56 protein-coding genes, 1 tRNA gene and 2 pseudogenes are annotated in these 54,387 nt (G+C 72.8%); 29 read left to right on the plus strand and 30 right to left on the minus strand.

The annotated features are described in order from the left end of the window. A partial coding sequence (locus tag ACW69E_RS21360; protein WP_457499974.1) for a transposase occupies window positions 1-146 on the minus strand: 146 nt, incomplete at its 3' end. A 150-nt stretch (window positions 147-296) separates the two neighbouring features. Here ACW69E_RS21360 and ACW69E_RS21365 point away from each other — a divergent pair. Together ACW69E_RS21365 and ACW69E_RS21370 are read left to right on the plus strand one after the other, a co-directional pair. Then, complete coding sequence (locus tag ACW69E_RS21365; RefSeq protein WP_457499893.1) at window positions 297-1,280, plus strand: aldo/keto reductase; 984 nt, start codon at window positions 297-299, stop codon at window positions 1,278-1,280. A gap of 77 nt (window positions 1,281-1,357) precedes the next feature. After that, window positions 1,358-3,364: a helix-hairpin-helix domain-containing protein gene (locus ACW69E_RS21370; RefSeq protein WP_457499975.1), complete on the plus strand. Its 2,007-nt coding sequence runs from the start codon at window positions 1,358-1,360 to the stop codon at window positions 3,362-3,364. 61 nt (window positions 3,365-3,425) lie between these two features. On the opposite strand, the gene ACW69E_RS21375 is transcribed toward ACW69E_RS21370, so the two are convergent. Continuing rightward, window positions 3,426-4,133, minus strand: a complete 708-nt coding sequence (locus ACW69E_RS21375; RefSeq protein ID WP_457499894.1) for a hypothetical protein — start codon at window positions 4,131-4,133, stop codon at window positions 3,426-3,428. Window positions 4,134-4,180: 47 nt separating this feature from the next. Here ACW69E_RS21375 and ACW69E_RS21380 point away from each other — a divergent pair, with 47 nt between their 5' ends. Continuing rightward, on the plus strand, window positions 4,181-4,369 hold the full coding sequence (locus tag ACW69E_RS21380) for a DUF5703 family protein (protein ID WP_093662929.1): 189 nt from the start codon (window positions 4,181-4,183) through the stop codon (window positions 4,367-4,369). Between the two features lie 100 nt (window positions 4,370-4,469). Here ACW69E_RS21380 and ACW69E_RS21385 read toward each other — a convergent pair whose 3' ends face one another. The 3 genes from ACW69E_RS21385 to ACW69E_RS21395 form a co-directional block, all read right to left on the minus strand. Then, window positions 4,470-5,330, minus strand: coding sequence for a chaplin family protein (locus ACW69E_RS21385; protein ID WP_457499895.1), 861 nt, complete (start codon window positions 5,328-5,330; stop codon window positions 4,470-4,472). 167 nt (window positions 5,331-5,497) lie between these two features. After that, the gene (locus ACW69E_RS21390; RefSeq protein WP_093851602.1) at window positions 5,498-5,731 is read right to left on the minus strand and encodes a chaplin; all 234 of its coding nucleotides are present in this window, start codon (window positions 5,729-5,731) and stop codon (window positions 5,498-5,500) included. Between the two features lie 163 nt (window positions 5,732-5,894). Next, the gene (locus ACW69E_RS21395; protein ID WP_457499896.1) at window positions 5,895-7,232 is read right to left on the minus strand and encodes a M20/M25/M40 family metallo-hydrolase; all 1,338 of its coding nucleotides are present in this window, start codon (window positions 7,230-7,232) and stop codon (window positions 5,895-5,897) included. Between the two features lie 140 nt (window positions 7,233-7,372). On the opposite strand from ACW69E_RS21395, the gene ACW69E_RS21400 reads away from it, so the two are divergent. Further along, window positions 7,373-7,457, plus strand: a tRNA-Leu gene (locus ACW69E_RS21400). A gap of 121 nt (window positions 7,458-7,578) precedes the next feature. Here ACW69E_RS21400 and ACW69E_RS21405 read toward each other — a convergent pair. Beyond that, window positions 7,579-9,234: an FAD-binding dehydrogenase gene (locus ACW69E_RS21405; protein WP_457499897.1), complete on the minus strand. Its 1,656-nt coding sequence runs from the start codon at window positions 9,232-9,234 to the stop codon at window positions 7,579-7,581. A 96-nt stretch (window positions 9,235-9,330) separates the two neighbouring features. Between ACW69E_RS21405 and ACW69E_RS21410 the strand changes: the two genes are divergently transcribed. The 7 genes from ACW69E_RS21410 to ACW69E_RS21440 all read left to right on the plus strand — a co-directional run bounded on the left by ACW69E_RS21410 (window position 9,331) and on the right by ACW69E_RS21440 (window position 15,136). After that, window positions 9,331-9,879 carry an NUDIX domain-containing protein gene (locus ACW69E_RS21410; protein WP_457499898.1) on the plus strand — a complete coding sequence of 183 codons (549 nt, stop codon included), beginning with the start codon at window positions 9,331-9,333 and terminating at the stop codon, window positions 9,877-9,879. 10 nt (window positions 9,880-9,889) lie between these two features. Next, entirely contained in the window at window positions 9,890-10,300 is a 411-nt protein-coding gene (locus ACW69E_RS21415) for a YidH family protein (RefSeq protein ID WP_457499899.1), read from the plus strand. Beyond that, window positions 10,297-10,683: a DUF202 domain-containing protein gene (locus tag ACW69E_RS21420; RefSeq protein ID WP_457499900.1), complete on the plus strand. Its 387-nt coding sequence runs from the start codon at window positions 10,297-10,299 to the stop codon at window positions 10,681-10,683. Before ACW69E_RS21415 ends, ACW69E_RS21420 begins: the two co-directional genes overlap by 4 nt. Window positions 10,684-10,700: 17 nt before the next feature. Further along, complete coding sequence (locus tag ACW69E_RS21425; protein ID WP_457499976.1) at window positions 10,701-11,174, plus strand: gluconokinase; 474 nt, start codon at window positions 10,701-10,703, stop codon at window positions 11,172-11,174. Between the two features lie 138 nt (window positions 11,175-11,312). Then, on the plus strand, window positions 11,313-12,335 hold the full coding sequence (locus ACW69E_RS21430) for a phosphotransferase family protein (protein WP_457499901.1): 1,023 nt from the start codon (window positions 11,313-11,315) through the stop codon (window positions 12,333-12,335). A gap of 6 nt (window positions 12,336-12,341) precedes the next feature. Continuing rightward, entirely contained in the window at window positions 12,342-13,568 is a 1,227-nt protein-coding gene (locus ACW69E_RS21435) for an acyl-CoA dehydrogenase family protein (protein ID WP_457499902.1), read from the plus strand. Window positions 13,569-13,645: 77 nt separating this feature from the next. Next, window positions 13,646-15,136, plus strand: a complete 1,491-nt coding sequence (locus tag ACW69E_RS21440; protein WP_457499903.1) for an ATP-binding protein — start codon at window positions 13,646-13,648, stop codon at window positions 15,134-15,136. 75 nt (window positions 15,137-15,211) lie between these two features. Here ACW69E_RS21440 and ACW69E_RS21445 read toward each other — a convergent pair whose 3' ends face one another. Next, complete coding sequence (locus ACW69E_RS21445; RefSeq protein WP_457499904.1) at window positions 15,212-16,024, minus strand: nucleotidyltransferase domain-containing protein; 813 nt, start codon at window positions 16,022-16,024, stop codon at window positions 15,212-15,214. A 120-nt stretch (window positions 16,025-16,144) separates the two neighbouring features. Here ACW69E_RS21445 and ACW69E_RS21450 point away from each other — a divergent pair, with 120 nt between their 5' ends. Then, on the plus strand, window positions 16,145-16,546 hold the full coding sequence (locus ACW69E_RS21450) for a hypothetical protein (protein ID WP_457499905.1): 402 nt from the start codon (window positions 16,145-16,147) through the stop codon (window positions 16,544-16,546). A gap of 535 nt (window positions 16,547-17,081) precedes the next feature. Here the strand turns inward: ACW69E_RS21450 and ACW69E_RS21455 are convergent. Together ACW69E_RS21455 and ACW69E_RS21460 are read right to left on the minus strand one after the other, a co-directional pair. Beyond that, entirely contained in the window at window positions 17,082-17,357 is a 276-nt protein-coding gene (locus tag ACW69E_RS21455) for a hypothetical protein (protein ID WP_457499906.1), read from the minus strand. Between the two features lie 49 nt (window positions 17,358-17,406). Continuing rightward, the gene (locus ACW69E_RS21460; protein WP_457499907.1) at window positions 17,407-17,694 is read right to left on the minus strand and encodes a hypothetical protein; all 288 of its coding nucleotides are present in this window, start codon (window positions 17,692-17,694) and stop codon (window positions 17,407-17,409) included. Window positions 17,695-17,710: 16 nt separating this feature from the next. On the opposite strand from ACW69E_RS21460, the gene ACW69E_RS21465 reads away from it, so the two are divergent. The 4 genes and pseudogenes from ACW69E_RS21465 (at window position 17,711) to ACW69E_RS21480 (ending at window position 21,023) form a co-directional block, all read left to right on the plus strand. After that, on the plus strand, window positions 17,711-19,030 hold the full coding sequence (locus ACW69E_RS21465) for a hypothetical protein (RefSeq protein ID WP_457499908.1): 1,320 nt from the start codon (window positions 17,711-17,713) through the stop codon (window positions 19,028-19,030). 32 nt (window positions 19,031-19,062) lie between these two features. After that, window positions 19,063-19,968 (plus strand): phosphotransferase family protein, encoded by a 906-nt coding sequence (locus ACW69E_RS21470; protein ID WP_457499909.1) that lies wholly within the window; start codon window positions 19,063-19,065, stop codon window positions 19,966-19,968. A gap of 95 nt (window positions 19,969-20,063) precedes the next feature. Continuing rightward, window positions 20,064-20,333, plus strand: a pseudogene (locus tag ACW69E_RS21475) (hypothetical protein); the annotation flags it as partial. A gap of 42 nt (window positions 20,334-20,375) precedes the next feature. Next, a complete protein-coding gene (locus ACW69E_RS21480) occupies window positions 20,376-21,023 on the plus strand; it encodes a GNAT family N-acetyltransferase (protein WP_457499910.1) in 648 nt (215 codons plus the stop codon). A gap of 460 nt (window positions 21,024-21,483) precedes the next feature. On the opposite strand, the gene ACW69E_RS21485 is transcribed toward ACW69E_RS21480, so the two are convergent. The 7 genes and pseudogenes from ACW69E_RS21485 to ACW69E_RS21515 all read right to left on the minus strand — a co-directional run bounded on the left by ACW69E_RS21485 (window position 21,484) and on the right by ACW69E_RS21515 (window position 27,100). Next, entirely contained in the window at window positions 21,484-22,056 is a 573-nt protein-coding gene (locus ACW69E_RS21485) for a GNAT family N-acetyltransferase (protein ID WP_457499911.1), read from the minus strand. A 258-nt stretch (window positions 22,057-22,314) separates the two neighbouring features. Further along, the gene (locus ACW69E_RS21490) at window positions 22,315-22,788 is read right to left on the minus strand and encodes a hypothetical protein (protein ID WP_139238174.1); all 474 of its coding nucleotides are present in this window, start codon (window positions 22,786-22,788) and stop codon (window positions 22,315-22,317) included. 40 nt (window positions 22,789-22,828) lie between these two features. Next, a pseudogene (locus ACW69E_RS21495) lies at window positions 22,829-23,215 on the minus strand (ISL3 family transposase); the annotation flags it as partial. Window positions 23,216-23,685: 470 nt separating this feature from the next. Further along, a complete protein-coding gene (locus ACW69E_RS21500; protein WP_457499977.1) occupies window positions 23,686-24,396 on the minus strand; it encodes an ISL3 family transposase in 711 nt (236 codons plus the stop codon). 181 nt (window positions 24,397-24,577) lie between these two features. Next, on the minus strand, window positions 24,578-25,570 hold the full coding sequence (locus tag ACW69E_RS21505; RefSeq protein ID WP_457499912.1) for an NADPH:quinone oxidoreductase family protein: 993 nt from the start codon (window positions 25,568-25,570) through the stop codon (window positions 24,578-24,580). Window positions 25,571-25,686: 116 nt separating this feature from the next. Further along, window positions 25,687-26,295: a TetR/AcrR family transcriptional regulator gene (locus tag ACW69E_RS21510; protein WP_093662912.1), complete on the minus strand. Its 609-nt coding sequence runs from the start codon at window positions 26,293-26,295 to the stop codon at window positions 25,687-25,689. Between the two features lie 25 nt (window positions 26,296-26,320). After that, the gene (locus ACW69E_RS21515) at window positions 26,321-27,100 is read right to left on the minus strand and encodes an SDR family oxidoreductase (RefSeq protein ID WP_457499913.1); all 780 of its coding nucleotides are present in this window, start codon (window positions 27,098-27,100) and stop codon (window positions 26,321-26,323) included. Between the two features lie 195 nt (window positions 27,101-27,295). On the opposite strand from ACW69E_RS21515, the gene ACW69E_RS21520 reads away from it, so the two are divergent. Further along, complete coding sequence (locus ACW69E_RS21520) at window positions 27,296-27,829, plus strand: hypothetical protein (RefSeq protein WP_457499914.1); 534 nt, start codon at window positions 27,296-27,298, stop codon at window positions 27,827-27,829. A 251-nt stretch (window positions 27,830-28,080) separates the two neighbouring features. Continuing rightward, window positions 28,081-28,545: a MaoC family dehydratase gene (locus tag ACW69E_RS21525; RefSeq protein ID WP_101255505.1), complete on the plus strand. Its 465-nt coding sequence runs from the start codon at window positions 28,081-28,083 to the stop codon at window positions 28,543-28,545. A gap of 22 nt (window positions 28,546-28,567) precedes the next feature. Here ACW69E_RS21525 and ACW69E_RS21530 read toward each other — a convergent pair whose 3' ends face one another. Both ACW69E_RS21530 and ACW69E_RS21535 read right to left on the minus strand, forming a co-directional pair. After that, the gene (locus tag ACW69E_RS21530) at window positions 28,568-29,311 is read right to left on the minus strand and encodes a TetR/AcrR family transcriptional regulator (protein ID WP_457499978.1); all 744 of its coding nucleotides are present in this window, start codon (window positions 29,309-29,311) and stop codon (window positions 28,568-28,570) included. Between the two features lie 150 nt (window positions 29,312-29,461). Beyond that, window positions 29,462-30,622, minus strand: coding sequence for an acyl-CoA dehydrogenase family protein (locus ACW69E_RS21535; protein WP_457499915.1), 1,161 nt, complete (start codon window positions 30,620-30,622; stop codon window positions 29,462-29,464). A gap of 66 nt (window positions 30,623-30,688) precedes the next feature. Between ACW69E_RS21535 and ACW69E_RS21540 the strand changes: the two genes are divergently transcribed. Then, on the plus strand, window positions 30,689-31,369 hold the full coding sequence (locus tag ACW69E_RS21540; RefSeq protein WP_457499916.1) for a TetR/AcrR family transcriptional regulator: 681 nt from the start codon (window positions 30,689-30,691) through the stop codon (window positions 31,367-31,369). Window positions 31,370-31,402: 33 nt separating this feature from the next. On the opposite strand, the gene ACW69E_RS21545 is transcribed toward ACW69E_RS21540, so the two are convergent. The 3 genes from ACW69E_RS21545 to ACW69E_RS21555 form a co-directional block, all read right to left on the minus strand. Continuing rightward, window positions 31,403-32,485, minus strand: a complete 1,083-nt coding sequence (locus tag ACW69E_RS21545; RefSeq protein ID WP_457499917.1) for a Zn-dependent alcohol dehydrogenase — start codon at window positions 32,483-32,485, stop codon at window positions 31,403-31,405. Between the two features lie 106 nt (window positions 32,486-32,591). Beyond that, window positions 32,592-34,010 (minus strand): aldehyde dehydrogenase family protein, encoded by a 1,419-nt coding sequence (locus ACW69E_RS21550; protein WP_457499918.1) that lies wholly within the window; start codon window positions 34,008-34,010, stop codon window positions 32,592-32,594. A gap of 56 nt (window positions 34,011-34,066) precedes the next feature. Next, entirely contained in the window at window positions 34,067-36,448 is a 2,382-nt protein-coding gene (locus ACW69E_RS21555) for a molybdopterin oxidoreductase family protein (protein WP_457499919.1), read from the minus strand. 213 nt (window positions 36,449-36,661) lie between these two features. Between ACW69E_RS21555 and hmgA the strand changes: the two genes are divergently transcribed. The 3 genes from hmgA (at window position 36,662) to ACW69E_RS21570 (ending at window position 40,213) form a co-directional block, all read left to right on the plus strand. Further along, window positions 36,662-38,002, plus strand: coding sequence for a homogentisate 1,2-dioxygenase (gene hmgA, locus ACW69E_RS21560; protein ID WP_457499920.1), 1,341 nt, complete (start codon window positions 36,662-36,664; stop codon window positions 38,000-38,002). Window positions 38,003-38,144: 142 nt separating this feature from the next. Beyond that, window positions 38,145-38,894, plus strand: a complete 750-nt coding sequence (locus ACW69E_RS21565; RefSeq protein ID WP_457499921.1) for a GntR family transcriptional regulator — start codon at window positions 38,145-38,147, stop codon at window positions 38,892-38,894. Between the two features lie 128 nt (window positions 38,895-39,022). After that, window positions 39,023-40,213 carry a type ISP restriction/modification enzyme gene (locus ACW69E_RS21570; RefSeq protein ID WP_457499979.1) on the plus strand — a complete coding sequence of 397 codons (1,191 nt, stop codon included), beginning with the start codon at window positions 39,023-39,025 and terminating at the stop codon, window positions 40,211-40,213. A gap of 205 nt (window positions 40,214-40,418) precedes the next feature. On the opposite strand, the gene ACW69E_RS21575 is transcribed toward ACW69E_RS21570, so the two are convergent. After that, window positions 40,419-40,685: a hypothetical protein gene (locus ACW69E_RS21575; protein ID WP_206348223.1), complete on the minus strand. Its 267-nt coding sequence runs from the start codon at window positions 40,683-40,685 to the stop codon at window positions 40,419-40,421. A 173-nt stretch (window positions 40,686-40,858) separates the two neighbouring features. Here ACW69E_RS21575 and ACW69E_RS21580 point away from each other — a divergent pair, with 173 nt between their 5' ends. The 3 genes from ACW69E_RS21580 (at window position 40,859) to ACW69E_RS21590 (ending at window position 43,701) form a co-directional block, all read left to right on the plus strand. Beyond that, the gene (locus tag ACW69E_RS21580) at window positions 40,859-41,917 is read left to right on the plus strand and encodes a serine/threonine-protein kinase (RefSeq protein WP_457499922.1); all 1,059 of its coding nucleotides are present in this window, start codon (window positions 40,859-40,861) and stop codon (window positions 41,915-41,917) included. Window positions 41,918-41,989: 72 nt separating this feature from the next. Continuing rightward, window positions 41,990-43,111 (plus strand): DUF5925 domain-containing protein, encoded by a 1,122-nt coding sequence (locus tag ACW69E_RS21585; protein WP_457499923.1) that lies wholly within the window; start codon window positions 41,990-41,992, stop codon window positions 43,109-43,111. 41 nt (window positions 43,112-43,152) lie between these two features. Further along, window positions 43,153-43,701, plus strand: coding sequence for an NADAR family protein (locus ACW69E_RS21590; protein ID WP_457499980.1), 549 nt, complete (start codon window positions 43,153-43,155; stop codon window positions 43,699-43,701). Window positions 43,702-43,708: 7 nt separating this feature from the next. Here the strand turns inward: ACW69E_RS21590 and ACW69E_RS21595 are convergent, their stop codons facing one another. Both ACW69E_RS21595 and ACW69E_RS21600 read right to left on the minus strand, forming a co-directional pair. Beyond that, a complete protein-coding gene (locus ACW69E_RS21595; protein WP_457499924.1) occupies window positions 43,709-44,089 on the minus strand; it encodes a GntR family transcriptional regulator in 381 nt (126 codons plus the stop codon). A gap of 75 nt (window positions 44,090-44,164) precedes the next feature. Beyond that, window positions 44,165-45,508, minus strand: coding sequence for a helix-turn-helix domain-containing protein (locus ACW69E_RS21600; RefSeq protein WP_457499925.1), 1,344 nt, complete (start codon window positions 45,506-45,508; stop codon window positions 44,165-44,167). A 197-nt stretch (window positions 45,509-45,705) separates the two neighbouring features. Between ACW69E_RS21600 and ACW69E_RS21605 the strand changes: the two genes are divergently transcribed. Next, window positions 45,706-46,335 (plus strand): hypothetical protein, encoded by a 630-nt coding sequence (locus ACW69E_RS21605; protein WP_457499926.1) that lies wholly within the window; start codon window positions 45,706-45,708, stop codon window positions 46,333-46,335. Window positions 46,336-46,409: 74 nt separating this feature from the next. Here the strand turns inward: ACW69E_RS21605 and ACW69E_RS21610 are convergent, their stop codons facing one another. After that, window positions 46,410-46,865: a MarR family winged helix-turn-helix transcriptional regulator gene (locus ACW69E_RS21610; RefSeq protein ID WP_457499927.1), complete on the minus strand. Its 456-nt coding sequence runs from the start codon at window positions 46,863-46,865 to the stop codon at window positions 46,410-46,412. 104 nt (window positions 46,866-46,969) lie between these two features. Here ACW69E_RS21610 and ACW69E_RS21615 point away from each other — a divergent pair, with 104 nt between their 5' ends. Both ACW69E_RS21615 and ACW69E_RS21620 read left to right on the plus strand, forming a co-directional pair. Then, window positions 46,970-47,551: a DoxX family protein gene (locus tag ACW69E_RS21615; RefSeq protein WP_457499928.1), complete on the plus strand. Its 582-nt coding sequence runs from the start codon at window positions 46,970-46,972 to the stop codon at window positions 47,549-47,551. An 82-nt stretch (window positions 47,552-47,633) separates the two neighbouring features. Continuing rightward, a complete protein-coding gene (locus ACW69E_RS21620) occupies window positions 47,634-48,449 on the plus strand; it encodes a dioxygenase family protein (protein ID WP_457499929.1) in 816 nt (271 codons plus the stop codon). Between the two features lie 85 nt (window positions 48,450-48,534). Here the strand turns inward: ACW69E_RS21620 and ACW69E_RS21625 are convergent, their stop codons facing one another. Further along, on the minus strand, window positions 48,535-48,771 hold the full coding sequence (locus tag ACW69E_RS21625) for a hypothetical protein (protein WP_457499930.1): 237 nt from the start codon (window positions 48,769-48,771) through the stop codon (window positions 48,535-48,537). A gap of 38 nt (window positions 48,772-48,809) precedes the next feature. Then, window positions 48,810-49,256 carry an NUDIX hydrolase gene (locus ACW69E_RS21630; RefSeq protein ID WP_457499931.1) on the minus strand — a complete coding sequence of 149 codons (447 nt, stop codon included), beginning with the start codon at window positions 49,254-49,256 and terminating at the stop codon, window positions 48,810-48,812. A 169-nt stretch (window positions 49,257-49,425) separates the two neighbouring features. On the opposite strand from ACW69E_RS21630, the gene ACW69E_RS21635 reads away from it, so the two are divergent. Further along, window positions 49,426-50,052: an ATP-binding protein gene (locus ACW69E_RS21635; RefSeq protein ID WP_457499932.1), complete on the plus strand. Its 627-nt coding sequence runs from the start codon at window positions 49,426-49,428 to the stop codon at window positions 50,050-50,052. A gap of 59 nt (window positions 50,053-50,111) precedes the next feature. Here the strand turns inward: ACW69E_RS21635 and ACW69E_RS21640 are convergent, their stop codons facing one another. Genes ACW69E_RS21640 through ACW69E_RS21650 form a run of 3 tightly spaced genes read right to left on the minus strand, consistent with a single transcriptional unit; the run spans window position 50,112 to window position 54,294 of the window. Beyond that, a complete protein-coding gene (locus tag ACW69E_RS21640; RefSeq protein ID WP_457499933.1) occupies window positions 50,112-50,654 on the minus strand; it encodes a DUF6262 family protein in 543 nt (180 codons plus the stop codon). After that, window positions 50,651-53,122: a tyrosine-type recombinase/integrase gene (locus ACW69E_RS21645; protein WP_457499934.1), complete on the minus strand. Its 2,472-nt coding sequence runs from the start codon at window positions 53,120-53,122 to the stop codon at window positions 50,651-50,653. The genes ACW69E_RS21640 and ACW69E_RS21645 overlap by 4 nt, the downstream gene beginning before the upstream one ends. Next, a complete protein-coding gene (locus tag ACW69E_RS21650; protein WP_457499935.1) occupies window positions 53,119-54,294 on the minus strand; it encodes a tyrosine-type recombinase/integrase in 1,176 nt (391 codons plus the stop codon). Before ACW69E_RS21650 ends, ACW69E_RS21645 begins: the two co-directional genes overlap by 4 nt. Window positions 54,295-54,387 lie beyond the last annotated feature (93 nt).

The raw sequence follows: 54,387 nt of genomic DNA on the forward strand, positions 1-54,387 counted from the left end.
CCGGCTTTGGCCCGGATCAGCTCCTCCAGGCGTTCCGCGACCCGTCCCTCCAGGACCGGGCGGCGGTACTTCGGGCACCACACCACGTGGAGCCCGAGGTCGTACACGCCACCGGAGAACCGGCGGACCTTCCTGGTCACGGCCATGCGATCACTATATACGCGCCACACATCTAGCGCGGTAGAGAGGTGGGCTCAGGTGAACAGTGCAGATCCGTGCACACAGCCGAGGTCAGAGCAGCCCAGAGAAGCCATTCCCCACCCCGCTGAAGCGGGGCGTCCCCTGGCCAGGTCCTGATGGAGCACAGGCACGTGGGCCGCACCGGCCTCCGCGTATCCCGGATCGGGCTCGGTACGCTCACCTGGGCGAGGGACACCGGGGAACGGGAGGCGGCGGACCTGCTGAAGGCCTTCTGGGAGGCCGGCGGGACGCTGGTGGACACCGCCGACGTGTACGCCGACGGCGGCGCCGAGTACCTCCTGGGCCGGCTGGTGCAGGATCTGGTGCCCCGCCGGGACCTGGTGATCGCCACCAAGGCGGGCGGCGTGCCAGACCCCGAGCGGCGCTTCGACTGCTCGCGCGGCCATCTGCTGGCCGCGCTGGACGCCTCCCTGGAGCGGCTGGGCACCGACTACGTCGATCTGTGGCAGGTCCACGCCTACGACCCCTTCACCCCTTTGGAGGAGACTCTCCAGGCCCTCGACACCGCGGTGGCCAGCGGCCGCGCCCGCTACGCGGGGGTGGCGGGCTTCTGCGGCTGGCAGCTGGCCAAGGCCGCCGCCTGGCAGCTCGCCGCCCCTGGGGCGCGCACCCGGCTGGCCTGCGTCCAGATGGAGTACTCCCTGCTCCAGCGCGGTGTGGAGCGTGAGGTGCTGCCGGCCGCGCTGGACCTGGAGGTGGGGCTGCTGGCGTCCTCGCCGCTGGGCCGGGGCGTGCTCACGGGCAAGTACCGGCACTCCGTCCCGCCGGACTCGCGCGGGGCGTCGGAGCATCTGTCGCCCTTCGTGGAGCCCTATCTGGACGACGCGGCGGCGCGGATCGTCGACGCGGTCGCCACGGCCGCCGACGGGCTGGCCGTCACCCCGCTCCAGGTGGCGCTGGCCTGGGTGCGCGACCGGCCGGGGGTGGCCGCGCCGGTCATCGGCCCGCGTACCTCGCGACAGCTCGGCGAGGCTCTGTCAGTGGAGGGCCTTACGCTTCCCGACGAGATCTGCCGGGCGCTGGACGATGTGTCGGCCCCGGTGCACCACTATCCCGATCACGACTGGAGCACGCTTTGACCGCGTCCGGCGCCGACAACGCCGATCAGGCCCGCCAGACCGCCGCCCCCGGATCCCGGGACAAGGCCGCGGAGCTCATGGCCGCCGTACGCGCCGTGGAGAGCGGCGAGCGCTCGGCCGCCGAGTTCTTCGCCGAGCCGAAGCCCGCGCCCCGGCCCCGGCGCGCCGCCCCGGCCGCCCGGCCCGGCGGCCCCGGTGGTTCCGGCGGTCCGCAGGCCTCACCGGGCGGCGGCCCGGTGACGGTGCCCGAGGGCGTCACCGCGCTGCTGGCCGAGGGCGGCGCGCCCGCGGCGCTGGGCACGGCCGTGGTGGAGGCCTTCGGCGAGGGCGCCGAGGAGGTGCTGCGCGCCGATCCGTGGGAGCTGCTGGCCGTTCCGGGCGTGGCGCCGGAGCAGGCGGACGGCTTCGCGCGGGCGCTGCTGGGGCCTCAGGGCGGTCCTGGCGACGAGCGGCGCCGCCGGGCCCTGGCGGTGTGGCTGCTGGAGCGGGCGGCGCTGTCCGGACACACGGTGCTCGGCGCCGAAAAGCTGGCCGAGGGGCTGGCCCGGTACGGCGTGCCGGACCCGGAGACGGCGGTGGGCGAGGCGGTCGACGCGGGCGCGGTGCTGGCCTTCGAGGACGTCGGTGAGGAGGGCGCCGCTGCCGGGGAGGCCGGGGCCGGGAGCACCGGGGCGAGTGAGGAGGAAGAGGAGGGCGGGCGGCCCGTGCGGCTGCTCATCGGTCTGGAGCGCCACGCGCTGGCCGAGGAGAGCCTGGCCGAGGGCCTGGCCCGGCTGAGCAGTACCTTCGTCCCGCCCGACGAGGAGGAGGCGGCCCGCTGGGAGGAGGCCGCAGGCGGGGCGCCCGGCCCTTCCGCGGCCGAGCTGGTGCGCGCCGCCGCCCGCGGCGGCCTGGTGGCGCACACCGGCGGCGAGGCCGCCCGCGCCGAACCGGCGGCGCTGGTGGCCGCGGCCCGGGCGCTGGGCCTGCGGGCGTACGCCGCCGCGCACAGCGAGGACGGCAGGCGGCGGCTGGCGGCGTTGCTGGACGCCGGAGGCGGCGGCGAGAACGGCCGGGGCGGCGGTCCGGGAGACGGCCCGGACGGGGACGGCCTCGGCCCGGCGGCCGTCACCGTCGACGGGCTGCTGGCCGGCCGGGAGGGCCCGGGGCGCGACGAGGAGGGCGCGTACGCGCTGGACCTGCTCGCCGTGCTGGATGCCCCCCAGCTCGACGCCGAACGCGCGGCGATGCTGGTCGAGGCGGTGCCGGACGGTGCGCGGCTGGTCCTCAGCGGCGATCCGCACCTGCTCGGCCCGGCGGGCGCCGGCCAGGTGCTGGCCGATCTGCTGGCGGCGCGCGTCTGCCCGCAGGTGGTCTCCCGCACCCCCGACCCCGGGCCGGTCGGCGAACTGGTCTCGGGCATCGGGATCGGCGAGCTGAACCAGGTGGAGGCGCCCGGCCGGGAGGTGGTGATCGTCCCGGTGCGCGACGCCGGGGAGGCGGTGCACCGCACGGTGCAGCTCGTCGCCGACTCGGTGCCTCGTGCGCTGGGGGTGCCCGCCGGGCTGACGCAGGTGATCACGCCCGGCCACGGCGGCGCCGCGGGCACCCGGGTGCTCAACGCCGCGCTCAAGGAGCGGCTCAACCCCGGCCCCGGCCGGTTCGGCGGCTTCGACCCGGGCGACCGGGTGGTCCACTCCCCCGCCCCCGGGCGCATCGCGCTGGGCACGATGGTGTCGGGGGACGAGGAGGGGCTGCGTCTGGACTGCTCCGGCCGCGCCGTCACCGTCCCGCGCGGGCGGGTGGCGCGGACGGTGCGGCACGGCTGGGCGATCACCGCCCACCAGGCCGTCGGGACGCGCTGGCCGGCGGCCGTAGTGGTGCTTCCGGGCGACGCGGTCCCGGCCCTGAGTCGCGCCTGGGTGTACACGGCGTTCGGCCGCGGCGAGCGGCATCTGTCCGTGGTGCACGGTGTGGGCCAGGCACTTCCGCGGGCGGTGGAGCGGATCCTGGCCCCGGAGCGCACGACACGTCTGCGCACGCTGCTGCGCGCGCAGACGGTTCAGGCGGCGCAGGCGGTCCCGCCGCCGGAGGCCGTGGGCTGACCCGCCGACGGCGCGCTCCCGCCGCCCGGCCGCGGACCGGGGCCGGGCGGCAGGACCCGGGTCAGTCCGCGGCCCGGACCACCGGCCCGGCGTCCCCGTCCTCGCCGTAGAGGTCCTCCTCCTCGTCGAAGACGGCGCTGACGTCGAAACGGCACACGACCTGCTCGGGGTCGGCCCCGTCGAAGGGCGAACCCAGCCACTCCCCCGGCTCGGCGGGCTCGTCGCCCGCGATCACCCAGAGCGTGGAGTCGCCCTCCTCCAGGCCGAACTCCTCGTGCCGGGTGGCGATCTCGTCGGGTTCGTACTCGCCGAACAGCACGCTGAGGGCGGCGTGCACCCCACTCCCCGCGAAGGGGCCCTCCAGCGCCTCCTCGTCCGCGTCGGCCGAGTCCGGGTCGAGCGCGGTGACGCGCTGCGCCTGGGCCATCAGCCGCCGCGGCTCCACCACCGTGTAGTCGCGGCGGATGAGGACGCCGATAGTGCTGGGCTCCTCCGGCCCGGCGTAGGCGGGCATGGTGTCGCCGCCCGGGATCTCGAAGGGCGTGACCTCGTCGTAGACGTCGTACAACAGCTCGTCGTACGCCTCGCCCGCCGCGGCGAGTTCGTCGAAGGCGGCGTGGACGGCGGCCTCGGCCCGGGCGGCCCCGGCACCCGAGCCCCCCTCGGCGGACCGTCGTTCGACGGCTTCGAGGTGACGGTCCAGCGCGGTCTTCAACGCTTCGGCGGCGGCTCGTACCTCGGCAGCACCGGGCTGCGCAGCATCAGACATAGTGCAGACGCTATCCGTACCGGGGCCCCGCACGCACAATAGATGTGATGCCGGAATACGAATTTCGTGATGTGTACGTCCCGCGCGGGGTCTCCCGCAAGGCCGCCACACGTCTGCTGACCGAACACGCCGAGTACGGACACTGGGAACTGGACCGCCTCAGGCTCAACTCCGACGGCAGCCGCCAGGTGCGGCTGCGGCGGCGGATCATCCGCCAGTTGCGCGCCACCTGGTGACGCGGAAGGCGGAAGGAGCGGACCCCGACCCCCGTAAGGGGCGGAGCCCGCTCCTCGTCGTGCTTCCGGTTGTGGTCCCTGACGGGGCCCCTGGCGCCGGTCAGCCCCGCATGGCGCGGGCGCGCCGGTAGAGCAGGGCGCCGCCGAGCAGCACCCCGGCGCCGACCGGGACGACCGCGCCCAGTCCGCTGCTGCCGGTCTGGGCCAGCTCGCCGCCCATGACCTGGGGGGCGGGCTTCCCGGGGGCCTCGGCACGGGGCTCGTCCTTCTTCTCCGGCTGCTTGGGCTCCTCCGGCCTCGGCTTCTCCGGGTGCTCGGGGCCGGGCTTCTCCGGCTTCGGCTTCTCCGGGTGCTCGGGGCCGGGCTTCTCCGGCCCCGGCCTCTCCGGGGACGGCTTGTGGTCGCTCACGTTGGCGCACTCGTTGCCGGCGGCCGGGTTGAGCGCACCCACCACGTTCACGGAGTTGCCGCAGACGTTCACCGGGACGTGGACCGGCGCCTGGACGGTGTTGCCGGACAGCACGCCCGGCGAGCCCGCGGCCACACCCTCGGCCCTGGCGCCGCCGTCACCGGCGTGCTTCCCGTGCTGCTTACGGCCGTGGCTCCCGCCGTGCTCGCCGCCCTGCTCCCAGTGCTGCCCGCCGCGGTCCTCCTGGTGGCCGCCCTGCTGGTGGCCGCCCTCGTGTCCGCTCTGGTGGTGGCCGCCGTGGTGGTCGTCCACGTTGGCGCACTTGTTGCCGAAGGCCGGGTTGAGGCCGCCGCCGACGGTCGCGGTGTTGCCGCAGGCGTTCACCGGCGCGTGCACGGGCGCCTGGACGGTGTTGCCGGACAGCACGCCCGGCGAGCCCGCGGCCACACCCCGGGCCTCGGCGTCCGCGTGGGCGGCGTGGCCGCCCGACATGGCCAGCACGCCGCCGGCCGCGGCGATGGTGATCAGGCCCTTCCTTGTGACCTGTCGCATGTGTACTTCCCCTTGCCCTCTGATGTGCGGGTGGCTTGCGGTCTACGGGTTGTGCGCGGGCAGGAGGCGCTCCTCGGCTCCCCGCCCGCCGAAACGGCGGCCCCGGAGCGCATGGCGCGCGCTCCGGGGCCGCCGCGCACGGGCCCTTCGCGGGCCCGGACGCGACGTCAGTCGTTGACGCAGAAGTTGCCGAAGGCGGGGTTCAGCAGCCCGATCACGCTGACCGTGTTGCCGCAGACGTTCACCGGGACGTGGATCGGCGCCTGGATGACGTTGCCGGAGATGACACCGGGGGAGCCGATGGCAGCGCCCTGGGCACCGGAGTCGGCGGCGGCCACACCCGCGCCCGCGAGCACGAGACCACCGGTGGCAGCCGCGACGGCGACGACCTTCTTGATCATTCTTCCTCCTTGTTGGCAATGCGATCCCAGCCGCGGACCGCACTCCCTGTAACGACACCGGAGGAAGCGGGCTACGGCCCGATGACGCATTCACCCGTTCCGGTCACACGCGCACACATGGGCGATTACCGGGGAGGCCGGGCCGTACGGTGCCGGACGCCGGTCAGCACTGGTCGAGGAAGCGGTCCAGCACCCGCACGCCGAACTTCAGCCCCTCCACCGGCACCCGCTCGTCCACCCCGTGGAACATCCCGGCGAAGTCCAGCTCCGGCGGCAGCTTCAGCGGGGCGAAACCGAAGCAGCGGATGCCCAGGTCGTCGAAGGACTTGGCGTCGGTGCCGCCGGAGAGCATGTACGGCACGGCCCGCGCGATCGGGTCCTCGGCCTTCAGCGCGGTCTGCATGGCGTCCACCAGGGCGCCGTCGAAGCCGGTCTCCACCGCCTTGTCCGCGTGCACGTCCTCGCGCCTCACCCGCGGGCCCAGGATCCGGTCGAGGTCGGCCAGGAACTCCTCCTCGTGACCGGGCAGGAAGCGCCCGTCGACATGGGCGGTGGCCTGGCCGGGGATGACGTTGACCTTGTAGCCGGCGCCCAGCATCGTCGGGGCGGCGGTGTTGCGCAGCGTCGCCCCGATCAGCTTGGCGATGCCGCCGAGCCTGGCCAGGGTCTCGTCCATGTTCTCCGGGTCCAGTTCCACGCCGAGGGCGTCGGAGAGCTCGTCGAGGAAGGTGCGCACCGTCTTGGTCACCCGGACCGGGAACCTGTGCCGGCCCAGCCGCCCGACCGCCTCGCACAGCTCGGTGATCGCGTTGTCGTCATTGGTCATCGAGCCGTGTCCGGCGGTGCCGTCCACGGTGAGCCGCATCCAGTGCATGCCCTTCTCGGCGGTCTCCACCAGATACAGCCGCAGCTTCTCGTTGACGGTGAAGGAGAATCCGCCGACCTCGCCGATCGCCTCGGTCACGCCCTCGAACAGCTCCGGGTGCCGCTTGACCAGATGCTTCGCCCCCCAGGTGCCGCCCGCCTCCTCGTCGGCGAGGAAGGCCAGCACGATGTCGCGCGGGGGCTTGCGGCCGCTGCGCAGCCGGTCGCGCACGACCGCCAGCGTCATCGCGTCCATGTCCTTCATGTCGACCGCTCCGCGGCCCCACACGCAGCCGTCGGCGATCTCGCCGGAGAACGGGTGGTGGGTCCAGTCCTCGGCGTTGGCCGGGACGACGTCGGTGTGCCCGTGGATGAGGAGCGCGGGCCGGGAGGGGTCCTCGCCCTCGATCCGGGCGACGGTGGAGGCCCGGCCCGGGTGCGACTCGAAGATCTCCGGCTCCAGTCCCACCTCCGCGAGCTTCTCCGCCACGTACTCGGCCGCGGCCCGTTCGCCCGGTCCCGAGTGGTCGCCGTAGTTGCTGGTGTCGATCCGGATGAGATCGCGGCACAGGTCGACGACCTCGTCCTCGCCCCTGACGGCGTCGGCCGCGGTGGTGGTCGCGTTCGGCTCGCTCACACTGCCTCCTCGTGTTGCGGGGGTCCGCGCCCATCCTCCCGTCTCGGAGGTCCGGAGCACAGGAGCCGGGGTGATCGCCCGGCTCCGCTCCAGTGCTATGGTTTACACGTCGCCACGACCACGGTCGGCGGCACGCACCTGTCCGGGTGGCGGAATGGCAGACGCGCTAGCTTGAGGTGCTAGTGCCCTTTATCGGGCGTGGGGGTTCAAGTCCCCCTCCGGACACAGAAGGAGCCGAGGGCTCCGCGGACATCCGCGGGGCCCTCGCCGTTCCCGGTCCACCGGCGAAGGCGGCGGGCCCTGGCCGGACGCGGTTGCCCGCCCGCCACCGGCCTCCCGGCCCGCCTCAGCCCACCGCCTTCGCCGCCGCGCGGCCGGCGGCGCGGCCCGAGAAGAGGCAGCCGCCCAGGAAGGTGCCCTCCAGGGAGCGGTAGCCGTGCATGCCCCCGCCGCCGAAGCCCGCGGCCTCGCCCGCCGCGTAGAGACCGGGCAGCGCCTCGCCTCCGGTGGTGAGGACGCGGGAGGACAGGTCGGTCTCCAGGCCGCCGAGGGTCTTGCGGGTGAGGATGTTCAGGCGCACGGCGATCAGCGGGCCCGCCTTCGGGTCCAGCAGCCGGTGGGGCGGGGCGACGCGGATCAGCTTGTCGCCGAGGTAGGTGCGGGCGCCCCGGACGGCGGTGATCTGGAGGTCCTTGGTGAAGGGGTTGGCGATCTCGCGGTCGCGGGCGGTGATCTCGCGGCGCAGGGCGGCCTCGTCGATCAGGCCGTCGCCGGTGAGCGCGTTCATGCCGCGCACCAGGGCGGACAGGTCGCGCTCGACGACGAAGTCGGCGCCCTTGTCCATGAACGCGCGCACCGGGCCGGGCGCTCCGGAGCGGGCCCGGCCGAGCACCTGTCGGACGCTGCGGCCGGTGAGGTCGGGGTTCTGCTCCGAGCCGGAGAGCGCGAACTCCTTCTCGATGATCTTCTGTGTGAGGACGAACCAGGTGTACTCGTACCCCGTGCCCATGATGTGCTCGAGGGTGCCGAGCGTGTCGAAGCCGGGGAAGAGCGGTACCGGCAGCCGGCGGCCGGTGGCGTCCAGCCACAGGGAGGAGGGGCCGGGCAGGATGCGGATGCCGTGCCGCGCCCAGATGGGATTCCAGTTCTCGATGCCCTCTGTGTAGTGCCACATCCGGTCGCGGTTGACGATCCGGCCGCCGGCCTCCTCGGCGATGCCCAGCATCGCGCCGTCGACGTGGGCGGGCACTCCGGAGAGCATCCGCTTCGGCGGAGTGCCCAGGCGCTCCGGCCAGTTGGCGCGCACCAGGTCGTGGTTGCCGCCGATGCCGCCGGAGGCCACGATCACCGCCTGGGCGCGCAGTTCGAAGAGGCCGGTCACCTCCCGGCCGCTGGCCGTGCCGCGTGCGGCACCGCTGGGGGCGAGCACCTCGCCGGTGACGGTGTCCACCGCTCCGGCGCTGCGGTCCAGCCCCGTGACGCGGTGCCGGAAGCGCAGGTCCACCAGGCCCCGCCCGGCCGCCTCCCGCACCCGCCGCTCGAAGGGTTCGACCAGGCCGGGCCCGGTGCCCCAGGTGATGTGGAAGCGCGGCACCGAGTTGCCGTGGCCTCGGGCGTCGTAGCCGCCCCGCTCGGCCCAGCCGACGACGGGGAACAGCCGTACGCCCTGGGCGCGCAGCCAGGCGCGCTTCTCCCCGGCCGCGAAGTCGACGTACGCCTCGGCCCAGCGGCGCGGCCAGGCGTCCTCCTCGCGGTCGAAGCCGGCCGTGCCGAGCCAGTCCTGCCAGGCCAGCTCGCGGCTGTCGCGCACCCGCATACGGCGCTGCTCGGGCGAGTCGACGAGGAACAGCCCGCCGAAGGACCAGTGCGCCTGGCCTCCCAGGGACGCTTCGGGTTCCTGGTCGAGCAGGATCACCTTCCGCCCGGCGTCGGCCAGTTCGGCGGTGGCCGCGAGCCCGGCCAGGCCCGCCCCGATCACGATCACATCGGCGTCGTACGCCATCGGCCCATCCGTTCCTCGGTCCGTCCCGCTGGTGACCGGAGAGTAACCCGCCGCCCGGAGGCGCGGCACCCCCTGGCCGGCTGCTTTGATGATCGGATGACGAGTGAGGAGACGGCGGGCAGATCCGCGGACGAACTGCTGGACGTCGTGGACGAGTACGACCGTGTGATCGGCCGGGCCCGGCGCGGCGTCGCCACCGCCCGGCGGATGCGGCACCGGTGTGTGTCGGTGCGGGTGCGCGATACCGAGGGCCGGATCTTCGTGCACCGCCGCACTCCGGAGAAGCTGGTCTTCCCCTCGATGTACGACCTGGTCGTCGGGGGCGTGGTCGGCGCGGGCGAGAGCTATGACGAGGCGGCGCTGCGCGAGGCCGGGGAGGAGCTGGGGGTGAGCGGGCTGCCGCATCCGGAGCACCGGCTGACCTTCCTGTACGAGTCGCCGGAGCATACCTGGTTCCTGGCCGTCTACGAGGTGCGGTGCGAGCTGCCGGTGCGCCCCCAGGCCGAGGAGATCGCCTGGTGGGACTTCCTGCCGGAGGACGAGGTGGAGCGGCTGCTGGAGGAGTGGGACGTGGTACCCGACGGCCTGGAGTGCCACCGGCGGCTGCAGGAGTGGCACCGGGAGCGGGGCGGGGGCCCCGCGTAGTGTCGGGAGCATGATCAAGCGGCTCTGGTACGGACTGCGGGACCCGCTGCGGCTGTGGCTGGCGCCGGAGCGGATGCGGGCCGAGGGCTCCACCCCCGACTACCGCTTCTCGCTGGCCAACGAGCGGACCTTCCTGGCGTGGATCCGCACCGCGCTGGCGCTGGTGGCGGGCGGCCTGGCGGTGGACCAGTTCCTGACCGGGATCCGCCCCGGCCCCCGGGCGGCGATCGCCGTGGTGCTGCTGGCGGGCGGCGCGCTGTGCGCGGTGCGGGCGGTCAACCACTGGCTGCGCACCGAGCGGGCCATGCGGCGCGGCGAGGACCTGCCGCTGTCCCGCTTCCCCGTGCTGCTGGCGCTGGGCACGGCGGTGGCCGCGCTGGTGGTGGTCGCCGGGGTGCTGCTGGGGGAGCTGGGCCGGTGAGCGCGGACCGCCGCCCGCGCGGGGACGGGGCGGCCGGGGTCGGGGCGCGCGGGAACGGATCGCGTACGGCCGGGGCGGCCGTACGCGATCCGGCCGCGCAGCCGGAGCGCACCCGGATGGCGTGGCGGCGCACCACCCTGGCCTTCGCGGCCGTGGTGGCGCTGCTGGCCCGCGGGACGCTGCACGACGGCGGGCCGCCCCGGGCCTACGCCCCGGCCGCGCTGGGGGCGCTGGTGTGGCTGGTCTTCCTGGGCCTGGCCCACCGTCGCATCCGCGCGCTGGATGTGCCCCGGCCGGGCCCGCTGGGTACACGCACGGCGTACGCGGCGGCCGTCTGTACGCTGTCCGTGCCGATCTTTGGAGTGGTGGTGTGGCTGTGGTGAGTCCGCTCGTCGTGGTGATGGGTGTGTCCGGGTCCGGGAAGACGACGGTGGGCACGGCCCTTGCGGAGCGGCTGGGGGTGCCGTACGCGGAGGCCGACGACTTCCACCCGCCGGAGAACGTGGCGAAGATGGCCTCGGGCGTCCCCCTGACGGACGCCGATCGCGCGCCCTGGCTGGACGCGATCGCCGCCTGGCTCAAGGCCCAGGGCGCCGACGGCGGTGTGGTGACCTGTTCCGCCCTCAAGCGCGTCTACCGTGACCGGCTGCGCCGGGCCGCGCCGGATGTGTTCTTCCTCCATCTGGACGGCTCGCCCGAGCTGATCGGCGAGCGGCTGTCGGGCCGCACCGGCCACTTCATGCCGTCCGCGCTGCTCAAGTCCCAGTTCGAGACGCTGGAGGCGCTGGACGCGGACGAGGCGGGCGCGGTCGTCTCCATCGACGGGACGCCGGACGAGGTCACGGAGCTGGCCGTCGCCGCCGTCCCCCGCTGACCCGTACCGCAGGCCCCGGCGCCGCCTCCGAGCGGTGTCGGGGCTCTCTTTTCGGGCACCTCTCTGGACTCCATACCGACTGGTCGGCATCATTGCCCGGTACGTACGACCACCCTCTTCCCGCCGAGGAGCCTGCCGATGACCGAGCACCACCCACCGGGCCTCGATCCCGCGCGCCTGCGCGCGTACCTGGACGGCGAGCGCCCGGGGCTCGTCCGGGGGCCCCTGAGCGCGGAGCTGATCGAGGGCGGCCGCTCGAACCTCACCTACAAGGTGAGCGACGGGGCCTCACGCTGGGTGGTGCGACGCCCTCCGCTGGGCCACGTCCTGGCCACCGCGCACGACATGGCCCGCGAGCACCGGGTGATCAACGCCCTGGGCCCCACCGGCGTACCCGTGCCCGGCGCGGTGCTGCTGTGCGAGGACACCGCCGTCCTCGGCGCGCCCTTCTACGTGATGGAGTACGTGGAGGGCACCCCCTACCGCACCGCCGAGCAGCTCGCCCCGCTCGGCCCCGGGCGCACCCGCGAACTGGTCCTGGGCCTGTCCGACGCCCTGGTCAAGCTCCACTCGGTGGACCCGGACTCCGTCGGCCTGGGCGACTTCGGCCGCCCCGAGGGCTTCCTGGAGCGGCAGCTGCGGCGCTGGGGCAAGCAGCTGGACGCCTCCCGCAGCCGCGAACTGCCCGGCATCGACGAGCTGCACGCCCTGCTCGGCAGCCGGATGCCCGCCTCCCCCGCCCCCGCGATCGTCCACGGCGACTACCGCCTGGACAACGTGCTCGTCGGCGCGGACGACGAGATCGCGGCCATCCTCGACTGGGAGATGTCCACCCTCGGCGACCCGCTGACCGACCTGGGCCTGCTGGTGATGTACAGCAGCCAGCAGCGCATCCCCGGCGCCCCCATCGCCACCACCCGCGAGGCCCCCGGCCACCCCGACGCGCGGGAGCTGATCGAGCGGTACGCCTCCTCATCGGGCCGCGACGTCTCCGGCATCGCCTGGTACACGGCGTTCGCCTACTTCAAGCTCGCCGTGATCCTGGAGGGCATCCACTACCGCTACACCCTCGGGCAGACCGTCGGCGCGGGCTTCGACCGCATCGGCGCACTCGTCCCCCTCTTCGTCTCAGAGGGCCTCACCACCTTGCAGGAAGGCTGATCCGCCATGGACTTCGGATTCGACGCACGCACCGAGGAGCTCCGCGAGAAGCTGCTGGCCTTCATGGACGAGCGCGTGTACCCGGCGGAGGCGGTGGCAGAGGAGCAGCGGGCGGCGCTGGACTCCCCGTGGCGCACCCCGCCGGTGGTTCAGGAGCTGAAGGCCGCCGCCCGCGAGCGCGGCCTGTGGAACCTCTTCCTGCCCGACGCCGAGCACGGCGCCGGACTGACCAACCTCCAGTACGCGCCGCTGGCCGAGATCACCGGCCGCAGCCCGCAGCTCGCCCCGACCGCCACCAACTGCGCCGCGCCCGACACCGGCAACATGGAGGTGCTGGCCCAGTTCGGCAGCGCCGGGCAGCGCGAGCGGTGGCTGAAGCCGCTGCTGGCCGGGGAGATCCGCTCGGCCTTCGCCATGACCGAGCCGGAGGTCGCCTCCTCCGACGCCACCAACATCGAGACGCGCATCCGGCGCGAGGGCGACGAGTACGTCATCACCGGCCGCAAGTGGTACATCTCCGGGGCGATGAACCCCGACTGCGCGGTCTTCATCGTGATGGGCAAGACCGACCCGGACGGCGAGGACATCCGCCGCCAGCAGTCGATGGTGCTGGTCCCGCGCGACACCCCGGGCGTCGAGGTGCGCCGCGCGATGACGGTCTACGGCTACGAGGACCACTGGCACGGCGGCCACGCCGAGGTCCTCTTCCACGACGTGCGGGTCCCCGTCGCCAACCTGATCGGCGAGGAGGGCGGCGGCTTCGCCATCGCCCAGGCCCGGCTGGGACCGGGCCGCATCCACCACTGCATGCGGCTGATCGGCATGGCCGAGCGGGCGATCGAGCTGATGTGCCGCCGTGCGGGCACCCGTACCGCCTTCGGCAGACCGCTGGCCGCACAGGGCGTCGTCCAGCAGTGGATCGCCGACGCGCGGGTGTCGGTGGAGCAGCTGCGGCTGCTGGTACTCAAGACGGCCTGGCTGATGGACACCGTCGGCAACCGGGGGGCGCACACCGAGATCCAGGCCATCAAGATCGCGGTGCCGCGCACGGTCGTGGGCATCCTGGACCGCGCGGTGCAGCTGCACGGCGCGGGCGGCGTCAGCCAGGACTTCCCGCTGGCCGAGCTGTGGGCCGGCGCCCGCACCCTCCAGCTCGCCGACGGCCCGGACGAGGTCCACCAGCGCTCCCTGGCCCGCCGCGAGCTGAAGCGCTTCGCGCCTGCTCAGTCCTGACGGCCCCGCGCCCAGAGGGCGCGCGAAGGTGTTAGGACTACACTCCTTAGGAGTGTAGTCCTAACACCTGGAGTGAGATGCCGAGCCCGAATCCGCCCGCCAAACCGCCCCACGTCTTCGGGAGGGGCGCCGAATGGGACGGCCTCGCGGCCTTCGCGGCCCGCCCGCTGCCGCACGCCATGCTCGGAGTCGTCAGCGGCCGGCGGCGCATGGGCAAGACGTATCTGCTGCGTGCCCTCGTGGAGCAGCGGGGCGGTTTCTACTTCGGGGCCACGACCGCGACCGCCGCGGAGTCGCTGCGCCAGTTCGGCGCCGCCCTGGCCGAGTACACCGGCTCCCCGGCCCCGTTCTCCTTCGCCACCTGGGACGATGCGATCTCCTACCTGTTCGGGCCGGCCCTGCCCGAGCGCGGCGAGGGGCCGGTGCTCGTGGTGATCGACGAGTTCCCCTATCTGGTGAAGACGGCTCCGGAGCTCCCCTCCTTGATCCAGCGGGAGATCGACCGCTTCCAGGTGCGGGAGAGCCGGATGCGGCTGCTGCTGTGCGGCTCGGCGATGTCCGTCATGGGCGGGCTGCTGGCGAGCGCCGCCCCCCTGCGCGGCCGGGCCCAACTGGAGCTGGTCGTGAGGCCCTTCGGATACCGGGAGGCGGCGGACTTCTGGGGCGTGGCGGACGAGCCCGCTCTCGCGGCCCGGCTCCACGCCGTCCTAGGCGGCACGCCCGCGTACCGGCGGCAGTTCCTGGCGGACGACGTTCCCGGCAGCCTGGAGGAGTTCGACGGCTGGCTCTGCCGTACCGTCCTCTCCCCCTTCAGCCCGCTCTTCCGGGAGGCCCGGTACCTGCTGGCCGAGGAGGCGGACATCCGCGACACCGCGCTCTACCATTCGGTCCTCGCCGCGGTGGCCCAGGGCAACACCTCCCGGGGCGCGATCGCGGGCTACATCGGCCGCAAGTCGGTGGACATCTCCCACCCCCTCCACGTCCTGGAGGACAGCCATCTGCTGGTCCGCGAGGCGGACGTCTTCCGGGCCGGGAAGTCGTACTACCGCATCAGCGAGCCGCTGATCACCTTCTACGAGGCCGTGATGCGCCCCTCCTGGGCGCGGCTGGAGAGCGGCCAGGCGGCACAGGTGTGGGAGCGGTCGGCCGAACGCTTCGCCTCCCAGGTGGCCGGACCGCACTTCGAGGCGGTGTGCCGCGAGTACGTACTCGGCCCGGGGCAGGCCCTGCTCGACTCCTTCCCCGGGCAGGTGGGCAGCGGCGTCGTCACCGACCCGGCGGCGCGCAGGCAGATCGAGATCGACGTGGCAGCGGTCGAACCGGGATCGGGGGCGGGCAGACCGTCGGTGGCCCTGCTCGGCGAGGCCAAGTGGGGCACGGTCATGGGCGTGAAGCACCTGGAGAGGCTCAGGCGGGCCCGGGAGATCCTCACCGAGCGGGGCGCGGCGGACACCGATGGGTGCCGGCTGGCCTGCTTCAGCGGCGCGGGCTTCAGCGACGCCCTGCGCGCCGAGGCGGCACGCGACGGCGACGTACTGCTCATCGGCCTGGAGGATCTGTACGCCTGAACGGTGCGGCGGTCCGCCGGGACTTCGGCGGGTGGCCCGCGGCACGCGCGGGCCCCGCGCTCGGGGCAGGCGCTGTCACCCGGTGCGGTTCCGCAGCGCGGCGACGGTCTCCCCGACCAGCGCCCGCGCCCCGGCCACCGTCGCCGCCAGCGACTCCGGGGTCTCGCCGGGCGCCCCCAGCAGGCGGCGGACTCGCGGGCCGAAGCCCGCCGGCGCGGCCGGCAGTGTCTCGGCGACGGCCAGCGCGCCCTTCTCGTTGAGGCACCAGCGCCGGTCCTCGGCGAACACCGCCTGCACCAGCACACCGACCGCCCGGGACAGGCAGAGCGAGACGTAGAGCGTGTCCGCTCCTGCCGCGCCCTTCGCCGCGGCACCGACCAGGAACTCCGCCTCCCAGGCCGCCGCGATCAGCGCCTCCCGCAGCGGCTCGGGGTAGACCGCGGTCCTGCGCCGAAGGTCCGTCAACTCACCGAACGGGTCGGCCAGTACCCGGCCGAGCGCCACCTCGCCCGCATAGCACGGCGACCAGAATCCGAGCGGGTGCCCGGCCTGTACGCCCACCTCGTACCGGCCCTCCCGGCAGTCCGCCCACACCCGCTCGACCCGGTCCAGGTCCCGCAGGATCCAGTCCACCGCCACACCGTTGACGTGCAGCCACGCACCGCCGTTCACCCAGGGCCCCCAGCCGCCCGGGCCGGCCACCTCCACCCCGGGACCGGCCAGCGCGCGCAGGGCGGCGAGATCGAGCTCGCCCCGGTAGTAGACGCCGAGGTCCCAGTCCGATCCGGGCCGGTGCTCGCCGCGTGCCCGGCTGCCGCCGAGCATCACCCCGGCCACGCCCGGCACCTCGGCCAGACGGCCGGCCATGTCCTCGATGATCCTCCGCATGGAGCGAGTCTGGCAGCCGGCGACGTGCCGGGCCGGCGGAGGCCGCTCCTCACGTGGCCGGTGTCTCCTGCCAGGCTCCGTCTTGACCTCAACCTCGCTTGAGGTACGAGACTCAAGCGCATGGACACCACGAGCAGCGGCACCATCCTCTTCCGCAACACCATGCGCATCACCGACGGCCACCTCGACGGCTTCCGCCGCGCCATCGCGCAGGCGGTGGCGTTCGCCCGGGAACACGGCCCCCAGCTGATGGTGGAGGTCTTCATCGACGAGGAGCGGATGCTGGCGCACAGCTTCCAGCTCTACCGCGACTCCGACGCCATCCGCACCCACTGGCGGCTGTCGGACCCGTACATCCGCGAGGTGATGGAGCACTGCACCGTGGAGCGCTTCGAGGTGTTCGGCGAACCGGACCACGACATCGTCGCCGCCCTCAAGACCCCCGGCGGCGAGTCCTTCCCCTTCACCGTCTCGCCCCGCCTCGCCGGCTTCAACCGCCTTGCGGAGCCCGGACGGGGATGACTCCCCTTCCCTGGAAGAGTGCACCGATGTGGACCGGGGTTCGCGGCGGGGCGGGCGCGCGGGTCGACACCGCCGGGCCGAACCGAGGGGCGCCTGAGACACCTGCAATCACGATGCTTCGTGGTGTCACTCGTCGGCGCCGGAGGGCGAAGGGGAGCGTTCCCGCCTCCGTTTGACGACGCTTCCGACGGCGGCTCCCGCCCAGACCCCGGAGAGAAAAGCGGCCCCGGCTCGAACCCACAACTCGCTTCCGGTGCTTGCCGCCGTCCAGAACCAGAGGAAAGCGAAGAAGGACGCCCATCTGGGATCGTCGAACAGATCTCGCATGCCGCCCCCCTACTTCCGCAGCAGTCCGCCCCCTCGGCCAAGGCCGCTGGTACGGCCGTCCATGGACGGAGCGCCCGAGGCGGTACCGTACTCGGGCCGATCAGGAACCGAAGAGGCGGCGCAGAGTCTCTCCGCCCCAGGACCTCTCCAGGGACCAACGCCATGGCCCGTGAACTGCCCAACGGCGGTCGTCAACCCCGGCCGCCTCCTACTGCCCCCGGGTGGCCGGATTCCCCGTTCCCGCCGACCACCGCTTCCGGGCGCCGCGCCGCACCCACGAGCTGACGAGCACCACGGTGAATCCGTACACCAGAGCCGCCCACGGATACGGGGTGATCTTCATAAGGCTCACCACCCCCAGCGCAGCGGCGATCAGAGCCAGCAGCGGAAGTGGGGTCGCGAGGGCGTGACGCAGCACGTATCCGGCCGGAAGACCGGGCGGCAGGGGCTCCCGTGTCGCAGTGATGTCCTGGTCGGGCTCCATGTTGCGATCGTAATCTCCGGCGCACGGCCTTGTCGTTGGGGAGTTGTCACTACCCGGCCGACTCGTCGGCCCGGCGTCGGCGGTCGTGCTCGATGGTGTAGGCGACCGTCTCGGCGCAGTGGATGACCATCTGGAGGCGGTCGAGGACATCGCGGCGGGCCGCCTCGATCAGGTCTCGGTGGTTGGGGGTCGGCTCGGTGCTGGTGTGGGGCGTCCAGAAGCCGCGGTGGCTGTGTTCGGTGACGATGTCCTGGCAGGCGCGGACCACGGCGTTCAGGGCGGCGGTGATCTCGTAGCGGTACAACTGCTCGTTCTGGACAGCACGGTCGGAAGCCATCCACGGTTGCTGCGGAGTGAGCAGGTTACGGGCGCACCGGCTGGCCCGTGGCTGGACGCTGGGCACCGCCGTGGCCGAGTTCCACCGCATGTGCTCCGAGGCGAGCGTGGCCTCGCCGCCGAAAGTGGACGAGGATCAGCTCGCCCTGTGGGAGAAGCGTGCGGATCGCCGTCCCAGAGTAACGACGGTGGATCTTCTCTGCCGTCTGTACCGGACCGATTCCCAGGGCATCGGTCTGGTCGGGGATTACCGCCACTCCTCTCAGTTGAAGGCCCCGACTCCCCGTTCGTCATCGGGGTACGTTCAGGGGAACGCGGTGAGAGGCCTTTCCGCCGCCCGTTCGGAAGGCGACACGATCACCGGTTTCCCGGCCGATCCCATCGAGCACATGGCGGGAGCGGTACGCCGGTCCGTCGACAGAACGCTGGCGTCCACCAGCGTGAGCAACGGCCAACTCGACTTGTTGGACGAGCGGTTGTTGTGGCTGCGTACTCAGTACATCTCCACGCCGCCGGAGGCGATGCTGGGGGTACTGCTCGCGGACCTCGAAGAAGTCCGGATGCTGGCGGCCGAGCGGCAACCGGCCGCGGCGCAGGTGCGGCTGTCGGAGACGATCGCGCTTCTGGCGACCCTCGTCGCCGACTGCCTGATGAAGCTCGGCCGCCTCAGGCAGTCCCGCGCGTGGTACGCCACGGCCCGTACGGCGGCGGATGACAGCGGGAACGTCGAGATCCGCGCCAGGGTGCGTGCTCAGGCGGCGATGCTGCCCTACTACGGCCCGTTGGAGTCCGCGATCTCGCTGGCCCGGGAAGCCCGTCTGCTGCTGCGCCACCGTTTCAGCGTCACGGGTGCCTTCGCCGCAGCCGCCGAGGCACGCGCACTCGCCAGGCAGGGCGATGCCTCGGGAGCGGGAGAGGCGCTTCGCAACGCGCGCAGTGTGTTCGAGAAGTGCGAGCACGGACCGGTGGAGGACGCCTTCGCCTTCCCCGAGCGCCGGCTGCTGCTCTACCTCAGCGGTGTGTACACCTTCCTCGGCCGCAGCCGCCAGGCCCGTGAAGTTCAGCAGCGGGCACTGTCCTTGTATCCGAGCCACAGCGGTATCGACCCCGCGCTACTCAGACTGGAGCAGGCCATCTGCCTCGCCCGTGAGAAGAACCTGACAGAGGCGTGCAGACTGGCGGGTGCGGCCTACCTTCAGGCATCCCCGGCCCATCGGACGACGATCCTGGGAGCACGGGCACGGCACGTCATCGAGGCGCTGCCACCCTCGGCGAGGTCCGCCCGAGCCGTGCGGGAACTGGGCGAGATCCTGGCGCTTCCTCCGGGGACGGTGTGACAGGCATGCGCACCCTCGGCCAGCCTTGGTCCATGACTGCACCGCTGCCCCGCCACGGTGGGTTCGCCGAATCCGAGCTGCGACACGTGTTGGAACGCGCCTGCGAGACGGCCGGGCTGGACGGCACCGGCGCGGTGCTGCTGCGCGGCCACACCAATGCCGTCGTACGCCTCGCCCACATGCCCGTCGTCGTCAAGATCGCGCGGCGGGGCTCGCACCCGGCCGGGGTCGAGAGCACCGTCCGCTTCGTCCGGTGGCTGATGGAGCGGGACTTTCCGACCGTCCCGCTGTATCCGGGCCCGGATCAGCCGGTCGTCATCGACGGCCATCCGGTCACCTTCTGGACGTACCTCCCCCAGCCCGGCAAGCCGATGACCGCAGGCAGCCTCGCCGGGCCGCTGCGCGCCCTGCACCGGCTGCCCGCCCCGCCGTTCCGTCTCAGGCCGCTGGACAACGTGTCGGCGATCCGGGCCTCCCTCGCGGCGATCACCTCGCTGCCTCAGGAGTCGGTCCGCTTTCTCTCCCAGCGTGTGGATCAGCTGGAGAAGCAGCTCACCGATGTCGTATACGAACTGCCCGAGACCGTTCTCCAGGGCGATCCTCAGCACCGCAATGCCCTGTACGACGGCGATCGCGCCGTGCTGTGCGACTGGGACACCGTGGCTTGGGGTCAGCCGGAGTGGGATCTGACGACCATCGAGATCCACTGCCGCCGCTTTGGCCACGGCACCGAACACTACGAGCGGTTCGCCCGGGCCTATGGCTACGACGTCACGGGCTGGCCCGGTTATCCGGTCCTGCGTGACATCCGGGAGCTGAGGATGGTCACCACCAACGCCCGCAAGGCGGCCCACACCCCCGGTTCCCTGGCAGAGGTGGAACGCCGCGTCGTGGGACTGCGGGAATCGGACACCCGCATGCGCTGGAGCATACTCTGATGCCGTATCCGCCTCCTCCCGTCAGACCCAGGAATACCGGGCGCGATGCCGACGGTGCACGGGACAACGGCCCATGCACCGAAAGGCGGGGAAACCGCGACGATCTGCCCGAGTGGCACCACCCGGTGTACGACGGCCTGCTGGGGAGCGCGGCCGAGGTGCACCGCACCGGGCTGGTCGAGTCCGGATCCCACGCCCACCAGGCGGGCAGCGAGATCCTCGTCGGCCTGGTGGACCGGCTGCTCGCCGTCTGGGACGGGAAACCGGCGCGCGGCTACGGAGGCACGGCGGACGTGGTGGCCTACGCCCTCCGCACCGGCGTCCCCGTCCAAGTGCTGTGGCCCGAGGGCGCCTCCCGGGACTGACGGCGTTGCCGCCTCGCCCGGTCCGGCGGAAGAATCCGTGGAATGCGTGATCGACTGCGGTTACCGGCCGGGTTGTGCCTGCGTCCGTGGGCGCTGTCCGATGTCTCCGCCGTGCTGGAGGCGTTCGCGGAGCCGGTGATGGGGCGGCAGGCCGACGCGCCCGTCACCACGGCGGCGGAGGCCGAGCAGTGGGTCCGGCGGCGGCGGGACCAGTGGCGCCGTGGAGTGGCCTACGGCTTCGCCGTCGCCGACGGCGGCGACACGGCTCTGGGCGGTGTCGCGGTGGGCGGCGTCAACACGCGGCACGGCACCGGTTGGATCTCCTACTGGACCACCGCCGCCGCCGCCCGTGGCAGGGGTGTGGCGTCCCACGGCTGCCGGGCGCTGGCCGACTGGTGCTTCACCGACCTGGGCCTGTTCCGCCTGGAGTTGGGGCACCGCACCGACAACCCGGCCTCCTGCCGCGTGGCCCGCGCGGCGGGGTTCGCACCCGAGGGCCTGCAACGGCGGAAGCTCGCCTACGACGGCGTCCGCTACGACGTCGAGCTGCACGCGCGGCTGGCGACGGACCCGCACCCGGAGCGGCAGGAGCACGAGTCGCGCATCAGCCGCCACTTCGAGCGTGCGCGCAAGTGGGGCGCTGTTGAAGACGCCGAGCGCCTGCACGAGGCGGAGAAGCGCAACCGGTGATCCACTTCTCGACACCTCCGGCCTCGTCCGGCTGCTGAGCGACCCCGAACCGCAGTCGGTCCGGCACGACGCGACCGACGCCGGACGCATGTCGACCGCGGATGTTGTTCGGCCCGGCTCGGGGTGTTCACGGGAAATGGCGACGACTGCCGGGGCCTCGCGGATCATGGGCAGGGTGGGCATCCTTCCTCGCCAGAGGTAACGCTCACCTGCGACCCCGAAGCCGCGGCTCGGATAGAACCGGATCGCCCGTTCGTTGCAGTCGGCGCCCCCGGCCGGATGCGTGCGGAACCTGCCCGGGCGAAGAACTCGGCCATCAGGCGGCCCTGCGAGCTACTGGGTGCTCCAGCGGCGCGGACGGCCGGGACCGGTGGGGCAAGCGAAGACACTGAGCTTGCCGGAGCGGCCCACGGTGACTTCGGCAGGGGTGCGGGCCGAAAGGCGGGGGCAGGTCTCGGTCCTAGTGGCCGGCCGTCGGCGTGGCCGTGGGGTGCCACTCGCGGCGGAGGATGCCGAAGACCCAGGAGTCGGAGACATCGCCGTTGACGACGCAGTCCTCGCGGAGAGTGCCTTCGCGGACGAAACCGAGCTTCTCCAGGACCCGGGCGGACGCCACATTGCGGGTGTCGGTCTCGGCCTGGACGCGGTTCAGGTCCAGGGTGTCGAACGCCCACCGCAGGACGGCGTGCGCGGTCTCCGTGGCGTAGCCGTGGCCCCACGCGGCGGCGTCGAAGGCATAGCCCAGGGACGCGCTGCGGAAGTCCGGGTTCCAGTTTGTCAGACCGCACCAGCCGATGAACGCACCGTCGCAGACGCGGTCGACGGCCACCCGCGCTCCCGTGCCTTCCTCCTCGATCCTCCGGCAGGTCGCGATGAAGCGCTGGGCGCGGGCCGGTTCGGTCCACGGCGGGGAGTCCCAATAGCGCAGCACGTGGGCGCTGCTGTGCAGCGCGTAGAGCGGCGCCGCGTCGGCATCGGTGAACGGCCGCAGTCGCAGGCGGGCGGTGCGCAGCTCGGGGGTGGTCAATGCCATGCGGAGCATCCTGCCGCATCACGCTCGCCCCCGGCCATCCGTTTGTCCGGACGGCCGGGGGCGCGCACATCCCCGGTGACACCGGACGCGCCGCATGGGCGGTGGGTCCGCGGTACGCGATCAACCGGGCTGGTGAACATTTCGATTCCCTCTCGGGCGGCTGCTGCCTCCCAGACCGGTGCACATCCGCTGCCCCGTTCCCGGGCTCTGGCACGAGTTGCGTGATGCCCACGCAGAGTGACTGCGGCTGTGAGGGGGTCAGATCTGGTTTCCCGGGTGCCGGGCGTTCCAGGAGCTGATTATTGCTGCTCGCTGGTCGTCGAGATTCACGACGTCTTCGGGGGGTGCCGGGGCGAAGATGTCGACTATCTCAGAGCCCTCGCTCTGCCGTTCCGAGTGGCGGACGTATGCCTGCCGGCCGTTGGTGAACTGTCGCAGTTGTCCGGAAGGGTGGACGTTGGGGCGGGCTCCCTGGCAGCACAGGAGGCGACCGTCACGTTCGAGCTGTTGCCGGGCCTGGGAAAGGCAGTCGAGATAGTCGGTCCCGCTGAACTCTGTGCGTGAGTGAGCATCGAGGAGCGCGATGAGAGCGGTGGAGGGATCACTGAGGCAGATGGTGACGTGACGCACCAGGCCAGCAGCGTCAACGGTCTGAAGGTCTATCTCCTCGGTCCACTTCGGCCGAGGAACGTCGCTGTCGTCAGTTGTGTCCTGCTCGGACCGGCTATTCATACCGACCATGATCTCTGCCGTTGGCAGGCCAGGGAAGCTCTCACTCCGCCAGCAGGACGCTCTTGCGGAGGAGGGCGAAGCCGGCGCGGCCGAACATCTGGCGCTTGAGCATTTTGATCCGGTTGACGTGTCCTTCGACGACGCCGGAGTTCCAGGGCAGGGTAAGGCCCGCGATGACCGCGTCGCGGTCTCGGTCGATGCCGGCCGCGAGAGTGTGGAGGCTGGGCAGGTCGTCCTGGCGGACGGCGTCGAGCCACTGCGGGAGTCGTTCGCCCTGCCGCTCGGTGAGCATCTGGGCGAAGGAGCGGACGTGACCGGTCAGAGCATCGAGTTCAGGGCAGTTGGCCAGGACGGCCTTGAGCCGGATCTGTTCGATCTCGGTCAGCATCTCGGGCCGGCTGAGGATCCATCTCGTCACCACGCGGGGTGCCGGCGGTTGCGCGGTGACCGGCCGTGGCGAGGTGCGCTTCTCTCGCAGGTAGGCGCTGACCCGGCCGTAGCTGCCTCGGTAGCCCAAGGGAACGATCTCTTCCCAGAGCTTCCAGGCGTTGGTCCAGCCCTCGCCCCAGCGTTCGTCCAGGTAGGGCTTGTATTCGTCGAGGACGGAGGTCCTGTTGTGCTGCCACTGGCCGCGAAAGAGGTCTTCCGGTCTGGCGGCGTCGGCGAGGCTCTTGACGGTCCGGTGGGTCATGTTCAGCTGGCGCCCAATGGAACGGCGGCTGGCCGGCGTCCAGCAGCGCGTGGACCGTGGCGTGCCTGGCTCGGACCCGGTTGGCGAACCGCTCGCTCCGCCATGGCGAGCCCGCCTTCTCCTCGGGCGGCGCAGGTTCATCGGCCTTCCCCTCGCGATCGGGGACGAGGGCGCGAAGGCACTGGCGGTGGCGGGCGACAGCCCGCTCAGCGGCCTGGCCGAGGTTGTGCCACAGATGCCAGCGGTCGGCGACCTGCGTCGCCTTCCGCGAAGAACGGCGCGCGGTCCCGGCAGACGATCTCGATCCCGGGTCGCTTCGCCAGCCATGCAGCCAGACTGGACGCCTCCCGGTCAGGCAGCAGATCCACCGGCCGACGGGTCTCGACATCGACGAGCACCGTGCCGTAGACCCGTCCCTTGCGTGTGGCGTACTCATCAACACCAACCACCCGCAGGGCCGGGACTGCGGGTTCGGGCAAGACATCGAGCAGCCGCAAGAGTGCGCTGCGGCTGATGGACAACCCGAAGGCCCTCGCCATCCGGGCGCCGGCCCGGCCGGCGAGGGCGAGCCCCACCGCGGCGAGAGTCGACCGCAACCGCTCCGTCCACCTGCTGTACCGCCGGGTCAGCCCCGGCAACTGCTCAGCGAACGTCCGCCGAGCACACGAAGACTGCGGACAGAAGAACCGCCGAACTCGCAGTCGGAGGACCACCAGACGTCCCCCGCTCGGCACGTCCGCGGGAAACCGCAGGTAAGAGCTGTGCACCCGGGACGACTCGCTTCCACAGTCCGGGCATGCCGCCCCGGCCGACGTACTGCTGACGTTGACGCGTATCGCCTCGTGGCTCACATCCAGCGACAGCACCGACACGTCCGCGATGGACGGGAACAGCAGGCCCTCCAGACGGGGCGACATCGCTTCCACGACGCCGCACTGTCGACCACACCAAGACGGGCTCCGGTCGTTTTCAGGCAACTTCCCGAAGCCTGTTTGGAGCGGCGGCCGTCACTCAGCGTGCACGCTTCACGGAAGTCGCGCCAGACCCCGTTCCCGCGCGGACAGAGCCACACGGTGCAGGCGGGCGGGCCGGAGGGGCTCAGGGCTGGATGACGACGCGGCCGGTGGTGGTGCCGTCGGCGACGCGCTGGACGGCGTCGGCCGCGCCCTCCATCGGTACGCGCTCGCTCACCAGCGGCTTGATCGCGCCCTGTTCGGCGAGCCTGGTCAGCTCCTCGTGGCAGGCGCGGACGGCGGCCGGGTCGTGGGTGTTGTACAGGCCCCAGTGCAGGCCGAGGATGGCGTAGTTCTTCACCAGGGCGTGGTTGAGGCCGGGGCTGGGGATGGTGCCGCTGGCGAAGCCGACGACCACGATCCGGCCCTCGAAGGCGACGCACTTGGTGGAGGCGGTGTACGCGTCGCCGCCCACGGGGTCGTAGACCACGTCGGCGCCGTGGCCGCCGGTGGCCTCCTTGACCGCCTGGGCCAGGCCCTTGACGCCGTCGACCGCGCGCCGGTCGATCACCGTCTCGCAGCCCAGCTCCCGGGCGACCGCGGCCTTCTCGGGGCCGCCGACGACGCCGATCACCTTCGCGCCCGCCGCCTGGCCGAGCTGGACGGCGGCGCTGCCCACTCCCCCGGCGGCGGCGTGGACCAGCAGGGTCTCGCCGGCCTGGAGGCGGGCGCGGCGGTGGAGGCCGAACCAGCCGGTCTGGTAGCCGATGTGGAGGGCGGCGGCCTCGGCGTCGTCCAGCGCCGCGGGCGCGGGGGCGCAGTGGGACTCCTCGACCGCCACCAGTTCGGCGAAGGCGCCGTGGGGCAGGTCGGGCTGGGCGATGACGCGGGTGCCGGTGGCGGTGGACGTGCCCTCGCCTGCCGCCACGACCTCGCCGCACAGCTCCACGCCGGGGGTGAAGGGCAGCGGGGGCCGTACCTGGTAGTGACCGCGGCACAGCAGCGCGTCGGGGAAGTTGACGTTCGCCGCCCGTACGCGCAGCAGGAGGCGGCCGGGGCCCGGCTCGGGGTCCGGGATCTCATCCAGCCGCATCACCTCGCGCGGTTCGCCGTTGCTGTGGACGCGCCATGCCTTCACCTGAGGCCTCCGCCTGGGTAGTGGGTCGTGTGGGTCGTGGATCCGGTGTCACGGGTCGTGGGTCGTGCCGGGTTCTCCGGGTGGTCGGTCCGTAAGACGCCGGGCTTGCAGGGGATTTACGGCCGCAGGGCCCGCAGCAGCAGGTCCGCCAGGTGGTCGGCGACCTCCTGCGGGGTCATGCGCCCGCCGGGCCGGTACCAGGTGCTGAGGTGGTGGACGGAGCCGAAGTGGTAGTCCACCACCAGGTCGGCCGGGGTGGCGGTGGAGAACACCCCCGCCTTCTGTCCCTCCTCGATCAGGGCGCGGAACCGCTCGTGGTAGCGGCGGCGTTCGGCCCGTACCTGCTTCTGCTTGTCCTCGCTGAGCTGGTGCATGGAGCGGAAGAAGATCGAGGCGTCGTCGAGGTTGTCGATGGTGGTGACGACGACGTCGGCCGCGGCGTCGCGCAGCCGCTGCTCCACGGGGGCGTCGGAGGAGGCGAAGGCGTCCAGCCGCTCCTGCTGCAGGCGCAGCACCCGGCCGTAGATCTCGTGCAGCAGGTCGTCCTTGGAGCCGAAGTAGTGGTAGAGGGCGCCCTTGGTGACGCCCGCCGCCTCGACGATCTCCTGGACGGAGGTGCGGTCGTAGCCGCGGTCGGCGAACAGCCGGGTGGCGGCGGCCAGCAGCCGCTGCGGGACAGGCTGGGTGGGGGCGTCGTCCTGCCGCTGGTTCGCCGGGCTCGTCATGGCGGTTCCTCCTGCTTCCTGTGCTTTACCGGACCTGCTGGTCCCGCTGGATTGTCTCCAGCTTCCGCTGCACATGATTCATGCCGTCCAGCCACTTGTCGGTGTCGGATGCGCGCGCGACGGCGTAGCGGCGGGCCTCCGGGTGCGGCAGGACCAGGAAGCGACCGGCGTCGACGGCCTCCAGGGTGGCGCGGGCGACGTCCTCCGGCTCGATGGCGGTGGGCCTCAGCACCAGGTCGCCGGCGGTGGAGGCGGAGGCGAGCATGTCGGTGCGCACGCCTTGCGGACACACGGCGTGGACGTCGATCCCGCGGTGGCGGTAGGTGAGCGACAGCCACTCGGCGAAGGCGAGGGCGGCGTGTTTGGAGACGCTGTAGGGCGCGGAGCCGACCATGGTGAGCATGCCGGCGGCCGAGACGGTGGCGACGAAGCGGCCGCGGCCGCGCTCGAGCCACTCGGGCAGCAGTTCGCGCGCCGCCCGGACGTGGGCCATGACGTTGACGTCCCAGGCGGCGTCCCAGACGGCGTCGGTGGCCTCGGGGCCACCGGCGGGGGCGATGCCGGCGTTGGCGCAGAAGACGTCGATACGGCCGCCGAGGGCCTCGCGGGCGGCGGGGACGATCTCCGAGGCGTCGCCGGGCACCGCCGTGGCGCCGATCTCGCGCGCGACGGTCTCGGCCTTGCCGGCGTCGAGGTCGTTGACGACGACCCTGGCTCCGCGTGCGGCGAAGGCGCGGGCGAGGGCGGCGCCGATACCGCCGCCCGCCCCGGTCACCACGACGCCAGAGTCCCGCAGGTCCTCCATGTGCCCACCCTTCGTCCCGTTCCGGTCGCCGACGGTGTCCGTTTCCGGCCCGCTCCCGGTGATCCACCGATTTCCTGCACAGACTAACCAGTCGGTATGTGGCATCGGAAGATTCGGGGGCACACGGATCCATTGGAGGGTCCGGTACGTCCCAGCGATGACGGCTGTGGTCGATTACGTCGGAGGTGGTACGCGTTGGCCGGTTTCAATGCCCTGGCGGAACAGGTCCGTGATCCCGAGAGAGACCCGTCCCAGCGCAGGCAGGCGCTGCGCAAGTGTCTGGAGCGCTTCGCCCCTTACGGGCACCGCGCCACCTGGCACCACCTGTGCGCCCGTGCGGGCATCTCCCCCGACGACCGCAGCCCCGATCCGGAGCGGCTGGTGGCCGCGCTGGAGGAGTTGGAGGAGGCCCGGGAGGTGTGGCTGGCGTACGAGCGCGACTTCGCGCGGCGGCGCAGGGAGCAGAAGCACCTCGGCGTCCGGCAGCCGCCGGGCGACGCCTGGCACCGCCGGTGCTGGGGCGGCCGCGGGCTGCTGCCCGTGGAGGATCCCGGCGCCGCACCGCCCGCCCCGCTGGCGGAGGTGCTGCGACGGCTGGTCCGTGACGCGGAGGCGCGTGAGGCTCGGCGTGCGGCGCGGGCGATGCACAGCGCCGAGCGGGCCCTGCGGGCCCGCCGGCCGGGGGCGGTGGCCCACGGCGGCACGGGAAGGATGGCGGTCAGCGGCTGACACCCGCGTCCGGTGCGGGCGGCCCTGGCGGCCCGGTGGAGCATGACGCGTCACGGCGGGTCCCGGATCTTCCGGGGCCCGCCGTGACGCGTCGCGGGCACTCGGCGGGCGGCGCTTGGCGGGCTGTGCGCGGAAGGCGGTACGGCCGTTGACATGCCTGACGCCCCCGACCATGCTGAGCAAGCGCTTAGTAGCGTGTACCGACACCACGGACACACCGACACCACGCATGGTTGGGGAGGCGAGCTTCGATGGCGGAGCCCCGGGTTTTCACATCGGTCGACGAGCTGAAGGCTGCGGTCGGCGAGGAGTTGGGCACCAGCGACTGGCTGGAGGTCGACCAGAAGCGGATCGACCTGTTCGCGGACGCGACCGGCGACCACCAGTGGATCCACGTCGATCCCGAGAAGGCCGCCGCCGGCCCCTTCGGCACCACCATCGCGCACGGCTATCTGACGCTCTCGCTGCTGCCGGTGCTGGTGCCGCAGCTCATCCGCGTCGAGGGCGTGCGCATGGGCATCAACTACGGCGTGAACAAGGTCCGCTTCCCCTCCCCGCTGCCGGTCGGCTCGCGGGTGCGCGCGACCGCGCGGATCACGGAGGTCTCCGAGGTGGGCGAGGGCTGCGTCCAGTTCGCCTCGGTGGTGACGGTCGAGCGTGAGGGCGGGGAGAAGCCGGTGTGCGTCGCGGAGAGCGTCGTGCGCTACTACCTGTGACGCTCGCCGCCGTCCGCCGGGCTCACGCGCCCCGGCCGTCCCCGTCCGCGGCATCGCCGGCGGGGGCGGCCGGGACGCCGACCATCCTCAGCACCAGTCCGGCGTAGAGCTCGCCGAGCTCCTCGGGGGTGCGCGTGCCGCCGGAGCGGAACCAGCGGGCGACGTCGATGCAGAGCGAGAGCACGGCAAGCGCCGTGCCCCGGACGTCGGGGACGGTGAAGTCCCCGGCGGCCACCCCGTCCTGAAGGATGCCGCGCAGGATCTCCTCGCTGCGCCGCCGCAGGGCGACGATCTCGGCGTAGTGCTCCTCGGCCAGCGCGTTCAGCTCGTACTGCACCACCCGGGCCGTGGTGTGGCGCTCGGCGTGCCAGCGCACGAAGGCGCGCACCGCGGCGGCGAGCCGGTCGGCGGGGGCCACCGCGCTGTTGCCGGCCTCGGTGAGGATGCGCACCGAGCGCTCGTGGCCGACCCGGCTGATCTGGTAGAGCAGCTCTTCCTTGGTGCGGTAGTGGATGTAGAGGGCGGCGGGGCTCATCCCGGCGCGGGAGGCGATGTCCCGGGTGGTGGTGGCGTGGAAGCCGCGCTCGGCGAAGGCCTCGACGGCCGCCAGCAGCAGCCGGCGGGCGGCGTCGGGGGCCACCTCGCCCCAGGAGTCGTCGGGCTCTCCGGCGCCGTCGGCGGCGTTCCTCGCCGTGTTCCCGGTGTTTCCGGCGTTCCCGGCGTCCGCGCTCTCCACGGACTCCGCTCCCGTCTCCGCAGCCATCAGCACCTCGCCCGTTCGTCCCGCCGGGCGAACACCATACAACGCCTGCTGAGCAGCCGCTTAGGGAGCGGAGGTGGCCGGGGGCCGCCGGAACGCCGCCTCGACGCCGCCGGGGCCCCGCCGGAGCACGGCCAAAGCGCGGCCGGAGTGCCGTCAGAAGGCGGAGACCCCGGTCAGCGAGCGGCCGATGAGCAGCTTGTGGATCTGGCTGGTGCCCTCGTACAGGGTCATCACGCGGGCGTCGCGCAGCAGCTTGCCGACGGGGTACTCGTCGATGTAGCCGTAGCCGCCGAAGACCTGGAGGGCGTTGTTGGCGGCGCGCACGGCGGCCTCGGAGGCGTAGAGCTTGGCGACGGAGGACTCGGTGGCGAAGGGCAGACCCCGGTCTATGTGGTCGGCCACGCGCCAGGTCAGCAGCCGGGCGGCGTCGACGTCCACCGAGATGTCGCTGATCAGTTCCTGGACGAGCTGGTGGCGGGCGATGGGCCCGCCGAACTGCTCGCGCTCGGCGGCGTAGGAGACGGCCGCGTCCAGCGCCGCCTGGGCGATGCCGACGCAGCCGGCCGCCACCGACATGCGCCCCTTGGCGAGGGCGGACATGGCGACGGAGAATCCCTTGCCCTCCTCGGCGATGCGGCAGTCGTCGGGGACGCGGACGCCGTCGAGCACCAGCTCGGCGGTGGCCTGGCCGCGCAGGCCGAGCTTGCCGTGGATCTCCCGGCGGGTCAGGCCGGGGGTGTCGGTGGGGACGAGGAAGGCGGTGATCCCCCTGTGGCCGGGCTCGGTGCCGGTACGGGCGAAGAGCAGCACCACGTCGGCCCAGGTGCCGTTGGTGATGAACATCTTGGTGCCGTCGATGACCCAGTCGCCGCCGGGGCCGCCGTCGCGGCGGGCGCGGGTGGTGAGATTGGCGGCGTCGGAGCCGGTGCCCGGCTCGGTCAGGCCGAAGCAGCCGATCGCCTCGCCGGCGCACAGGGCCGGCAGCCACCGCCGCTTGTGCTCCTCGCTCCCCCAGGCCGCGATCGACTTGGCGACCAGACCGAGGGAGACCGACAGCACCCCGCGCACGGCGGAGTCCCCGCGCCCCAGTTCCTCGGTGACCAGGCAGTACGCCAGGTGGTCGCCGCCGGACCCGCCGTACTCCTCGTCGATGGTCAGGCCCAGGAAGCCCAGGTCGCCCAGGGACTTCACCACGGACCGGTCGATGCTCTCGGCGCGGTCCCACTCGGCGGCGTGCGGGACGATCTCCCGGTCGACGAACTCCTTGGCGAGCTGCCGTACGGCAGCCTGCTCCTGAGACAGCTCCAGATCCATGCCCAATAAACTAGCAGCGCTAGTTGCAGCTTCACAGATACCGGACGAGACCCGAGGATGTGATCCGTGGCACGCCCACGTACCCCCCTGCTGAGCCGCGAGCGGATCGTGGCGGCGGCGCTCGCGCTGGTGGACGGCGAGGGCCTGCCCGCGGTGTCCACCCGCAGGCTCGCCGCCGAGCTGGGCGTCAGCGGCCCGTCGCTGTACAACCACTTCCGCACCAAGGACGAGATCCTGGACGCGGTGGCCGACGCGGTGTGCGCCGATGTCGACCTGTCGATGTTCGAGGACGGCACCGACTGGCGCGAGGCGCTGGTGGCCTGGGCCCGCTCCTACCGGGCCGCACTCAGCGCGCACCCCAACATCGTCCCGTACCTGGCGCAGGGACCCGGCCGGCGCCCCAGCCAGCTGCGGATGGCCGACGCCGTCTACGGCGCGATGCTGGACGCCGGATGGCCGCGCGCCCACGCCACCCGCATCGGCGCGCTGATGCGGTACTTCGTGGCCGGCTCCGCCCTGGGCTCCTTCGCCCGCGGCTTCGTCGACGACGCGGCGCTGTACGAGCGCGACTACCCGCACCTGGACCAGGCCCATCTGCTGGCCGAGCACCAGCAGCGCGTCGACGAGGGCGCCTTCGAGACGGGCCTGCGCGCCCTCGTCGACGGGCTGGCGCTCCGCTTCCCGGACCGGGAACGGTCCGGGAAGGCGGAGGACGGCGATGGGCCGGCGGGTCAGGGCGTGTTGTGAAGGCCCCGTCCGCGGGGCGGCGCCATGCACGCCCTAGAAGACCACCAGCGCCCGGCCGCCGCGCCCGGCGAGCATGGCCTCGAAGGCCGCCGGCACCTCCTCCAGACCGATCCGGTCGGTGACCAGCGCACCCAGGTCCAGCCGTCCGGAGCGGACGTGCCCGGCGAGGACGGGCAGGTCGCGCGCGGGGTCGCAGTTGCCGTAGACGCAGCCGGACAGGGTGCGGGCGAAGTGGAAGATCTCCAGCGGGGAGAAGGAGACCTGGCTGTCCTTGCCGCCGATGCCCACCACCGAGGTCCGTCCGCCGCGCCGGGTGGAGGACCAGGCCGCCCGGATCGTCTCCGCGCGGCCGACGCACTCGACGGCGGCGTCCGCGCCCAGCCCGCCGGTGATCTTCCGGATCTCCTTGGCCGTGGTGTCGGAGGCGATCAGGAAGTCGGTGGCCCCGGCGCGGCGGGCCAGCTCCTCCTTGCCCGGGGAGACGTCCACCGCGACGATCCGCTCCGCGCCCGCGATCCGGGCCGCCTGGATCACCGCCAGGCCGACCCCGCCGGCGCCGAAGACGGCCAGCGACTCGCCCTCGCGCAGGCGGACGCTGTGGTTGACCGCGCCGTAGCCGGTCAGGACCGCGCAGCCCAGCAGGGCCGCGTCGGCCAGCGGCACGCCGGCGGGCAGCGGCAGCACGCCGCGCTCGGCGACGACCGTCTCTTGCGCGAACGCGGCCGTGCCCAGCCCCGGATACAGGTCACGGCCGTCGGCGGAGCGGGCGTAGGGGACGCCGCTGGCCGCGTTGGCCTCGGTGCACAGCCAGGGCTCGCCCAGCTTCGCGCAGAAGTGGCAGCTCCCGCAGGCGGGCGCCCAGTTGAGGACGACCTCGTCGCCGGGGGCCACGGTCGTGACGCCCTCGCCCACGGCGGTCACGGTGCCCGCGCCCTCGTGACCGAGGACGGCGGGCACGGGCTGGCGCAGGGTGCCGTTGGACAGCGACAGGTCGGAGTGGCAGACCCCGGCGGCGGTGAGACGGACCCTCACCCGGCCGGGGCCGGGCTCCGGCAGGTCGATCTCCCCCATCTCCAGCGGGGCTTTGACGGCGGGCAGGACCACGGCGCGGACCACGTGGCGTCTCCTCTCACGTCCTTGGCGGACGGGCTGCTTGCGGTGGGGTCGGGCAGGCGGATCGGGCGGGCGGCCGGACCGCTGGACGGACGGCCGGGCGCGTCGTTCAGAACTGCAGGGACTTGGTCTGGAGGTACTCGGTCAGGCCGTGCGGGCCCAGCTCCCTGCCCACGCCGGACCGCTTGTAACCGCCGAAGGGCGCCAGCGGGTTGAACCGGCCGCCGTTGATGTCCACCTGGCCGGTGTGCAGGCGGCGGGCGAAGGCGGCGGCCGTCTCGTCGTCGGCGGCCCACACCGCGCCCGACAGCCCGTAGTCGCAGTCGTTGGCGATCCGGGCGGCGTCGTCGGCGTCCTCGTAGCGCAGGATGCTCAGGACCGGGCCGAAGATCTCCTCCCGGGCGATGGTCATCTCGGGGGTGACGCCGGCGAAGACGGTGGGGCGCACGTAGAAGCCGCGGTCCACGCCCTCGGGGGCGTCCGCGCCGCCCGCGACGAGGGTGGCGCCCTCCTCGACGCCGGTGCGGATGTAGCCGGTGACGCGTTCGCGCTGCCCGGCGTTGACCACCGGCCCCAGGCGCGTGGCGGGGTCGGTCGGGTCGCCGGGGACGTACTTGGCCGCCGCGGCGGCGGCGGTCTCCACGGCCTGCTCGTAGTGGTCGGTGTGGACCAGCATGCGGGTCCAGGCGCTGCACGTCTGGCCGGCGTTGGCCATCACGTTGCCCACTCCGATCTTCACCGCCTTCACCAGGTCGGCGCCGGGCAGGATGACGTTGGCGGACTTGCCGCCCAGCTCCAGCGCGACCCGCTTGACCGCGCCGCCGGCGATCGCGCCGATACGGCTGCCGACGGCGGTGGAGCCGGTGAAGGAGATCATGTCCACGCCGTCGTGCTCGGCCAGCGCCTGCCCGGCGACCGGGCCGCGTCCGGTGACGAGGTTGAACACCCCGGCCGGCATCCCCGCCTCGGCCACGGCCTCGGCGAACAGCCGCGCGACCAGCGGGGTGTCCTCGGCGGGCTTGAGGACCACCGTGCAGCCGGCCGCCAGGGCCGGGGCGACCTTGGCGACGACCTGGTGCAGCGGGTAGTTCCAGGGGGTGATGGCGCCGACGACGCCGACCGGCTCGTGCAGTACGCGGGAGTTGCCCAGCCTCTCCTCGAAGGGGTGCTCGGCGGCGAGCTTCGCGTACGTGCCGGCGACCGTGATGGGCAGATCGGCGTGGACGGCCCGCGAGAAGGACAGCGGGGCGCCCAGCTCCGCGGTGACGGTGGCCGCGATCTCCTCGCGGCGGGCGGCCAGGGCGTCGCGCAGCGCGCCGAGCCGGGCCGCCCGCTCGGCGGGCGGTGTGGCGGCCCAGCCGGGCAGGGCCGCGCGGGCCGCCGCCACGGCCGCGTCGACGTCCTCGGCGGTGCCCGCCGGGACGGTGCCGATGATCTCCTCGGTGGCCGGGTCGACGACCCCGATCGTCTCCGTGCCCGCGGCGGGGCGCCACTGTCCGTCGATGTACATGCCGTTGTGTGCCTGCATGACCCCAAACTAGCGGCGCTAGTTTGGGGTGTCAGCAGGACGGCGCATGCCGTGGATCACACGGAGGACCCGGCGGCGGCCGGGGAGGCCGCCGCGGAGTCCGAAGCGGCGTCGGCGGGCGTCGCGGCGGGGACCACCCGGACCGGGAAGCCGTTGAGTACCGCGGTCCCCGACAGCGGGTCCAGCAGCCGCCCGTCCAGGAGCTGGTTGACGTTGGCTCCGGGCTCGGCGGAGGCCACCGGCGTCCGGGTGCCGGGCCGGTCGTGGCCCCAGCCGTGCGGCAGGCTGACGACCCCCGGGGCCACCTCGTCGGTCACCTCCACCGGCGCCCGGACCGTGCCCCCGTCGCCGGTGATCTCGGCGAGGGAGCCGTCGGCCAGGCCGAGCCGGGCGGCGTCGGCGGGATGGACGTGGAGGGTGCAGCGGTTGCTGCCGCCCTTCAGGCCGGGGACGTTGTGCATCCAGCTGTTGTTGGAGCGCAGATGGCGGCGGCCGACCAGCACCAGGGTCTCGGACTCTCCCTGACGGTCCGCCAGGAAGCCGCGCAGACGGGGGATGTCGGCGGCGATCGGCTCCGGGCACAGCTCGACCTTGCCGGAGGGGGTGCGCAGCACCTCCGGCAGCCGGGGACGCAGCGGGCCCAGGTCGATGCCGTGGGGGTGCTCCAGCAGCTTCGCCAGGGTCAGTCCGCCGGGGTCGGCGCCGAAGCCGTCGCCGTAGGGGCCCAGCCGCAGCATCATGTCCAGCCGCCGCTCGGAGCCGCTCTCACCGTTCAGCAGGCTGGTCAACTCCGCGGTGTCCCGGCCGTGGACGGGGGAGAGGGGGTCGGCGACGGCCGCGGCAAGGGAGCGCTCGACGACCGTCGCGTCGACGGAGTCCGGGTCGGCGCCGGGCGCGCCGGAGGCGCACAGCACCAGGCGGGCCAGGATCTCGCTCTCGCTCATCTCCCCCTCGCCCAGCGGGATCACGGGGCGGGTGTAGCGCACCTGATTGCGGACGGCCAGGGCGTTGAAGCTGAAGTCGAAGTGCGGGGAACGGGAGGGCGGGGGCGGCGGCAGCACCACATGGGCGTGGCGGGAGGTCTCGTTGAGGTACGGATCGACGCTGACCATGAAGTCCAGCCCGGCCAGGGCTCGCTCCAGCCTGGCGCCGTCGGGCGCGGAGAGCACGGGATTGCCCGCGACACAGACCAGCGCCCGCACCCGTCCCTCGCCCGGGGTGTCGATCTCCTCGGCCAGCGCGGCGGCCGGGAACTCCCCCTTGACCTCCGGGTGTCCGCTGACCCGGCTGTGCCTGCGGCCGGTGGCGAAGCCCCGGCCCGGGGCGGGCGGGCGGGGGGCGCGGGCGGTGGCCGACAGCGGGAACATCGCGCCGCCGGGCCGGTCGAGGTTGCCGGTCAGCGCGTTCAGGACGTCCACCAGCCAGCTCGCCGTGGTGCCGAACTCCACGGTGGTGCTGCCGATGCGGCCGTAGACCGCGGCGCGCTCGGCGGCGGCCAGTTCGCGGGCGAGGGCGCGGATGACCTCCGGCTCGACACCGCAGGCGCCGGAGACGGCCTCGGGGGTGAAGTCGGCGGCGAGCCGGGCCACGTCCTCCACGCCGCCCAGGTGCTCCCCGGCCGCTCCGGTGTCGGCCAGTTCCTCGGCGAAGAGGACCTGGACCATCGCCATCAGCAGCAGGGCGTCCCCGCCTGGCCGCACGGCCACGTGCCGGTCGGCCAGGCGCGCGGTGCGGGTGCGGCGCGGGTCGACGACGGTGAGGGTGCCGCCGCGCCTGCGCAGGGCCTTCAGCCGGCCGGGGAAGTCGGGGGCGGTGCACAGACTGCCGTTGGATTCCAGCGGGTTGGCGCCGACGATCAGCAGATGGTCGGCGCGGTCCAGGTCGGGGACGGGGATGGCCAGGGGGTCGCCGTAGAGCAGTCCGCCGGAGGCGTGCTTGGGCATCTGGTCGAGGGTGGAGGCGGTGAAGACGTTGGGGGTGGACAGCGTCTTGACCAGCAGGGGCGGGTAGAGGGCCCCGGCGACGGTGTGGACGTTGGGGTTGCCCAGGAAGAGGGCGACGGCCCGGGGGTCACCGCCGGCCAGGACACCACCCAGCCCCTCGGCGACCGCCGCGAACGCCTCCTGCCAGCTCGCCTCCCGCAGCTCGCCGTCACGGCGGACCAGGGGACGGGTCAGGCGGTGGGGGTCGGCGTCCAGCTCGCCGAGGAGAGCACCCTTGGGGCAGACGAAGCCGCGGCTGAAGACGTCGTCGCGGTCGCCCCGGGCCGCGGTGATCCGCTCCCGTCCGCCGTCGCCGGGGGCGACCGTGACGACCAGTCCGCAGGTGGCCTCGCACAGCGGGCAGATCCGCAGGGCGGTGCGGGCGCCGGGGCCCGCGGCGGGGCCGGGCCGGGCGCCGGGCTGCGCGCTGGGCTGTGTGGTGGCACTCTCCGGCATCGGTCCCCCTGGTGAGCGGTGTCCGGTTGGGCGGTGCGGTCCGGCGGCTACATACCGACCGGCCGGTAAGCGAACCCTAGCCCGATCACCCCCCGGCCGCCCAGGGGTGGGAGCCGAAACGGCGGCGCGCCCGTCCAAGACGCGCCGTTGACGGGCGGACCCCTGCATTCCTATGGTTGGCAACAGGAAACCCTGAGCACCGGGAGCGTTGCGATGAGTGGCACCACAAGCGGTTTCGAGCAGGCACGCAAGACCGCGGAGGGGCTGGCGTACTCCTCCGGTTTCGGCAACGAACATGCCTCCGAAGCCGTTCCGGGAGCGCTCCCCATCGGCCGCAACTCCCCCCAGCGCGCACCCCTGGGGCTCTACGCGGAGCAGCTCAGCGGCACCGCCTTCACCGAGCCGCGCGCCCACAACCGCCGCTCGTGGCTGTACCGCATCCGCCCCTCGGCCGCCCATCCCCGTTTCGTCCGCGCCGACGGCGGCTCCCTGCGCGGCGCGCCCTTCACCGAGACCGAGCCCGACCCCAACCGGCTGCGCTGGGACCCGCTGCCCGACCCCGCCCCCGGTACCGACTTCCTGGACGGGCTGTGGACCCTGGGCGGCAACGGCGACGCCACCCGGCGCGAGGGCGTCGCCATCCACCTGTACGCCGCCAACGCCCCCATGGAACGCCGGGTGTTCAGCTCCGCCGACGGTGAGCTGCTGATCGTGCCCGAGCGCGGCGGCCTGCTGCTGCGCACCGAGTTCGGCCTGCTGCGCGCCGAACCGGGCCACATCGCGCTGATCCCCCGCGGGGTCCGCTTCCGCGTCGAGCCGCTGGATACGGTGGTGCGCGGCTACGTCTGCGAGAACATGGGCCGCCCCTTCGTCCTCCCCGACCTCGGCCCCATCGGCGCCAACGGCCTGGCGGCCGCCCGGGACTTCCTCGCCCCCACCGCCGCGTACGAGGACGTGGAGGGCCCGGTGGAGGTGGTCAGCAAGTTCTGCGGCGGCCTGTGGACGGCCACCTACGACCACTCCCCCCTGGACGTCGTCGCCTGGCACGGCAATCTGGTGCCCTACGTCTACGACCTGCGCCGCTTCAACGTGATCGGCAGCATCAGCTACGACCACCCCGACCCGTCGATCTTCACCGTCCTCACCTCGCCCTCGGACACCCCGGGCCTGGCGGGCGTGGACTTCGTGGTCTTCGCCCCGCGCTGGCTGGTCGGCGAGGACACCTTCCGGCCGCCGTACTTCCACCGCAACGTGATGAGCGAGTACATGGGCCTGATCGAGGGCGCCTACGACGCCAAGACCGCCGGCCCCGGCGGTTTCGTCCCCGGCGGCGGCTCGCTGCACAACATGATGTCCGCCCACGGCCCGGACCGCGAGACCTTCGACCGGGCCAGCGCCGCCGAGCTGGTCCCGCAGAAGGTTGACGACGGGCTGGCGTTCATGTTCGAGACCCGCTGGCCGGTGACGCTGACCGCCCAGGCGCGCGACGCCGGACACCTCCAGCACGGCTACGACGACGTGTGGCAGGGCCTGGAGCGCCATTTCCGGGAGTGATCCGGGAGTGAGGGGCCGCGCCCGAGGGGGATGGCGCGTACCGTGACCCACGACGTACCGCCGCACCGCCGCCGCGTCACGGTGCCGTGACGCGGCGGCCCGGCAACACCCGGCAACCCAGCCTGGCCGTCCGGAGGCCGCCGTGACCACCTTCGCTCCCGACTCTCTCGCGCTGAACCGCAAGCTGCCGCTGTGGTATCAGGTCTCGCAGTCCCTGCGCGCCTCGATACTCGGCCGCTCCCCCGGCGCGCCCCTGCGCCTGCCCACCGAGGAGCGGCTCGCCGAGCACTACGGCGTCAGCGTCCTGACCATGCGCCAGGCGCTCAAGGAGCTGGAGAACGAGGGGCTGATCTCCCGGCACCGGCGGCGCGGCACCTTCATCGAGCCGAGCGCCCGCAGCGGGTCCCCCGTACGGCTGCTCGGCTCGGTGGACGCCATCGTGGCCCAGCAGTCGGGCGAGGAGACGGTGCTGCTGGGGCACAGCGCCGGGCCGGTCCCCGGGGAACTGGCCGAGTACTTCCCCGGCCTCGCCGAGGCGGTGGCCTACCGGCGGCTGCGCCGCGACCGGGAGACGGGCGAGCCGACGAACTGGGCGGAGAACCTCGTCCGCCCCGAACTGGCCGGCCGCATCGACCTGGAGGACCTGGCGCGCTGGCCCATGACGAAGGTGCTGCGCGACGCCGTGGGGGTGCGGATCAGCCGCATCACCGACACCGTCCAGGCGCGGCTGGCGGACCCGGAGACGGCCGAACTGCTCCAGGTGCCGCTGCTCAGTCCGATCCTGCACTACACCGGCGTCACCTACGACGAGAGCGGACGGGTGGTGGACGTGGCCCGCATCCACTACCGCGGCGACCGCTTCTCCTTCTCCGTCACCGTGGAGGCGGACTGATCCACGCCGGACCGGTCCACGTCCGTAGCATGCGTGCGGCAGACCGTACGGGAAGGGCAGCGGGGAGGGAAACGGTGGGTGCCGGGACGGGCGGCGACAGCGGCCAGGACGTTCCGCTCGACGAGCTGATGCCCTGGTCGGTCCGGACGGTCCGGCCGGGCCGGGACTGGGTGACGGCGCCGGACGACGCGTCGCTGCGCTCCCGCTGGGCCGCGCTGCTGCGGGCCTTCGGCGACGAGCGCGAGGCGCTGTTCGTCCCCACCCGCGCCCGCACCACCCGCACCACCGTGCCCCGGCTGCCCGGCCCCGCGGACGCGGGCGCCCCCACCGGCCGGCTGGACCGGGAGGACGGGCCGTGCCCGGAGCCGGTGCGGGTGCTGTGCGGGCCTTACGACCGGCAGTGGCTGATACCGGACCACCGCCTGCTCGACGCCGCCCGGCCGGAGCTGTGGCGGGTCGCCGACGAGCGGCAGATCCTCCTGGTCGAGCCTCCGGCCGCGCCCCGCTCCCCCACCCCGGAACCGGTCTTCACCGAACTGCTCCCGGTCGCCACCGCCTCCCGCCCCGGCCGCGTACGCCCCCTGTACCGGCGCCCCGGCGGCCGCGAGCCCAACCTCGCCCCCGGACTGCCCGATCTGCTGGCCGGGACGCTGGGCACACCGGTGACGGCCGAGGACGTGCTGGCCTGGACGGCCGCCGCGGTACGCCCCGCCCCCGGCGCCCCGGGCGGCCATGCCGTGCCGCTCACCGCGGACCCCGGGATGTGGCGGGAGGGCGTCGCGCTGGGCCGCGAGGTGCTGCGGGCGCACACCCGCGGCGCCCGCTGCGGTGACGGCTCCCGCCCGCGTCTGCCGGGCGGGCGGCGCCCCTATGTGCGGGCCGCGCTGCCCGAGCACCCGGCCCCGGACGCGCTGCGCCACGACGCGCGGGAGGAGGCCCTGTGGGTGGGAGAGGGCCGGATAGCGCCGGTGGCGCGCGGTGCCTGGGAGTTCGAGTCGGGCGGCGTCCGGGTGCTCGCCGACTGGTTCGCCCGCCGTACGGCCCCGGCCGCGCCCGGCACGCTGGCGGCGGTGCGCCCGAATGCCTGGTCACCCCGGTGGACCTCGGAGCTGCTGGAGCTGATCACCTCGCTCACCCTCCTCGACGGGCTGCGCGAGGCGCGCGCCGATTTCGCCGGCCGGCTGGCCGGGCGCCCGGCGGTGGGGGTGTCCGCGCTGCGGGAGGCCGGTGTGCTGCCGCCGCCTTCGGCGGCGCGGCGCCCGGCCTCCGTGCTGGATCATCGCGAGGAGGGACCCGAGGGGCAGTTGGCGCTGCTGTGAGAAATCGGCTCCCACCGGCGGCGGGCGGCCGCCGGTCGCGGGAGCGGAGTACCGGGAGAGTGCGGGGAGGCGGCCGGGGCCGGGCCGTGACGCCCGGCCCGCCGCGGGGAGGCCGGCCTCCCGGAGCCCTGAGCCGAAACCTTCATGCTCCGGCCCGGGGTGCTCCGGAAACGGCCGGACACGGCGCCGGGCCGTCGGACGGCTTCTAGGCGTGGCCCCCGAAGAGGGAGCGCCGCAGCCGCCGCAGCGGCGCGAAGAGGGAGACCCGCGCGCCCCTGCTGCGGGAGCGCATGTGCACCGCGTCGCGCGCGGTCAGTTCGCGCATGAGCAAGGCCGCCTCCGCCGTGTCATCCTGGGAGACGGCGGGCCCCGCCAGCACGCTCAAGTGCCGGTCCAGGCGCGAACCGGTCGCACCGCTCCCGCACTGGATCGCAGGGATCCGCGCCCTGCTGCGTACCGTTATCTGTTCCATGACTCTCCCCACCCAAACGAGGGCTCCCGGCCCGGGCAGGGTAACCCTATCTCCCGACCGTGACCCACGGGTATTCCGGTCACTCGATCCACCTTCCCCGCAAGGGGGTTGACGAACACCGTACGAGACAACAGCATCCGACGGGCCCCACGGCGGGGCCGGAACGGGGGACGATGATGAACACCGGTGACAGCGGGCGGCTGCTCGCCGACCGCTACCGCCTCGCCGCCGAGCTGGGCCGCGGCGAGGTGGGCGTGGTCTGGCAGGGCCGCGACGAGGTGCTGGGCCGCGAGGTCGCGGTCAAGGAGGTGCGGGCGGCGGCGGAGCTCTCCCCGGCCGAGGTGCGCGCCCTCTACTCCCACCTGGAGCGGGAGGCCATGACGGCCGGACGCATCTCCCACCGCAACGCCACCACCGTCCACGACGTGGTGATCGAGGACGGCCGCCTGTGGGTGGTGATGGAACTGGTGCGGGGCCTGTCGCTGGCCGCCGTGCTGGAGGCCGACGGGCCGATGTCCCCGGCCGGCGCCGCGCGGATCGGCGCCGGGGTCGCCTCGGCGCTGCGCAGCGCGCACGAGGCGGGTATCACCCACCGCGACGTCAAGCCGTCCAACATCCTGCTGGGCAACGACAACAGGGTCGTCCTCACCGACTTCGGCACCGCGCAGGTGAAGACCGGCACGGCCCACGACCGGCCCGGTGCGCCGGTCGGCCGGCCCGAGTTCCTCGCCCCTGAGTGCGCACGGGGCCAGGACCCGGGCCCCGCCGCGGACCTGTGGGCCCTGGGCGTGGTGCTGTACCTGGCCGTGGAGGGTGTCTCGCCGTTCCGGCGCGGCACTCCCGGGGAAACCCTGCGCTCCCTCGCCGCGTACACCGACGCCGATCTGCCGCCCATGCGGCGGGCGGGCGCGCTGGCGCCGGTGCTGGAGGGGCTGCTGCGGGCGGACCCGGCCGAGCGCATGGACGCCGCCGGAGCTGAACGGCCGCTGCGCGTGGCCGCGGCCGGCGGCGGCCCGCGCGCCGCCGCCTCCCCTTCCTCCTCTCCTCCTTCGCCCTCACCCGCGTCCGGTGAGGACGGGAGCGGTGAGGGCGCGGGCGGCGGGAGCGGCGGACGCCGGGACACGCCGGGCTCCTGGGAGGCCGACCGGGGACCGCGCGGGGTGCTGGCACTCGTCGCCGGTCTGCTGGTCCTGCTGCTGGCCGCCCTCGTCGTGGCCGTCGTCCTGCGCTGAGCGTCCGCCGAATCCCGGTGAGGCGCCGGAAACCTGCGTGCGCACGGGGCCCCCGTGCCCGATCATGGGGCCATGTGTGCCGACCGCCGTGCCGTGCCGACCGAGGAGTCGCTGCCCATCCGACTCAACATCGACGACAGCGACTCCCCCTCCGACGTCATCGACGCCCTCTTCCTGGGGCGCTTCACCACCGGTGAGCAGCCGCACGCCCGCAGCCGCTCCCTGGAACGGGTGCGCAAGGGCATGGCCCTGCTGCCGCCGGGAGCGGCCGTGCTGCGCTCGGCCCGCGACGGCGACCGCGGCGCGACGCTGGCCGAGGGCGACGGCTGGACGGTGCTGGTCTCCCGCTGGTCCCGCGGCGCGGACGTGACCGTGACGGCCGTCAGCGAGGAACTGGCCGAGCGGACGCTGAAGGCCGCGGTGGAGGACGCGGAGGACGAGCCCGCGCCCCGGCCGGACGACGTCACCATGGGCTTCTGGTACAACTCCCCGCGGCGCGGCCCGTACCGCACCACCCGCCGGATCACCGCCGGAAGCTGGGAGGAGATCCGCGGCAACTACACCGCCCCGGTCGCCGAGGCCATGGACGGGCTGATGAAGACCACCCCGGACGACATCACCGGTCGGCTGCTGCTGCTCCACGGCCCGCCGGGCACCGGCAAGACCTCCGCCCTGCGGACGCTGGCGCGCTCCTGGCAGGACTGGTGCCAGGTGGACTGCGTGCTCGACCCGGAGCGGCTGTTCAACGAGGTCGGCTATCTGATGGACATCGCCATCGGCGAGGAGGACGGCGCCCCGGACCGGCCGGGCCGGGAGCGCTGGCGGCTGCTGCTCCTGGAGGACTGCGACGAGCTGATCCGCGGCGAGGCCAAGCACGCCACCGGCCAGGCCCTGTCCCGGCTGCTGAACCTCACCGACGGGCTGCTGGGCCAGGGCCGCAACGTCCTGGTCGGCCTGACCACCAACGAGGACCTGGAGCGGCTGCACCCGGCGGTCGTCCGCCCCGGGCGCTGTCTGGCCCGCATCGAGGTCGGCCCGCTGACGCGCTCCGAGGCCGTGAACTGGCTCGGCGCCGAGGAGGGCGTCGGCCGCGACGGGGCGACCCTGGCCGAGCTGTACGCGCTGCGCCGCGGCTCGGGCCCGGCCTCGGTGCCGCCGCAGCCGGGGCGTTCGGACGAGGGGATGTACCTGTGACTCCTCCCCGCCGGGCCGCCGGGGAGCGCGCGGGCGATCCGGTGGCGGAACTGGCCGGGCGGCAGGCCCGCGGGGAGCGGATCAGGTACCTCCACTTCTGGGGGCACACCCCGCCCCGAAGGCGGCGCGACGACTCGCCCGGCCCGTGGTGCCTCAGCCAGTGGTGGCCCTCGCCGTTCACCGTGGACGGTGTCCCCTATCCCACCGCCGAGCACTGGATGATGGCCGCCAAGGCGAGGCTGTTCGGCGACGCGGCGGCCGAGGATCGGGGCCTGACCGCGGTGGAGCCGGGCGCGGCCAAGGCCGCCGGCCGCGCGGTGCGGGGCTTCGACGAGGAGGTCTGGGCCCGGCACCGCTTCGGCATCGTGGTCGAGGGCTGTGTCCACAAGTTCGGGCGGCACGGCGACTTGCGGGCGTTCCTGCTCACCACGCGGGGGCGGGTGCTGGTGGAGGCCAGCCCACTGGACCGGATCTGGGGCATCGGGCTGGCCGCGGACGACGAGCGGGCGTCGGATCCGGCGCGCTGGCGCGGGCTCAACCTGCTGGGCTTCGCCCTGATGGCGGCCCGGGAACGGCTGGAGACGGGCTGAGAGGGTGTCAGTCCCGGCCGTCGTACTCGGCGGCGACCGCATCCTCGGCCGCGGCGAGCGCGGCGGCCCGGTCCAGGCCCAGACGCCGCGCCCGCCGGGCGTACGACCGCGCCGCCGCGGCGGCCTCGCGGGCGGCGGTGCCCCCGGCGGCGGCGATGAAGCTGCCGTGGCGGCCCCGGGTCTCGATCACCCCGTCGGCCTCCAGCGCGCGGTAGGCCTTGGCCACCGTGTTGGCCGCCAGCCCCAGCTCCCCGGCGAGCCCGCGCACGGTGGGCAGCCGGTGGCCGACCGGCAGCCCGCCGCCGCGGGCCTGCTCGGCGATCTGGGCGCGCACCTGCTCGTAGGGGGCGACGGGGGCTTCCGGGTCGACGGTGATGCTCAGGGGCACGGCACTTCTCCTGCTGCGGATCGGAACATCGGATGGCGCGAGGTGCGCGAGGTGCGTCGATTGTGCACCAGCACGTCAGCCGCGCTCCCAGATACCGGTCTCCGGCGCCCAGCGGTACTCCGGCCGGCCCTTGGTGCCGCTGGTGCGGAAGGGCCGGCCGCCGTCGTCGATGCGGAGGGTGCCGCTGTCGTCGCCGCTGCTCCACTCCACCTCGATGTACCAGTCGCAGTCGCAGCCCTCCGTCCGTGCCTCCACGCGCAGCGCCAGGGGGTCGTCGGCGGTGACGCGGTACGGCAGACGGGTGGCGGGCAGGGGCCGGCCGCCCTCGCCGTCGTAGCCGTCCACGGGTTCCGCCTGCGGGCGCGGGGCGTCCAGGTCTGCCGTGAAGGCGGCCGGGGTGAGTGATCCGCCGCAGCCGTCGTCCATCCGGTAGACCGGCCGGTCCAGGGGGGCGCGGCGTTCGGCCACCCGGACGTGCAGGGCCTCCACCACGACGGGGGCCGTCCCGGTGCCGTACACGGTGGCCTCCACGATGGTCTCGCCGCCGTGCACCGCGCCGAGGGCGCCGGCCCAGGAGGAAGCGTCCTGCGGGGCCGGCGGCGGCGGGATCCGGGAGGGCGGCGAATCGATCAGGTAGCTGTGGCCGCAGCCGTGCCGCCACACATGGGAGCGGGCGGACCAGCTCAGCGGGACCGATCCCGGCGCACCGCCGCGCTCGCGCTCCCGGTCGCCGCCCTCCGGATCCCGGGAGGGGTCCACCCTCGGGGTGCGGCCCGGCTTCGCGCCGCCTCCGGCCTCCCCGTCCTTCCCGGCCGAGGACTGGGACCGGGAGGGCGAGGGGAGGGAGGGGGACGTGGGGAGGGCCGGCATGGCGTCGGCGCCGCCGCCCGTCTCCGGCGCGGAGGTGACGGGCCCGCCAGCGGTGCGGCGCTCCGGGCCGGTGCGGTCGGGGAGGAGGTACGCCGCGGTGGTGACCGCGACGGCGAGAACCGCGGCGAGTACGGCGATCACAGTGGGGACGGCGGGCAGCGGCCACCGCCCGAGCCGGGACCGGGGCCCGGGCCGGAGCCGGCTCCGCCGGGGAGCGGGCTCGGGCACGGATTCGGGCTCGGGCTCGGAGTCCGGTTCGGGAACGCGCCCCACCGAACCCGGCCGCTCCGGTTCCATTCCGCGCAGCGCGTCGGCCCGCATCCACCGCCGGTGCAGCTCCAGCAGTTCCGCGGGAGTCGCGCCGCACAGTCTCGCCAGCCGCTCCACAGGGGCGTACTGCACCGGTACCGCCCGGCCGTTGCAGTACCGGTGCAGTGTGGAGGTGCTGGTGTGCAGCCGGCGCGCCAGCGTGCCGTAGCTGTGGCCCGACCGGTCCTTCAACTCCCTCAGGAAGGAGGCGAACTCCTCCGTCCCCCGTGCGGCTCCCATGGCGATCCCCCTCGTCCGCGCCGTTCCGGGAAGTGCGTTCCAGGCACGTGCGTTTCCACAGGTCAGCCTAGGCGCGAACGTTCCCGCGTCCCGCTTGTTCCGGAATGTGTTGCCGCCCGGCGACGGGGCGTCCCAGGCTCGTGGTGCCGGATCGCCGACCACCTGACGACCGGCCACCGGACGAAAGGACGCAGACGATGCCCATCCGCACCCGCAGCAACCGCCTCGCCGCCGCCGTGACGGCGGTGGCTGCCGCGGCCGTGGCGCTGACCGTTCCGGGTACGGCGCAGGCCGGGCCCGTACTGACCGGCGCACCCGCCTTCCTCTCCCCCGGGCAGCTTCCGCCGCACCCGTTCTCGCCGTGGTACGCGGGCGAGGTCGCACCGGGGGTTCCGGAGAACCCGGTCTTCTGTCTGGAGGATGCTCTGCCCGAACAGGGCTCCTGGCACCGGGAGTTCCACACGGACCTGGACACCAGTGCCGTCCAGGTCACGGTGCGCGCCTCCGGCGTCGGCGCGGCCCGCAGGCTGGCCGCCGAGGCCGAGGCGTCGGTGCGCGACTGCGCGGCGGACTTCCGGGAGCGGCACCCGGGAGCGTCCGCCCAGTGGAAGGACTACGGCCGCGTCGATGTCGAGGAGGGCGCCCGCGTCTACGGCGTTCACACCATCCCGCCGGAGTCCGAGTACGGGATCCACCTGTTCGGCGTGGGGCGCGACGGGCACACGGTCACGGTCGTCGCCTGGGGCCAGATGGGCACCTTCGAGCACGCCCCGGTGAAGGACTTCAAGGAGACGACGCGCACGGCGGTGGACAAGCTGTACCGCTGACCTGGCTGGACACCGCCGGTGCGGGCCCCGTCGCCGTACGGCGACGGGGCCCGCACGGCGTTCCTGCCGTCCGCTCAGTCGCGCAGCCGCCGGCCGACTTCGCCCAGCGCCCGCGCCAGGACGGCGAGTTCCTCGCGGTCGAGGACGTCGATGAGCGCCTCGCGCACCGTCGCCACATGGCCGGGGGCAGCGGTGCGCAGCAGTTCGCGCCCCTCCTCGGTGAGGACGGCGAAGACGCCGCGGACGTCGGTGGGGCAGGCGCGGCGCCGCACCAGGCCCCGCCTCTCCAGCTGGCCGACCTGATAGGTCAGGCCGCTCTTGGAGGTGATCAGCCGTTCGGCCAGTTCGGTCATGCGGATCTCGCCGCCGGGGGCCTCGGCGAGGTGGACCAGGATCTCGTACTGCGGGTGGGACAGGCCCGCCTCGTCCTTGAGCTGCTGCTCAAGCCTTCGGGTGACGCGGTTGCCGGCTTCGAGGAAGCCCTGCCAGGCCGCCATCTCCAGCTCGTCCAGCCATCGGGGCTCCTTCATGCCTCCATCGTACGCGGTTGTTCAAATTCAAACCAAGCTGTACGCTCGCCACGAGCAAGTGATTCGAATTTGAACCACTGGAACGACAGAGCAGGAGAACACACATGGCCGCCTCCACCGGCCCCCTCCCCGGCACCGACACCACCACGGGCGCCCACACCCACACCCGTTCCCACTCCGCCGGCGCCCCGGCACCCTCCTTCCCCACCCATGACGCCGGGCTCCTGCTGCTGCGTGTCGCCCTCGGCCTGACGGTGGCCGCGCACGGCGCGCAGAAGCTGTTCGGCTGGTTCGGCGGAGGCGGCGTCGAGGGAACCGGGCCGTTCTTCGCCTCGCTCGGCTACCCGTCGCCCGAGGCGATGGCGGTGATCGCCGGCCTGACCGAGACCTTCGGCGGCCTCGCCCTCGCCCTCGGCCTGCTCACCCCGCTCGCCGGGGCGGCCGTACTGGGGACCATGGTCAACGCGGTGGCGGTGAAGTGGGGCGGCGGCTTCTTCGCTCCTCAGGGCGTGGAATACGAACTCCTCCTCGCCGCGGGCGCCGCCGCGCTCACCCTCTCCGGTCCCGGCCGCTGGGCCGTGGACCGCTTCCTGCCCGTGCTGCGCTCCCACCGGCTCTCCCACGGCGCGGCCGCCGTCGCGCTGGCCGTCGTCGTCGCGGGCGCGACCCTGCTGGTCCGCTCCTGACCCGCCCCCTCCCCGCCCTTTGGACACGCGGTTCCACGCGAGCCCGGAGGGCGGGGGCACAGAAGAAACGGAAGGCACCGCCATGACCGCGACCACCTCCCCGGCCCCGGGCGGCTCCGAGGCAGGCCGCATGCCCGTGCTGTACCTCAGCCACGGCGCCCCGCCGCTGGCCGACGACGCCCTGTGGACCTCGCAGCTCGCCGACTGGTCCGCGAAGCTGCCGCGGCCCGAGGCCGTGCTGATCGTCTCCGCCCACTGGGAGTCCGCGCCGGTGACGCTGGCCGCCACCCGGACCGTGCCCCTGGTGTACGACTTCCACGGCTTCCCCGAGCACTACTACCGCGTCGCCTACCCGGCCCCGGGCGCCCCCGCCCTGGCCGCGAAGGTGCGGACACTGCTCGCCGGGCCGGGCACCCCGGTGCACGACGCGCCGGACCGGGGTCTGGACCACGGCGCGTACGTGCCGCTGGCCGAGATGTACCCCGACGCCGACGTCCCCGTGCTCCAGCTCTCGATGCCCACCCTGGACCCCGGTGAGCTGCTGCGGCTGGGCCGCAGGCTGGCCCCGCTGCGCGACGAGGGCGTGCTGATCGTCGGCAGCGGCTTCTTCACCCACAACCTGCGCGGTCTGACGTGGGGCACCGGGCCCGACGAGGCTCCGTCCTGGTCGAAGGAGTTCGACGCGTGGGGCGGCGAGGCCCTGGAGAGGTCGGACCTCGACGCCCTGCTCGACTTCGAGCACCGGGCCCCGGCGGGCCGGATCGCCCACCCGCGCACCGACCACTTCGCGCCGCTGTTCGTCTCCCTGGGAGCGGGCGAGGCCGACCTGGGCGCCCAGCGCACGGTCGTCGACGGCTTCTGGGCCGGACTGGCCAAGCGCTCGGTGCAGTTCGGCTGACCCCGTCCGGCCGGGTCCGTCCGGCCGACCCCGGCCGACCCCTGCCGGACGGACGCCCCGGACACCGCGCCCGCCTCCGCGGGCGTCAGGTGGCCGGAAGCACCACGACCCGGTCGGGAGCGGCCGGGTCGTGGGCGATGGAGTCCCCCGGCCGGTGCCAGTGGAGCGCGAAGCGGTGGCCCGCCCGGTACGCCTCCAGCCCGGCCCGGCAGTAGGCGACCATGTCGCCGGGCAGTGCCGCCAGCGGGAACCAGCTTCTCTGGGGTTGACCTGCCTGTTCGCTCGCCGACGAGAGCTGTTTTCCCAGTTCAAGTCGGTCCATGTGTCGATCTCTTTCTGCAACAGGTGTGGTGAAAGGGATCAGAGTCCCCAACCGTCGAGGGAGAACGGCTGCTGCTTGGTGATCTGCGCTAGAGCGGCGGCCGTGTAAGGCACGGTGTTCGCGGGTGGATCCGTCGGGTCGGCCCACAGAAGCTGTGCGCACTTGTGGGGCTCACGGTTGATCGACTGGCCCCGCCAGTTGTCTGCGAGGAAGAAAAAGCCGATGCGTGCTTCTTCGTTGCCGTTGCGGTGATGGACGACGTGCACGAAGTCGAGAGCGGCTTCGCTGAGCTCGACGCCGACTTCCTCAGCAGCCTCGCGGATCGCGCCAGCGATCACGGATTCTCCGGCTTCGAGGTGTCCGCTGGGTGGGCAGAGCTGGCCGTCCGCGTAGCCGGTGTTGGCGCGTTCCATGAGCAAGATGCGTCCGTCGGCTCTGCGTAGAAGCACGTAGACATCGACGATGCTGCGGTAGCGGCTGGTCATCAGATTCTCCCAGATGCCTGATTGAGGACTGTTCTTGAGTTGTCTCAGGTTCGGGTCACGAGCTCCCGTCCGATCGAGTCGATCCGCGGGACCTTGCAGTTTTCGGGGGGCGTTTCGAGGGTTGGCCAGGGCTGATCGGTGGTTTCGCGGCTTCCGGCATACTTCCTGGATGAGCACCCCAAGGGCGGCCTGGCGCAACACCACGCACGACTGGGCGAGCACCGTCGACCTCGACCATCTCGAGCACATCCGCCAGGACCCAGCTGCCTTCGCCCCCAGCGGCATCCTGCACCTGATCTTCGAAGTCGTCGCCTACGCGGCCGACGAGGCCGAATGCGGCAACGGCGGGCATTGCCGCATCACCCTTTACCCCGACGGCTCCGTGGCCATCGCAGACAACGGACGGGGCACCGACACGCGCCTCGACGAGCACGGGCGCATCGTGAAGAAGCCGGTCATGGCGACGAAGGACCTCCGATTCTTCGATCACCCCGATGCACCATCCCTGCCCGACACGCACCCTCGTCGGGGCATGTCCGTCGTCGCCGCACTCAGCACGTGGCTCGTCCATACCAACCGCCGCCGCAACGGATCCTGGACCCAGCGGTACGAACACGGCGTGCCCACCACGGAGCTGCAACCGATCGTCGACAACCACACGACCGGAACCACCGTCCACTTCCTCCCCGAGAGGTCATTGCGTGTGGCAAGCAGCACCACGGCCGACGGCCTGGCACGGCTCACCGAGCCATGGCCACACCTCTCCGTGAAAATCGATGACCGCCGCGCCACGTGAAATGAGCACTTCTCGGGCAAGGCCCTGCCCCCGCTCCCGAGCCCCCTTATCAAGATCATTCAAGAGCAGCCCTGGTTGACGGCCTTGGTCAGCTCGCGGTTCGCGGCCCGTGCGGCGGACAGTTCCTCGTCCTTCTCCTCGAGTTGCAGGCGTAGGTCGAGGTTCTGCTGTTCCAGTTCGGTGATGCGGGCCTGCAGCCTGTCGACATCCGCGGGCGGTCCGATGCCGGTGCTTTGCCAGATCCGCTGGCCCAGGGCTTCGGACAGGCGTTGTTCGAGTTGCCGGACCTGTTCGGTCAGGCGGGTGCCTCGCGCATTGGCTGCCAAGAGATCTGCTTGTAGTGACGCCCGGCTGACCGTCGGGCCCCTGCCTGCGTCTGGAGGTGGTTCGGTGGCCAGCGCGTGAACATGGGCGAGCAGGTCAGGGTGCCGGTAGAGGAACGTCCGGTCGACTCCAGCGCTTCGCGCGACGGCGGAGACAGACACGGTGCCACCGTTGCGGGCGAGTTGGTCGAGGACGTTGAGGACGCGTTGGCGACGCCGCTCGGAGTCGTTCCGACGACCTTGGGCGAGGCGCTCGCTCGTGCTCGGTTGGGGTGTCACGCCGGACGCTCCGGACGGACATCGGGCAGGGGCTGTCGGATCTTGGGCATTCCGAGGAAGCCCTGCCGGGTCTTGCGGACCGTGGCGACGGCTTCTTCGATCTCGCCTCGCTCCTGTTCGGTCAGCGAGCCCAGGTCCTCGGTGACTCGGCGGATGAGGCGTCGAACCCGATCGATCTCCTCGTCCGAGGGCATTGCTTCGCGCTTGGCCCACTCGTCGGCGCTGGTCATGGCGCTCAGGCGTTCACGGGTCCGCAGTAAGTCATCCAGGTAGCTGCGGAGTTCGGGCAGGTAGGAGACGTCCGTGCTGAAATGATCACAGCCCAGGCAGCGGAATCGGAGAGGGCACTGTCCGCCGCCGGCGGAGACGTTGGTCGGTTCGGAGCAGCGTCCGAAGGCCACTGCCACCTCGCCGACGGAGCGGCGGTTGCGTTCGGCATCGAGGAGGGCTCTGGCCTGTTGCCAAGTGCGGTTGCCATGGCGATCGAACTGAAGCCGGGTGACCTTGTCGACTGCCTGGCGCAGTCGTTTCTCCTTGACGCGGTAGTAGCCCCGGGTGGCTTCCAGTGTGTCGTGATCAAGAAGCTTGGACAGGACGTCGACCGGAACTCCGGCGTCGGCGTGCCTTTGTGCGTAGGTGTGCCGGAAGGCGTAGGGGAAAATCTTCGCCTTGTCGAACACGGTGCCGTCGTCCAGCGTGATGTCGGGGAGCGCGTTGGCCCAGATCCGGGTGTTCCCGCTCAGTGCGCTCTCGGTGATCGCTTTGCTGCCGCGAGGATTTCGGACGGGCGACGGCAGCAGCTTCAGCTCTCGCGCAGGGGTGTTGGGGAACCGGGCACGAACGGCCCGTTGCTGCGTGCGGATGAGCTCGGCAGTGGACTCGTGCAGAGGCAGCTCACGTCGAGGGCGGTTCTTCTTGCTGTTGTTGTAGAGCAGTACGGGCTTGCCTTCACCGTCATGGTCAAGGCAGTCGAAGGGAAGCTCGCAGACCTCGTCCGGTCGCCGACCGGTGTCGATGAGCAGCTCGATGCCGACCCTCGCCTCCGGCTCGGAGCGCTCCTCGATGCGGTGAAGTTCGCCGCAGAGCTGCCGCATGACCTCCGCGGGCAGGTCCTGCCCGGCTTCGTCAGGCTCGGGTTTGGTCGGCAGATCGCCCCGGAGCATCGAGAAGTGGTCGGGCAGCCCGTGCATCGGTTCGCCCGCCCGGGTCAGCCCCAGACTGCGCATCCGCTTGATGATGTGGCCCGTCGTATAGATGACGCCACGACGCTGGTAGGCGCTGAGCCGACCGGTGGCGTGCAGGTGGGACATCCGGTTCAGGAAGTTCTCGATGTCCTGGCGGCCGAGCTCCCGGGGATCGTCACCGTGATCGGAGCGGGCCTGCAGACTTTGGGACAGCATGCCGAGATCGTTTACCTTCTTGCGCAAGCTGGCTCCGGCCTTTTCTCCCCGGATCTGCGGCGCGGTGTGCCGGGCCCAGCGTTTGGCAGTTTCCTTCAGCCATGGCTGTGAAATGCCGCTGAAGTCGATGGTGCCGCTGTGTCCGAAGACGGTCAGGTCCCAGTGGTCCTTTGGATACTCGGTCTCGGGTGTCAGCCGCGCCCGTTTGACCGAGGTGGTGATCGTCGTCAGCGGGCCGCGGGTGAGTCGGTCCATTCCGCTGGCCACGACTTGCAGGGGGTCGATGTCCTCCAGGGAAGAGACCTGCTGGCGGCGCAGCCAGGCGGTGAGATTGCGCAGCCGGTGATGCGTGGTCAGGGCGCCGTCGGCGCATCGCTGCTGGATGCCGTAAATCAGCTGGGCAACCACCAGATCAGGCAGTCCGCGGAAGCTGACTTCGGCGCCCTCGGGGATGGGCGTCTGGGTGGCCTTCCACAGTTCGATGTCCAGATCCGGATTCGCACGCCGGTCGTCAACCAAGCGGCAGTTGTGCGCGTGGCACACCATCGACTTCAAGACGCCCGCCTGGCGGGTGCAGGCGGCAACCGAGCACGGCCCGAGACCGGGTAGCGGGACCAGGTCTGTGCGGGCGAGGAACTCCGCGGGGGAGCACTTGAGCACCATGCTCTGCTGGTAGTAGTGCGACGAGCACAGCGAGCGTGGCGCGTCGATCCACGGCCGCTCGCACCGGGGCACCACGCAGTTCTGCACGAAGCGACGACGCCGGGAGTCCGGCCGAGGCAGTATGGCGAAGTCAACGTCGCTGATGCCCGACTCGCTCTGTCGGCGGCAGCAGGACGAGCAGAACCTGCCACGCGACAAGACCACCACGTCGCAGTCCACGACCTTGCACGATGACCAGCCCAGCAGCGGATGCTCGGCCGGGGGCCTGAGGATATTCAGGTTCCGGTCGAAGCCGATCTCCGCCGGGAAATCTGGTCTGATCAGGCTCCAAAACCACTGCGCAAGCTCCTCAGTCGGCCCGGGGGCCAGCGCGGGAGCAACAAGGGACACCAGGCCGCTGGTCACCGCGGGCCACCCCAGCCACCGACCGGCGAGGGGACTCGCTCGACGGCCTCGCGGATCCGGTGCTGAGCCGGATGCAGGTACGGCTCACTGCTGGCGAGCTGGGAGTGGCCCAACAGCTTCGCGATCTCATCCACGGTGCCGCCGCTGTCGCCCACATTGCTCGCAAATCCGTGCCGGAGCATGTGGGCGGTCACTGCGCGGTCGACCCCGCCACGTTGGCCCAACCGCTCGATTAGCTCAGTCACAGCGTCCGGGGACATCGGGGCACCGAGGTGGCCACGCAGGAGGTTGACCAGGACGAAATCACTGTGCTCTCCGTGCGGAAACGACAGTCGCTCCAGCACGTACTGGTCGTATGCCTGCACGACCAGCCAGTCCGCGGGAACCCACCGTTCGCGTACCGACTTCGCCCAGGCCCCGTTGGTGTTCGCCCTGCGCACGACGTGGACGTGGGAGCCGCTCACCTTGCATCCGAGCGGCGAGGAATCCGGCATGAAATGCATGTCCTCGCGGCGCAGCCCGGCCGCCTCACCACGGCGCAGGCCAGCACGAGCGAGCAGCAGCACGATGAACCGGTCGCGCGCGAGACGGCAAGCGCTCAGCAGAGCAAGGACCTCTTCATCGGCCGCACGGTCCCGGCGTGCTCGGGGCACGCTCACGCGGTGCTGGGCTCGCAGGCGATAGGCCATCCGCTCGCCCTTGGCTTCCAACGGAAGGTCACGGTCGTCTCCCAGCTCATAGAGCTGAGCAAGTACAGCGGAAGGCGCGCTGCCAGTGTTCACAGCGTGACGAAGGAAGGTCCGCACACCGACCAGGACGTTCTCGATCCTCGCTTCGCCACGCTGACGCTTCATGCCCGGGCCGGTCATCACCATCGCGGAGCCGACGGCCGGCGCCGCAACACCCGTCAGCTCCGCAGAGGCGTAGCGCAGCCATGTCATGAACAGGGAAAGGTCCGCCGCCGCAGTCGTCCATGCCCGTCCTGTACGCGCACACCATCGGAGGTACAGGGCCACCGCACCGGCGTACGCCTTCGTGGTCAGCTCAGCCTGTGCTCGTCCGAACCGAACGTGCCGCAGGAACGCATCCGCCTCCGGAACAACCGCCATCTGATCGTCCAGCACCGTCCAGTACCGCTCGCCGGACGGCAACTTCACCGGGAACGCCTTCACTCGTGGTCCTCCGCTCGCTCGTGGGCAACATGCCGCAACGACCGCATCACCCCCTGAGATACGGCTTCCGGCGGCAAGTCACCCGCAAGAGGT

Source organism: Streptomyces sp. SS8 (assembly GCF_054072955.1).

Excerpts from the sequence above, each read along its gene's own strand:
- ACW69E_RS21365 (WP_457499893.1), top strand. The coding sequence starts at position 297 with ATGGAGCACAGGCACGTGGGCCGCACCGGCCTCCGCGTATCCCGGATC.
- ACW69E_RS21370 (WP_457499975.1), top strand. The coding sequence starts at position 1,358 with ATGGCCGCCGTACGCGCCGTGGAGAGCGGCGAGCGCTCGGCCGCCGAG.
- ACW69E_RS21375 (WP_457499894.1), bottom strand. The coding sequence starts at position 4,133 with ATGTCTGATGCTGCGCAGCCCGGTGCTGCCGAGGTACGAGCCGCCGCC.
- ACW69E_RS21380 (WP_093662929.1), top strand. The coding sequence starts at position 4,181 with ATGCCGGAATACGAATTTCGTGATGTGTACGTCCCGCGCGGGGTCTCC.
- ACW69E_RS21385 (WP_457499895.1), bottom strand. The coding sequence starts at position 5,330 with ATGCGACAGGTCACAAGGAAGGGCCTGATCACCATCGCCGCGGCCGGC.
- ACW69E_RS21390 (WP_093851602.1), bottom strand. The coding sequence starts at position 5,731 with ATGATCAAGAAGGTCGTCGCCGTCGCGGCTGCCACCGGTGGTCTCGTG.
- ACW69E_RS21405 (WP_457499897.1), bottom strand. The coding sequence starts at position 9,234 with ATGGCGTACGACGCCGATGTGATCGTGATCGGGGCGGGCCTGGCCGGG.
- ACW69E_RS21410 (WP_457499898.1), top strand. The coding sequence starts at position 9,331 with ATGACGAGTGAGGAGACGGCGGGCAGATCCGCGGACGAACTGCTGGAC.
- ACW69E_RS21415 (WP_457499899.1), top strand. The coding sequence starts at position 9,890 with ATGATCAAGCGGCTCTGGTACGGACTGCGGGACCCGCTGCGGCTGTGG.
- ACW69E_RS21425 (WP_457499976.1), top strand. The coding sequence starts at position 10,701 with ATGGGTGTGTCCGGGTCCGGGAAGACGACGGTGGGCACGGCCCTTGCG.
- ACW69E_RS21430 (WP_457499901.1), top strand. The coding sequence starts at position 11,313 with ATGACCGAGCACCACCCACCGGGCCTCGATCCCGCGCGCCTGCGCGCG.
- ACW69E_RS21435 (WP_457499902.1), top strand. The coding sequence starts at position 12,342 with ATGGACTTCGGATTCGACGCACGCACCGAGGAGCTCCGCGAGAAGCTG.
- ACW69E_RS21440 (WP_457499903.1), top strand. The coding sequence starts at position 13,646 with ATGCCGAGCCCGAATCCGCCCGCCAAACCGCCCCACGTCTTCGGGAGG.
- ACW69E_RS21445 (WP_457499904.1), bottom strand. The coding sequence starts at position 16,024 with ATGCGGAGGATCATCGAGGACATGGCCGGCCGTCTGGCCGAGGTGCCG.
- ACW69E_RS21450 (WP_457499905.1), top strand. The coding sequence starts at position 16,145 with ATGGACACCACGAGCAGCGGCACCATCCTCTTCCGCAACACCATGCGC.
- ACW69E_RS21455 (WP_457499906.1), bottom strand. The coding sequence starts at position 17,357 with ATGGAGCCCGACCAGGACATCACTGCGACACGGGAGCCCCTGCCGCCC.
- ACW69E_RS21460 (WP_457499907.1), bottom strand. The coding sequence starts at position 17,694 with ATGGCTTCCGACCGTGCTGTCCAGAACGAGCAGTTGTACCGCTACGAG.
- ACW69E_RS21470 (WP_457499909.1), top strand. The coding sequence starts at position 19,063 with ATGACTGCACCGCTGCCCCGCCACGGTGGGTTCGCCGAATCCGAGCTG.
- ACW69E_RS21480 (WP_457499910.1), top strand. The coding sequence starts at position 20,376 with ATGCGTGATCGACTGCGGTTACCGGCCGGGTTGTGCCTGCGTCCGTGG.
- ACW69E_RS21485 (WP_457499911.1), bottom strand. The coding sequence starts at position 22,056 with ATGGCATTGACCACCCCCGAGCTGCGCACCGCCCGCCTGCGACTGCGG.
- ACW69E_RS21490 (WP_139238174.1), bottom strand. The coding sequence starts at position 22,788 with ATGAATAGCCGGTCCGAGCAGGACACAACTGACGACAGCGACGTTCCT.
- ACW69E_RS21500 (WP_457499977.1), bottom strand. The coding sequence starts at position 24,396 with ATGTCGCCCCGTCTGGAGGGCCTGCTGTTCCCGTCCATCGCGGACGTG.
- ACW69E_RS21510 (WP_093662912.1), bottom strand. The coding sequence starts at position 26,295 with ATGACGAGCCCGGCGAACCAGCGGCAGGACGACGCCCCCACCCAGCCT.
- ACW69E_RS21515 (WP_457499913.1), bottom strand. The coding sequence starts at position 27,100 with ATGGAGGACCTGCGGGACTCTGGCGTCGTGGTGACCGGGGCGGGCGGC.
- ACW69E_RS21525 (WP_101255505.1), top strand. The coding sequence starts at position 28,081 with ATGGCGGAGCCCCGGGTTTTCACATCGGTCGACGAGCTGAAGGCTGCG.
- ACW69E_RS21535 (WP_457499915.1), bottom strand. The coding sequence starts at position 30,622 with ATGGATCTGGAGCTGTCTCAGGAGCAGGCTGCCGTACGGCAGCTCGCC.
- ACW69E_RS21550 (WP_457499918.1), bottom strand. The coding sequence starts at position 34,010 with ATGCAGGCACACAACGGCATGTACATCGACGGACAGTGGCGCCCCGCC.
- ACW69E_RS21555 (WP_457499919.1), bottom strand. The coding sequence starts at position 36,448 with ATGCCGGAGAGTGCCACCACACAGCCCAGCGCGCAGCCCGGCGCCCGG.
- hmgA (WP_457499920.1), top strand. The coding sequence starts at position 36,662 with ATGAGTGGCACCACAAGCGGTTTCGAGCAGGCACGCAAGACCGCGGAG.
- ACW69E_RS21570 (WP_457499979.1), top strand. The coding sequence starts at position 39,023 with ATGCCCTGGTCGGTCCGGACGGTCCGGCCGGGCCGGGACTGGGTGACG.
- ACW69E_RS21575 (WP_206348223.1), bottom strand. The coding sequence starts at position 40,685 with ATGGAACAGATAACGGTACGCAGCAGGGCGCGGATCCCTGCGATCCAG.
- ACW69E_RS21580 (WP_457499922.1), top strand. The coding sequence starts at position 40,859 with ATGATGAACACCGGTGACAGCGGGCGGCTGCTCGCCGACCGCTACCGC.
- ACW69E_RS21585 (WP_457499923.1), top strand. The coding sequence starts at position 41,990 with ATGTGTGCCGACCGCCGTGCCGTGCCGACCGAGGAGTCGCTGCCCATC.
- ACW69E_RS21600 (WP_457499925.1), bottom strand. The coding sequence starts at position 45,508 with ATGGGAGCCGCACGGGGGACGGAGGAGTTCGCCTCCTTCCTGAGGGAG.
- ACW69E_RS21605 (WP_457499926.1), top strand. The coding sequence starts at position 45,706 with ATGCCCATCCGCACCCGCAGCAACCGCCTCGCCGCCGCCGTGACGGCG.
- ACW69E_RS21610 (WP_457499927.1), bottom strand. The coding sequence starts at position 46,865 with ATGAAGGAGCCCCGATGGCTGGACGAGCTGGAGATGGCGGCCTGGCAG.
- ACW69E_RS21615 (WP_457499928.1), top strand. The coding sequence starts at position 46,970 with ATGGCCGCCTCCACCGGCCCCCTCCCCGGCACCGACACCACCACGGGC.
- ACW69E_RS21620 (WP_457499929.1), top strand. The coding sequence starts at position 47,634 with ATGACCGCGACCACCTCCCCGGCCCCGGGCGGCTCCGAGGCAGGCCGC.
- ACW69E_RS21625 (WP_457499930.1), bottom strand. The coding sequence starts at position 48,771 with ATGGACCGACTTGAACTGGGAAAACAGCTCTCGTCGGCGAGCGAACAG.
- ACW69E_RS21630 (WP_457499931.1), bottom strand. The coding sequence starts at position 49,256 with ATGACCAGCCGCTACCGCAGCATCGTCGATGTCTACGTGCTTCTACGC.
- ACW69E_RS21635 (WP_457499932.1), top strand. The coding sequence starts at position 49,426 with ATGAGCACCCCAAGGGCGGCCTGGCGCAACACCACGCACGACTGGGCG.